We start from the raw sequence: 56,380 nt of genomic DNA, 5'->3' as shown, positions 1-56,380 counted from the left end.
GAAGCTGGATCTCCAGCGGGCGGCAAGCTTACGATGAACGCGAAGCGGACATCTGAACTTGGCTAAAAGCGGACTTTATAACTTAGCCGCTACAACAAAAAAATTCGCTAATTTGTGTTATGTAAAATAATAAAAACTACGCTGAACGCTGAGCCACAGCAAACGAATCCCTTCTCTTGCGGGCTGAGTGGCATTGCGGCCGCGGTCTCTGGAGAAAGCGTGAATCAGTGGTCAGAGGAAGTCCTCAGCCGTGCCGCGCGCGAAGTGCTGGAGCGGGCCGCGCACGCCTGAAATCCGCTCTCTCCAAAGCCAGCAAGCGCTCACCAGGCACACCTCCTGCGCCACCAGCCCGTGACGCGCCCAGGAGGCTCCATGACGTCTGCTCCTCCATCCCCGCAACCCGCCGGCGCGAGCCGGCGTCCGGTGCCCACGCGTGCGCAGCGCGCCGCCGTGTGGCTCGGCTTGTGCGCCGTGCCGCTCGTGTGGCTGCTGCATCTGGCGCTGGGCGTCACGTTGCTTTCATCGGCCTGCACCGACGCCGTTGCGCAAAATACCGCTCCGACGTGGCACGGCATGCTCTCGTTTCTTGCCATCGCCTCGGCGTGCGCGTTCCTGATCGCGCTAGCCATTGCCTACGCCGCCGGACGCGCCTGGCGAAAAATCGTCTATGCCTCGCATGAAAAGCACGACACGCAGCGCTTCGTTGCGTGGTGCGGCGCGACCACGTCGGTAGCGTTCACGTTCGGACTCGCGTTTTCCATCTGCATCCTCATCGCCGTGCCGATCGAGCGCCTCTGCGTCGCCTTTGGATAAACGAAGGGTCGAATCGACAAAAGCAACAGCGGCGATTTGACCGCACAAGTCCTCGCAACTCGCCCGATTGATTGGCGAGCGCCGATCGTAAAGTCATGAACATCGGCAAGCAGGAATTGAGGTCGCTTGCGGATTTCAGGAGATCAGCAGTGAATTCGATTAGCAGGACGATATATCGCGCGGCGGCAGGACTTACTGTCCTCGCTTGCGCAGCGGGCGCCGCACACGTGCGGGCGCAGGAACGCTATCTGACGGGCGGCACGCTCTTTAACAGCGGCACGCTCACGGCAACCGCCGCCCCCAATGCGGACGGCAACGTCAAGATCGGCAATCCTTACGTGCCCGCATTCGGTGGCGCGTCGCCCGCGAAGGCGTCGTTCCCCCACGTGATGCCCTATTTCGACGGCGGTTACGGACACAAAAAGCCGACGCTCGGCATCGGTTTCACGTTCGATCTTGGCGTCGTTTATGGGCACCCGCATGTGACGTACGGCGCCCTGGAGATTTATCAGCTTTTCGTCGGCCCGGATGACATTCAGGACGAGGAACAAACGCTCGCCGAAAAAACCGATAAATACCGTTGGTATCGGGTGGCGCAGGCCGCGATGACGTATCGCATCTGAATACGATCACATGTAATTATTTCGTGATCCGAATAACATCGGTGCATCCGACTCAGTAGACATCGCGCCGGTAACGCGCTTCGAGCGTGAGCGCGTCGAGTCGCGCCTGCCCCAGCACTCGCGCGAGCGTTTCGTGCACGGCGGGCGCCATGCCCTTCAAACTGCCGCAGACGTAGATCGACGCGCCTTCGTCGATCCATTGCAGGAGGCGCGTTCTCGCGGCAAGCAGGGCGTCCTGCACGTAACGCAGTTCGCCGCCGTCGCGTGACCACACTTGATCGAGACGCTCGATGAAGCCGCCCGCGCGCCAGTGCTCGATTTCGTCGCGATAGAACGCATCATGGGCCGCGTTGCGCTCGCCGAAGATCAGCCAGTTGCGCGCGTGCCCCTCGCGCACGCGCGATTTCAGGTGCGCGCGCAACCCGGCCAGCCCCGTGCCGTTGCCGATCAGGATCAGCGGGCGGTCGTCACCGGGCGCGTGGAAGGCCCGATTGGGCCGCACGCGCAGCGTGATGGCCTCGCCCTGCCCGGCATGTTCGGTCAGCCAGCCCGAGGCCAGGCCGAGCCTGTGGCCGCCGGGCGCGCCGCAATCGGCCCAACGCGCCTGGCGCACGAGCAGTTCGAGCCGGCCGTCCGCGGGTACCGAGGCGATCGAGTAGCTGCGGCGCGCCAGCGGTTGCAGCCTGTCGATCCACGCTTGAGCGCTTTGCCCGGTCGTTTCGACATCGGGCAGGCAGCGCGTGGCGAGCGCGTCGGCAAATTGCACCGGTGCGCCTTCGCAATGCACGTTCGCCGCGCCGTCCAGCCCGTGCGCATCGAGCCAGCGCTGCACCGTGGCGCGCGCATGCCGCGGCTGGATTTCGGCGATGTCGCCCGCGCGCCAGTCGAGTGCCGCCTCATTCGGCGCAAGCAGGCCGAGGTGATAAGCCCCCGCGCCGGCGCTGCCGGGGTTGAGCAGCGTACGCGTGTCCAGCGTCCATACGCTGTCGGGCTGCGCGCTCCACGCAGCTTGCGTCACGCCGTTGCATAGGCCCGCGAGTTGCGCTTGCCAGGCATGCAGCGCGGCGGCGGCGCCGTTATTCACTTCGATCGTCTCGAACATCGGCTGCGCCCGCCTGTCGATTAGCCATGCTGACAATCGGTGGCCGAATGCACAGTAATCCCGATAGCGACGGTCGCCGAGCGCCAGCACGCCGAAACGCAGTGTCGCGAGCGTGTCCCTCATGCCGTGCGCGCGCAGCGCATGGCGTACGAACGGCGCTGCCTGGTCGGGCGCTTCGCCCTCTCCCGTCGTGCTGACGACGAAAAGCGCACGCGAATGCGCGGCTAAGTCTGCGCCAGTGAGCGCGCCGAGCGATGCCACACGCGTGCGCGTTCCGCCCGCTTCGAGGTGAGCGGCGCTTTCCTTGGCGAGTTGCTCCGCGAAGCCCGTCTGGCTCGCGTACGCGATGAGGATCAGATCGTCGCGCGCCGTCTGCGATGCGACGCCGCGCGCGCGCCGCCGGTGTTGCGCAACGAGCGCCACGCAAGCCGCGCAGTACGCGAGCAGCACGAACGCAGCGCTAACGAGACGCAGCGGGCTCCACCACGCGAGCGCCGCGCTTGCGAGCGCGAGCGTCCATGCCACGCACGGCGCGCTAATCAAGGCTCGTGCTTTCATTCGAGCATGTCCGCATACGCCGGGCTGACGCTCTCGCGAAAACCCGTGGCCGTACGTGCGAGAAAGCGCGCGGCGATGCCCTTGCGCTGCGCGAGCGCCATGCCCGCTTGCGGGCCGAGCACGGTCAACGCGGTGGACCACGCGTCCGCAAGCATGCACTCGCGGTGCAGCACGGTTACGCTCGCCAGCGCGTGGCTGGCCGGGTAGCCGCTGCGCGGGTCGATCGTATGCGCGCGGCGCACGGCCCCTGCGTCGAGGTAGTAGCGCCGGTAGTCGCCCGAGGTCGCGACCGCGAGGCCATGCAAGGCGATGAGGTCGATCGTCGGGGCGCTTGAAGGCTTGCCGGGCGCGCGAGCGTCCGTATCGTCGAGCGGCGGCGTTTCCAGCTCCACCCACCACGGCATGCCGTCGGGCTTCACCCCTTCCCCGCGCAGCTCTCCGCCAATCTCCACGAGCCGGTGCGCCACGCCGTGGGAGGCCAGCACGGCGCTCACGGCATCGACCGCGTAGCCTTTGGCGATGGCGCACAGGTCGAGACTGTTTCCACCGGGTTGTTGCACGCGCAACGTATTGGGGTCGGCTTCGATGCGTCTCCAGCCGCAGCGTGCGCGGGCCGCTTCGACTTCCGCCTGGGAAGGCGGTCCCGCGCGGCGCGGCTGCGGGCCAAAGCCCCACAGGTCGACGAGCGGCCCGGCGCTCGGATCGTACGCGCCGCCGCTTTCGCGCGCGACAGCCAGCGCCGCCTGTACCACTTCGAAGCACGCGGACGGCAGCGCCACCCAGGCGCCCGCCGCCGCGCGATTGAAGCGGCTGATGTCCGAGTCCGCGCGCCAGTTGCTCATCTGCGCGACCACGGCGTCTAGCACGGCGCGAATTGCGGCATCGAGCGCGCGCTGTTTCTCAGTGGGCGCATCACCCACGTCGCCGGGCGGCAGCACGCACAGCACGGTCCAGGTGGTGCCCATGGTCTCGCCCGCGAACGAGGCGATGCGCCCTTCGCGCAGCGGCGCGAGCGCGTTCGCGTCGAGGCGGCCGGGAACGAGCACGCGCGGGCCGGCCGGGCGCGTGTCGGCGCGCGTTGCCGCTTCGGAAGCAGTGAACCCCATGCTGATCGTTCCGGCTCCGGCGCTTATTGCGGCAACACTTCAAGCGTGGCGGCATAGGCCGCGCGGCGGTTCTTCGCCTGCTTGATCGACGTGTGGTCGTCGCGCACCTCGGCTTCGAGGTAATACATGCCGGGGTTCGGCCATTTCACGTTGAACTTGCCGTCCGCGTCGGTGGTGAGCGTCGTGTCGCCCGGCTGGTCGCGGTAGCGGCTGCCGCCCGGCACCACGGACACCTTGACGTTCGAGGCCGGCTTGCCGTCGATCAGCAGGCGAAAGCCCGCATCCGTGCCCGCGACGAGATCGTTCGGGTGCGTGAGCGGCGCCAGTTCGAGGCCGTGGCCCGAGGGCTTGAGCGTGGCCGTGCTGGGCTTGCCGCGCGTGATGAACGACTCGACGCGCACGTCCGTTTCGGTCACGTCCACGTCCTGCGCGTTCGCGGGCAGCGCCTGGGCGAGCGCATCGACGTTGCCGCGCCAGCGCTTCTTTTCGCCGTTCAGCGTGTACGACGCGAACACCGCGCGATTGTCGATGGCGATGCGATACGTGCCGTCCTGGGTCAGATGCACGTCGAACACGCTGCGATAGCGGCCCGTGCTCTCGTTCTCGGGCTTCGCGGCCGTCCCGTCGGGCGCGGTCACGGCGAGGCCGTCGAGCTTCAGCGGAAAGTGGTCGAAGTAAAACAGGTCGTTGGACACGGCGGCGTCGACGGTTACCCACGGGTCGTTGCCGGAAAGCACGGTGGCCGAGGGCAGCAGCCACAGGCGGTGCGCGTGGGCGGCGAGCGGCAGCAGCGCGGCGAACGCCAGCGCGGAAGCCTTCAGGGAGAGCCTGGCAGCGGAAATCTTCATGGTCTTGATTCTCAGGATCGGCGTGAAATAAAAGATCGGGATAACTGATGAATTGGCGATCAGGGCTTGACGCTCACCGTGACCGTGCCCAGTTCGTGCTCGCCCTTTGCCTGCGCGGACTTCGCGCCCGCCGGCGGCCACACGAAGGGCACGCGCACCAGTTCGCGGCCGCCCACTTCGCGCGCGGCTTCCACCACCAGTTGATACTCGCCCGCCGGCAGCTTGCCGAGCGGCGCCTTGCCTTCGGTGAAGGTCACGACCTGCTCGCCCGGCGCGCGCGTCGCGCCCGAAACACCGTCGGCCGGAAACTGCATGTCGCGGCCCGCCTTGCGCCACCACTGGCGCATGTCCTTGAGCCACTTGGTGCCCTCGCCGTTCTTCTTGTTCTGGTCGTACCAGACGGCAAGCGTCGTCACGGGCGTTTGATCGGCGCGCTCGACCCACATCGAAAGATACGGACGGTGATATTCGGCGACGTCGAGACGCGGGATATCGATGTTGACGGTCAATTCGGCGGCAACAGCCTGGCCCGCGAGCGGGCCGGCGGCCATCCCGGTGAGCGTGACGGCAATCAGTCGGCGCATGGCAAACGGTTCCTGAAGTAGTGAAAAGTAACGAAGAAAATGGCGCTGAATAATCAGTGAATGAACAGGATGGCGAGCAGCAGCGGCGCGACGAAGCCCAAGCCCACGAGCGGCCAGGTTGCCACGCGCCCGCGTGCATGCAGTTTGAGCAGGAAAAGTCCCGTGACGCTGAAGATCACGCACGCGGCGGCGAACACGTCGAGGAACACGCTCCAGGCCGCTCCCGCGTTGCGCCCCTTGTGCAGGTCGTTGAGATAGGCGATCCAGCCGCGCGTGGTCAGTTCGTACTGCGCCTCGCCGCTGCCGAAATCGACGCTCACCCAGGCGTCGCCGCCGGGGCGCGGCAACGCGACGTAGATATCGTCGCGGGACCACTCGGCCACGCGGCCGGCGGTGTCGATGTCCCATGTGCTCGCGAGCCAGGCCGCCAATGCGGGCGGCACCGGCCCCTTGTCGCCATGCGCGGTGCGCCCGAGCGCCGCGACCAACCGCGCGGGCGCGGTGGCGCTGCGCCGTTCGACGTGCGGATGCGCCTCGATTTGCGCGGCATGGTTCAACGTGAAGCCGGTCAGCGCGAACAGCAGCATGCCGACGAGGCACAGCGCCGAGCTGATCCAGTGCCACTGCCGCAACTGGCGCAGCCAGTACGCGCGCCTGCGCTGCTGCGCGTCGAGTGCCGCCATCTCCCCTGTCGTTGCTCTCATCCTTGCTTCTGCCGAAATCCCGGTATCACAGCCCAAACCGCACCCAAATATTACGGACGTTAATGATACTCGTTTTCATTTGAAAGGTAGAGAGCCCGAAAATTACAAGGTGTTTCCGGCTCGTTGCCAATTCACCCGCGCGGAGCTACGCCCTCCTTGCCCTGCGCCCTTTCGCCCGCCTGCCAGTACAGCCCGTCGGCCGCGAGCAGCCGCGCGCCCAGAAACTCGATGAAAAGCCGCGCCCGCGCGGGCCGGTAACGTCCTGGCGCAAACAGCAGGAACAACTCGTGTGGGCGGGCCGACCACGCCGGCAAAACCGTTTCGAGCCGCCCGTGCGCGAGCAGGTCGCCCACCAGCCAGTCGGGCGCGAGCGTCAGCCCGGCGCCCGCGAGCAGGCTTTCGCGTATCGCCAGCGAATTGTTGATGCGGTAGCGCCCGCGAACCGCGACACTCGCCACGCGCCCGTCGCGATGACGCAATTCGAGCGGCTGCGCATTCGCGGGCGACGCGTAGTGGAGGTACGCATGCTTCGCAAGGTCGTCGGGTTGGCGGATCCTGGGGCCGTCGCGCAGTAACGCAGGGGCGGCCACGATCCTGCGCCGCGACTCGGCCACGCGCCGCGCGATCACATCGGGCGGCAGGTCGCGCCCAATGCGCAAGGTCACGTCCACGCCCTCCGCCACCGGATCGACGAAGCGATCGTTGAGCATCAGATCCACTTCGATGCCGGGGTACCGCGTCATGAATTCGTGCACGAGCCGGTTCAGATGCAGCACGCCAAAGCTGACCGGCGCGGCGACGCGCAGGCGGCCTTCGGGCCGCTCCTGCGAGCCCTTTACGTCGGCGGCGGCTTCGTCGAAGGCTTCGAGCAGTTCGCGCGCGCGCCGGTAAAAGCGCGCGCCCGCCTCGGTGGGCGCAAGCGTGGTGGTCGTGCGGGTGAGCAGCCGCGCGCCCAGTTCCGCCTCCAGACCCGCGACGATCTTGCTGACGGTGGGCTGCGTCGCGCCCATCTCGCGTGCTACGGCCGAAAGGCTGCCCAGTTCCACGGCGCGCGCGAAGATGCGCATCGAACGAATCGTATCCATGCCTATTCCATTTTTGCATGAGCGATCTGCCATTTTGCCATCTTCATCGCGGCTTTCGCATGAGTCAACATGGGCTTGTGAATGCGCTTTGCGCGGCACATCAACGCTCATGGAGAAGAAGATGGAATATCGCTCGCTTGGCCGTTCCGGCCTCAAAGTCCCCGTGCTGAGCTTCGGCGCGGCGACCTTCGGCGGCTCGGGGCCGCTCTTTGGCGCATGGGGCGCGACGAATGCCGACGACGCCCGGCGCATCGTCGATATCTGCCTCGACGCCGGCGTCACGCTGTTCGACACCGCCGATGTCTATTCGCAAGGCGCCTCCGAAAGCGTGCTCGGCGCCGCGCTGCAAGGCCGCCGCGATCGCGTGCTCATCTCCACCAAGACCGGCCTGCCAATGGGCGACGGTCCGCACGACGCCGGCGCTTCGCGCGCCCGCTTGATACGCGCCGTGGACGACGCGCTCACGCGCTTGCGCACGGACTATATCGACATCCTGCAACTTCACGCCTTCGACGCGCTCACGCCCATCGAAGAAACGCTCTCGACGCTCGACGATTTCGTGCGCGCGGGCAAGGTGCGCTATCTCGGCGTATCCAACTTCGCGGGCTGGCAGATCATGAAGTCGCTGGCGATCGCCGAGCGGCACGGCTGGTCGCGCTATGTCGCGAACCAGGTGTATTACTCGCTCGTCGGGCGCGATTACGAGTGGGACCTGATGCCGCTCGGCGCGGATCAAGGCCTGGGCGCGCTGGTGTGGAGCCCGCTGGGCTGGGGCCGCCTGACCGGCAAGATCCGGCGCGGGGCCGCGCTGCCCGCAAGCAGCCGGCTGCACGAAACGGCTTCGTTCGGACCGCCCGTGGAGGCGGAGCGCCTTTATCGCGTCGTGGACGCGCTCGACGCCATTGCAGCCGAAACGGGCAAGTCCGTCCCGCAGATCGCGCTCAACTGGCTCTTGCAGCGGCCCACGGTCGCTTCGGTGATCGTGGGCGCGCGCAACGAGCAGCAGTTGCGCGACAACCTGGGCGCGGTGGGCTGGTCGCTCGACGCGGAGCAGATCGCGCGACTGGATGACGCGAGCCGCGTCGATGCGCCCTATCCGCACTTTCCGTATCGCCGCCAGGCGGCCTTCGCGCGCCTCGATCCGCCGCTCGTGCCTTGATGCACACGCGGTGCGCCAACGCTTCGGTATGCTGATCGATCACGCAACGGGCTCGTAGCGCCAGCCTTCCCGACTCCATTGCATGGTGTGCGTCGGCGCGAGCGCCGCGATGAATGCCGTGTCGTGCGAGGCCACGATCAGCGCGCCGGGGAAATTGGCAAGCGCCGCTTCGACCGCGCGCACCGATTCCAGGTCGAGGTGATTGGTCGGCTCGTCGAGCAGCAGCAGTTGCGCGGGCATGCCGCGCCACAGCGCGCACGCGAGCGCGGCCTTCAGGCGCTCGCCGCCGCTCAGCAGGCGCACCGGTTGCGTCACGCGCACGGCGTCGAGTTGCAGTAGTGCGAGGCGGCTGCGCAATTCCCCTTCGGCGAGCGGCGTGTCGAGCAGCCCGAGTTGCTCGACGATCGAGCGCTCCGGGTCGAGGAGTTCGAGCTTCTGGTCTAGATACGCGCTGCGGACATGGGTGGCACTGATCCCCGCGCGCGGTTCCAGTTGCCCCGCGAGCAGGCGCAGCAGCGTCGATTTTCCGCAACCGTTCGGGCCGGTGAGCGCCACGCGCACGGGGCCGCCCGGCGACCAGTCGAGCGTGGCCGCCGGGCTCTCTTGCGCGAGCCACGGCAAGCGCACCGCTTCGAGCGCGAACAACTGGCGGCGCGCGCTGACCTCGGCGCCGGGCAGCGCGACGAGCACGGGCGCATCGGCGCTCACGCGCGCGGCAGCCTCGGTTACCTGCTGATCGAGCGTGGCCTTGCGCTCGCGCTGCTCGCAGCGCACCCGTCCCATGATATTGCGCGCGCCGCCCTTGAGGCTCTCCTTTGCCATCGACGACAGATTGGCGGTTTTCGCGTCACGCAGCGAGCCCGCGGCGTGGCGCTGGATCGTGTCGTGCTCGCGCGCAAGCCTGCGCGCCACGCGCTCGCGCTCGGTGCGCGCGTGGCCGAGCGCGCTTCTGGCGGCCTCCTCCTGCGCGTCGCGTTGCGCGCGGTAGCTCGCATAGTTGCCGCCGTACGCGCGCACGCCCTGCGGCGTGACTTCCACGATGCGCTGCATGTCGCCCAGCAACGCGCGGTCGTGGCTGACGATGACGAGGCCGCCGCGCCAGTTGGCGAGCGCGCCGCGCAGCCATGCGCGGCCCGGCGCGTCCAGGTGATTGGTCGGCTCGTCGAGCACGAGGAGGCCTGCGTCCGCGAGCAGCGCGCCAATCAGCACGACGCGCGCCAGTTCGCCACCGCTCAGCGATCGCGCCAATGTATCGGACTCCACATGATCGAGCCCCGCGCCGTCGAGCGCCGCGCGCAGGCGCTCGACGAGATCCCAGCGCTCGCCGATCAGGTCGAAGTCCTGGATTTGCGCCGCACCGTTCGCGAGCCGCGCGAGCGCGGCGAGCGGCGCATCGAGCCCGGCCGCCTGCGCGACGGTTCGCGTGTCGTCCAGTGCGTTGAAGTGCTGCTGCGCCGCATATGCGACACGCACGTGCCGTTCGATCGCGCCGGCGGTCGGCGCGATGCGCCCGGCGATCAGTTGCGCGAGCATGCTTTTGCCGACGCCGTTGCGCCCGACGATGCCGGTCGGCACGCCGTCGAACACGAGGCTCAGCGACTCGAATAGCGTGGTGCCGCCATCGAACCGGAATGAAATGTGATGAAGCGCGACGAGCGCCGCGTTGGGCGTGACTCGAGCCATAAGCTTCTCCCGAATGTGTGAAACCATTCGCGCGGCACGCATGGCTTGCCCATGTGCTGGCGCGAAAACATTTTGGGGTAGAGCTTAGTTATCCACTTTGGCGGGAGTCCGGCTGGAAGGAATGAAAGGCGCATGATAGCAACGTGCGTTGCCGGGCACAAGCGGTCCGTCTGCCGCGCCGTTGTCCGTGCGCCACGTGGGGCGGCCTGCGGCACGCGCCGCCCTATTGCGTCGCGCGGCGCCAGCGAATCACCAGCGCGGCGAACGCCACCGCGGCGCAGAAGATGGCGAGCCAGGAAAGCAGATTCGCGCTCGCCACGAGCGTGGCCTGGGTCTCGAGCATCGCGCCCATGCGCGAGAGTTCCTCCATCGACGGCATGCCGCCCAGGTCGAACAGCGTCATGCGCTCCACGAGTCGCGTGCGCGCGATGGCTTCGCCGTATTGCAGCCACAGGCTCGCCGCACCGGTTCCGCTTGCGGTCGCGATTTGCCGCACGATGTTCTTGAATGCATAGGCATGCTGAAAATCGTCTTCCGCGAACTCGGCGAACGTCATGCCCGCGACCTGCGCCATCACGAACGGCACTGTGAGCCCTTGCAGAAAGAGCGCGGGCAGGATCACCGTCATCGACACGCCGCTCATGGTGCGCAGCGAGAGCATCAGCAACGCGGCGGCGAACATCACGTAGCCAAGGGCGATATAGCGGCGGCGCCCGAACACCTTGGGCGCGATCGTCGAAAAGCACAGCATCGCCATCAGGCTCAGCGTCGAGGCCCACGTGAGCACTTCGCCCGTGACCTGAAAACCGAAACCGAAGCCGGTTTGCAGGAGTGTGGGGATCAGGTAGTTCCAGAGCCCGTTGAGAAAGTAGTAGATCGCGTAGAACAGGATGCCGACCAGGTAGCGCCGTCCGAGCAGCGCCTGGGGATTGAGCCAGAGATTCGGCTCGCGATGCAGCCGCGCGAATGCCGCGCCGATCAGCAAAAAGCCGGCGAGCGGCGTGAGCGCGACCGAGGGCGAGCTTGCGAACTCGTAGAAACGCAGGTCGCCCAGGCCGTGCATGAGCACCATCGCGCCGAGACCGAAGAGAATCACCACCGACCAGTCCATGGGGTCGATGTCGATCTGCCAGATGCCGCCGCTCGGCTCCACGCGGCGCGGGTAAGTGAGCAGCACCAGCACGAGCACGCCAAGCGCGAGCACCACCTGGATCACGAAGACCATTTGCCACGCCGCGCTTTCGACCAGTTCGGCCGCGAGCCACGGCGTGACGGCGGAGAGCCCGAGCGAGCCGATATTGAAGCCGATGAAGAGCGGCGGCCGCTCGTCGCGCGCAGCCACGAGCTGGATGAGGATGCGCGAGGCGGCGAACAGGCCGCCCGCGCCGAAGCCCTGCACGGCGCGGGCGATCGTGAGTTCCAGCGGCGTTTCGCTCAGCGCGCACAGCAGCGAGCCGAGGGCCGCGATCACGAGCCCGGTGACGGTGAAGGTGCGGTAGCTCGCGTGCCGCGCAATGCGCCCGAGCATCAGGTTCACGACGCTCGCCATCGCCGCGTACGAGGTCATGCTCCAGAGAAAGTCCTCGGGCGAGGCGTGCACGCCGCCGCGTATGTGGGTGCCCGCAATGCCCATCATCGACGAAGCGACGAAGTCCACGCCCGTAGCCGCGCCCAGTGCCAGCGTGAAGAAGAACACGCGCAGCGGCGAGAAATGCGGCAGCGCGCGCAGCCTCATGGCGCACCGTCCGCCTGCGCGGCCGCCTCATTCGTCGCGACAATCGGGGCAAGGCAATGCTTCACGCTCCCTCCGGCACGCGCTGCTGCGAATGAGTCTACAAGAACGGCGCCTAGAAGCGGTCGATCATGCCGAATTGCACGCCGCGCACGGGCGCGCCCGGCCAGGACGGCGGCAGGCCCGTGACGTTCACGCCGCGCAGCGTGAAGGTCGCCTCGCCATGATTGCGCAGCCAGCCCGCACTGGCATAGAGCAGCACGCGCTTTGAGAGATCGTACTCGCAGGCGGCGCTGAACTGGTCGGCGTCGTTGTCGCCGCCCGAGCGGTCGCGCAACCACGTGTAGCCAAGCGACGCGCGAAAGCGCGCGGTGACGTCGTAACGCGCCGACACCGAAACGCCGTCGTTGTGATAGCGCGGCGTGCCGCCGTCGCCGTTGAAATAGGCGAGAAAGCCGGTCACTTCGCCAAATACGTACGACACGCCGCCCAGGTTCGCGCGCAATGCGCCATCGCCGTTTTGCTGCTGGTGGGCGTATGAAATGCGGAACGGCCCGTGTCGCCATTCGAACGTGCCGATGGCGCCGGCAAGGCCGTTGCCGTCCGTGCCGGGGTCGCGCAATGCGGCCATCAACGTGGTGGAAAAGCCGTAGATCTCGGGCGACAGATACGTGATCGCATTCGATTCGTATGGCGTGATCTTCGAAAGATTGTCGAGGCCCGAGGCGATGGTACCCGCGCCGAACGCGTCGAGCTGTCCCTTGAAGGGGATGTAGATCGGCGAGTATTGCCGCCCCACGCGCACCGTGCCCCAGGGGGTGCCCACGCCGATCCATGCCTGGCGGTTGAAGATCGTGTTGGCCACGGCCAGGGTGCCGTCGGCCGAGCCGAAGCCATTTTCGAGCTCGAACAGGATCTTGATGCCGCCGCCCAGGTCTTCCGCGCCGCGCATGCCGAAGCGCGAACCGCGATAGGCGCCCGAGTCCATGCGCGCGACCCAGCCCGCGCCGGGATTGGTGACTTCGATGCTCGTGTCCAGCGCCCCGTATAGCGTGACCGAGCTTTGCGCATGCGCGCTCATCGTGTGCAACAGGGCGAGCGACAAGACCGCCCAGGCGCGCGCTGCGCGCAATGTTGGGATCATGTGGGAAGCACGAATGAAGCGCACGGGCGGTGCGGCGCATGCGTCAGGCGCGGCGACCGTCATGCGAAAGGGCGCCGCAGCCAGAAGAATACGGGAACCGCGGCCGCGAGGCAAAGCCAGGCGGCCGCGCGCCGCTTATTGCTGCGGCAGTGCGTAGGCAATCACGTAGTCGCCGAGCTTCGTGCCGAACGAACCGTGCCCGCCCGCCGCGATCACGACGAACTGGCGGCCGTTGATCGAGTACGTCATCGGCGTGGCCTGTCCGCCCGCGGGCAAGCGCGCCTGCCAGAGCAGATCGCCGTTGTTCACGTTGAACGCGCGCAGGTAGTTGTCGGCGGTCGCGCCGATGAAGATCACGCCGCCCGCCGTCACCATCGGGCCGCCCAGCATCGGCATGCCCATGCGGAACGGCAGCGGCAGCGGCGAGCTGTCACGCACCGTGCCGATGCGCTTTTTCCATATGATCTCGTTGGTCTTGAGGTCCACGGCCGAGATGTAGCCCCACGCGGGCTGCTTGCACGGCAGGCCGAACGGCGAGAGGAACGGGTTGAGCGTCACGCCAAAAGGCACGCCGTATTGCGGCTGGATGCCCGCCTCCGTGCCGCTGCCCTTCGCGCCCGGCTGCGGCTCCTGCGGGTTGCCCGGCCCGCGCGGAATCAGGCGCGAAACGAACGGCAGCGCGATAGGGTTCGCAACGGCGACCTGGCGGTCCGTGTCGATAGCCAGACCGCCCCACTCGAACATGCCGAGATTGCCGGGGAACACCAGTGTGCCTTGCAGCGAGGGCGGCGTGAACGTGCCTTCATAGCGCAGCTTGTGGAACATCACGCGGCAGACCAGTTGGTCGTACATCGTGGCGCCCCACATGTCGGCGTCGGTGAGGTCCTTCGACGGACGGAACGTGAGCTGCGAGAACGGCTGCGTGGGCGCGACATGATCGCCGGGCGCGGCGCCTTGGGGCACCGGCATTTCGGGCGCGGGCACGACCAGCGCGCCGGTGCGGCGGTCGAGCACGAAGAGATTGCCGGTCTTCGCGGGGGCGTACACCACCGGCACGGTCTTGCCGTCCTTGTCGGTGATGTCAGCGAGCGTGGGCTGCGAGGGCTGGTCCATGTCCCACAGGTCGTGGTGCACCGTCTGGTAGAACCATGCGAGCTTGCCCGTGGAGGCGTGCAGCGCGAGCAGGCCGGTCGCGTAGCGCTCCAGGTCGGGCGTGCGGTCGCCGCCCCAGATGTCCGGCGTCTTCACGCCCATCGGCAGATACACGATGTCGAGCTTCGGATCGTAGGCGGCCGGCGCCCACGAGTTCGGCGAATTCCACACGTAGTGCTCGCCGGGGCCCGGAATCTTGTTCGGGTCCGCCGCTCCCGGATCGAACGCCCAGAGCAGCTCGCCCGTGCGCACGTCGAAGCCGCGAATCACGCCGGACGGTTCGCGGTTCGAGAAGTTGTCCTCGACCGCGCCCGCCACCACGATCACCTTGCTCGTGACGATGGGCGGCGAAGTCGGCTCGTACATGCCGGGCGTGGTCACGGGCATGGCGTGTTGCAGGTCGAGGTCGCCGTTGTTGGCGAAGCCCGCGCAGCGCTCGCCCGTGAGCGCGTCGAGCGCGTAGAGATGGCCGTCGTTCACGGGCAGGAGGATGCGGCGCGTGCATGCGCCGTTGGCGGCTTGCGCGGTGGTTTGAGCGGCGGGCGCGGGGTCGCTGGCCGGGGCGGCGGCCTCGACGCCCGATGCGGCCGTTGCGCCCGCAACGTTTGCCGTGTTCTGCGCATCCGGCGCACTTGCCGACAGATCGACAAACGACACGCCCCGGCAAGTCACGTGCTGGAACGACGGATCGGCCTGGAGCTTCCGATCGAACTTCCACTTGAGCTCGCCCGTTTGCGCGCTGAGCGCGAAGAGGATCTGGTGCGGCGAGCACAGGTACAGGAGGTCGCCGATCTTGATCGGCGTGACTTCGCTGGTGATCTCGACCGGATCGTTAGGCCCCTTCATGTCGCCTGTGCGGAAGGTCCAGGCCACCTGGAGGTCGTGCACGTTCTCGGGCGTGATCTGCTGTAACGGCGAATAGCGCGTGCCTTGCTGGTCGCGGCCATAGGCGGGCCACTCGGAAGGCTGAATGCCCTCCGCGTTCGGCGCGGGCGTGCCGCGCGACTCGGCCAGCGTGCCGTTGATCTGCTGCGGGTCGTTGAAATGCGCAAAGGCGAGCACACCGCCCCACACCACGAGCCCGACGAAAAGCGACAGCACGCCGAACTTGCGCGGCGGCTCCAGATGCCAGCTCATGAGCAGCAGCAGCCACACGCCGAACACCACCAGCACGCCCGAGCGCGGCACGAGCGCCCAGAAGTCGCTGCCCGATTCCCAGAGCCCCCAGACCGCCGTGCCGATCAGCACCAGCGCATAGAGCACGAAAGCCTTGGGACTGGCCCGCCACAGCAGCCAGGCGAAGATCAGCAGCACGACGCCGGTCACGACGTAATACGGCGAACCGCCCAGCGAGACGAGCCACGCGCCGCCAACCAGCAGGTAGACCGCGGTGAGCAGCGTGAACAGCACGGAGATGACGCCGATGATGCCCAGCGGTTTCGATTGTCTGGCCATGATCTCAACCTTCCTCGAAGAATGCCTTCTGCGATGGCGGAAAAAGCGCAGCCTCAGAACACGTGCATCATGCCCACGTAGGCGCCCGTCTGCGATTCGCCGGGCAGCGGGCTGGTCGGATTGCTCGAATCGCGCGGCGTGGCGAACACCGAGAACGTGCCGTTCTTGCTGTTGTCCACGTACGCGACGGTTGCGTACAGGAACGTGCGCGCGCTCAGGTTATAGGTAGTGCCGAGCGCGTAGAGCATGGCGTGGCTCGCCGGGTCGTGCGAGACGTCGCCGCCGCCCTCGCCCACGTGGATATAGAAGCCCGCGGCCGTCACGGCCCATTTCGGCGTGGCCTGGTAGGTCGCGCCGAGCCAGTAGTGGTCGGCGGTATCGGACACGCCCGGCGGCGAGTCGGGCGCCGAATAATGCGTGTACGCGGCCTGGATCTTGAACTTCTGCACGCGCAGGTTGCCGCCCACGAAGTACTCGCGCGAGGCCGTGAAGATGTTGGAGAAACGTCCGCTCGAATCGCGCAACTCGTCGTAAATGCCGCGCATGTCGAACAGCGGCGAGTGATACGTGAGCATGATGCCGTCCGAGCGGCCGAACTCGCCTTCGGCCCCTGCGTTGAAGTTGCCCGGCTGGTTGCCGAACGAGTACTGGCCCTGCACATCGAGGCCTTTCCACACGGGGCTGTGGTACTCGATGTTGTTGCTCGTTTGCTGCCAGTTGCGCCCGCGCACGAGCGAGGCCGACGACACCGCCTGCTGCACGAAGGGATCGAATTCCCACACGCCGTCGCTGTCGATGAAAAGATTACGACCGGCTTGCAGTTGCCCCCACGTCTCGTTCTTGATGCCGACGTACGCGCGGCGCGACCAGAGCCGCCCGCCGCCTGTGGTGCCGTTCATGATCTGCACCGCGGTTTCGAGGTCGAAGATCGCGGCGCTGCCGCCGCCGAGGTCTTCGGTGCCCTTGAGGCCGAACATGCTGGTGCCCCAGTCGCCGCCTTCGGCGCTCCAGCGGCTCGAACTGCCGCCGTTGCCGTTCGCGATGTGATTGAGGTATTCGACGCCGCCGTCCAGGCGGCCGTACATCGTGACACTCGATTGCGCCCACACGGCCGAACTGGCGGCGAGCAGCGCCACAGCGCCCAGAGTCGTTTTCACGTCAGCTCCCTGGTGGAGTCTTCTTGCTCGATCCGGTCTGTGCCGGGGCGAAGAACGTGCGATAACGTGCAATAACGTGCGATAAGGTCAGACAAACGGGCGCGCCAGCCGGGTGCTCATCGGGCCCCGGAGGCATGGAGCCCTTGCCGGGCGCATCGCGCACTTAAAAAAGCATAGCGCTTCGCGGGAAATGCCGCTTTCTGGCTGGACGGCGCGGCACATTGCGTGCCGCGCTGCACCATGCATGACGCATCGCATGCGTGACGTGGGCAAGGCGGGGAAATGCGGTAATCGGCGCGCTGTTTCAGCCGCGCGCCTCGCGGATGGCGCGCAGTTCGATGCGGTCCTGCGGCATCTCCGAGTAGTTGCGAAACGAAGCGGGATCACCGGCAACGATACCGTTGAGGAAGTCGCGCTTGTGCTGAAGAATGCGGCCCGCAAAGCGCCCGATGAACTGCTCGTCCTTGAGGAACACGGCGACGAAGTCGTTCCACTGATCGTCATGCTGCAAGCTCGTATACGATTCGAGCAGAGCCGGACGCATGCCGTTGCGCCTGGCCCAGGTCACCAGCGCATTGCCGCTGTCCGGGTAGAAGCGCCAGCAGTCCACCGGCCAGCGATGAAAATCGCCATTCGACGGTACGTTCAGATAGAACAGACCGCCGGGCTTGATAATGCGCATGACTTCGAGAAACAGCAGCCAGAACATTTCCGAGTGCTCGAACACGGAGCTTGCGAGCACGATGTCGGCGCTTGCATCGGCGAACGGCAATGCATAGGGGTCCTGCAATACTACATCGACGCCGCGCCCCTCCACGAAATCGACGCCTGTGTAGGCAAAACCTTCGGGACAAACGCTGCGCAGCGAGCCATTGACGTCCTGGCTGCCGATTTCGATCACCTTGACGGGCTCATCGCCCCTCTCGATGTGCGGCGCGTAGCACCGGAAAAAATCGCGGCAATTCTGCATGGCGGTCGGATGCATGCTGTTCTCCAGATTGACTGAGCGCATGCTCGCATGAATCGCCACGCGCGCTGCGCGTGGCATGGTGCGAAAACACGGTATGGCTCAAACAATGGGTAGATCGCACGCCGGATGTGGCGCGCAGGCACGCGCAAACGGCCTGCCGCGCTAGAATTGCCGCTTTCGATGGACGATCGCCATGACAACCGCGTTGCTCGTAATCGACTTCCAGCAAGCCCTCGTGAACACCGAACCTCTGCCCGGCGACGCCGCTATGGTCAGCGCCAACATCAACGCGCTGATGCAGCGCGCAAGGCAAGCGGGAGCGCCGGTCGTGCTGATCCAGCACGAGGACGACAGCGAACTCGTGCACGGCACCGAAGCGTGGGCGTTATCGACGCAACTGAACATCGAGCCGCGCGATCATGTCGTCGCCAAGCGAACGCCCGACTCCTTTCTCAACACCGATCTGGGTGCCCTGCTCGCCGCTCATGCGGTTACGCACGTCGTGATCTGCGGGTATGCCAGCGAGTTCTGCGTCGACACGACGACGCGGCGCGCCGCCGCGAACGGTCTCACGGTCACGCTCGCCGCGGACGCCCACACCACGCATGACAAGCCGCACGCAAGCGCGGCGGCGATCCGGGCGCATCACAACGCCACGCTGTCCAACATCAGCAGCTTCGGCCCGAAGATCAGCGCGCGGCCGGCAAGCGAGATTGCATTCGACACGCCGGCTCGCGGCGGTTGAATTCCCGCGTTTGCCCCTGTTATCGCGACTAGCGCGCGTCGCGCCGGGAATCCGCCTTCTCAGCGAGCTTCGCAGCCTCGCCTGCGGACGCTTGCGGCACGGGCGCGGCCCGCACGGTATGGAACACCGGCAGGCGCCAGCCGTAATACAGCGAGGCAAGCCGCAACGCCACGCAGGAAATCACCGCGATCCAGGGCGTCCAGAACGGCGACCAGCCCACATAGGTCAGCCCCACCTGCACGGCCGCGCCAAGGAGCGCAGCCGATGCGTAAATCTCGCGATCGAGAATGGCCGGCACGCGCGAGAGCAGCACGTCGCGCATCACGCCGCCGCCCACCGCGCTCACGATGCCGAGGATGATCGCGGGCTCCGCGCTCTGGCTATAGGCAAGCGCCTTCTGCGCACCCGCGACCGCGAAAAGTCCGAGGCCGATCGCATCGAACAGCAGTACAGGGTGACGCAGCCGTCGCACCTGCGGATAGGCGGCGATGGTGAGCGCCGCGGCCAGCACCGACACCGCGAGATAGGCCCAGTTCGCCAGTCCCGCAGGCGGAACCGCGCCGATGCACAAGTCGCGGATAATGCCGCCGCCGCAAGCCACCATGAAGCTCACCACGATGATGCCGAAGAGGTCGAGCCGCCGCTGCCGCGCGGCCACGGCCCCGGAGATTGCAAACGCGAAGGTGCCAACCAGATCGAGGAACGTATAGGCCGCGTGGGCGTTGATATGCGCGCCGACGTGCGCGCCCAGCTCTGCACTCACGCCGCCTCGCTTTCATGGCCGAGCCATGCGGCAGCCGCGCACAACATCGCTTCGAGGCCGGTGCGCAACGTGGGTTCGAGCACCGGCGCGAACATCGGCGAATGATTGCTCGGGATTTCGTTGAGCTTTTTGGCCGCCTTCGCCGTGGCATAAACTTCGGGGTCCGTACCACCGACGAACCAGAACGCGTATGGCACGCCCCATACGCGGCCGAACACGCTGAAGTCCTCGCTCGCGGCGGCCGGTTGCGTCTCGTAGGCACGCTCGCCGAACCAGGCTTCGAAGGCCTTGCGCAGACGCGCCGTCGTGGCGTCGTCGTTGACCGTGAGCGGATAGCTCGAAAGCGTCGTGAATTCCGGCTCGCGCGGTGCGTTCGAGGCCGCACATTCCGCGCAGCAAATGCGCCGGATCGCACCGAGCATGTATTCGCGCACATCGTCGTCGAACGTGCGCATGTTCAGCTTGAGCGTGGCGTCGTCGGGGATGATGTTTTCCTTTGTGCCCGCCTGGAGCGCGCCCACCGTGAGCACCGCGCTCTCGCGCGGCGAGATTTCGCGCGAGACGATCGTCTGGAGCCGCAGCGTGGTGGAAGCCGCCATGATGACTGGGTCGATCGAGGTCTGCGGCTGCGAGCCGTGCGAGCCGCGCCCGAAGAGTTTCACCTTGAGACTGTCGCCGGCCGAAAGGATCGTACCGCTGCGATAGCCCACCGTGCCCGCCGGACCCACCATGACGTGCTGGCCGAGGATCACATCGGGCTTAGGAAAACGCGTGGTCATGCCGTCGTCGATCATGCTGCGCGCGCCGCGCCCCACTTCCTCGCCGGGCTGGAACACGGCGAGCAGCGTGCCGCTCCACGCGTCGCGATGCGCCGCCATGAGTTGCGCCGCGCCGAGCAGCCAGGTTACGTGCATGTCGTGGCCGCACGCGTGCGCCACGCCCACCTGCACGCCCTCTTCGTCTTTCGCCGTCACGGTGCTCGCATAAGGCAGGCCGGTGGCCTCGGTCACGGGCAGCGCGTCCATGTCGGCGCGCAGCATCACGACCGGCCCCTCGCCGTTGCGCAACACCGCCACGACGCCCGTCACGCCCACTTCGCGCGTGACCTCGTAGCCGAGCTTTTCCATTCGATCGGCCACGAGCGCGGCGGTGCGGAACTCCTGCATCGACAGTTCGGGATGCGCGTGCAGGTCCTGGTAGAGCGATTCGAGCTCGGGCAGCAGCGCGCCTATGGCGGGCGCCAGGGTTTCGACGAGGTTTGGCATGGACGACTCCTTCATGCGTATTTCAATGTGCAAAGCGCCGAATTCAATCGGCCTCACTCGGCTTCAGGCAATTTCAAACCGCTTCAAGCGCCTTCGATCAGGCTTTGCGCGAGCTTGGCGAGCAGCGCGTCGAGCGTCTCGCGCTCGCGGTCGGTGAGCACGGCCGCGAGTTCCGATTCGAGCTTCGAGCCCGCTTTTTCCGAGGCATTCGCCACTTTCACGCCCTCGGGCGTCGCGCGCAACGCCACGCTGCGCCGGTCCGACGCGTGCGTGCCGCGACCGATCAAGCCGCGCGATTCGAGTTCCGCGAGCGTTTTCGAGAGCAGTGTTTTTTCGATGAGCGCGCGCTGCGACACGGCCTTGGGCGTAATGCCCGGCTCGCCGCGAATGAGGCGCAGCACGCGCATGGCGCGCACGTCGAGATCCCAGCGCTCGCGATAAACGGCGTTGGCCCGCTCCATCAGCAGCGCGCTGGTCTGGTCGAGCCTGAATGTGAGGAAATCGGAGTACAAACGCGCGCTCCCAAGAGTCGTGAAGCCACACGACTGGCCGACAGGCCAGTCCGCAGCCTCCGCAATGGTCGCCAGTATAGTCAAATAGTTGAAAATTTCAACTATCTGGATGAGGGAAGGATGATGGAGATGCGCAGATGTGACTGCGCGGCGGGCCTCCACCGGTGTGGAGAGCCGCCGCGCATGAAGAGACGTCCGGCGGGGACAGATGCCCGCCGTCGTCAGCCAGTTGAAAAGACGCTTTCGAACCGGCTGGTTCGAACCCGCTTAGAACGCGTGACGCATGCCCACCGTGACGGCGACCTGCGTGTCGGTCGACGACGGCGAGAGCGTGTTGATCATCGCGTGCGAGAGCACCGAGCCTTCCGGCGCGCCGTGCACGTTCTGGTACACGCCTTCCAGATAGAAGTCGGTACGCTTGCTGATGGCGTAATCCGTTTGCAGCATCGCCGTGTTCCAGCCGGGGTTCGTGCCGTTGTACGCGCCGTGCGTGTACGTGTACGCGCCCGAAACGCTCCATGCCGGCGTGAGCGCGTATTTCACGTTGGCCTCGAAGTTGTCGAGGCGCAGCGAGCCCGCGAGCGAACCCGCCGAGTTGTCGCTCGAACCGAGATAGGTGCCCGTGCCGAACGAGTAGACGCCCGACACGTTGTCGATCTGCGAGTGGCTCCAGACGAGGCCGACCGTGGCCGGGCCGTACGTGTAGTTGCCGCCGAGCGACCAGACGCGCTGACGTTCCGCCACGAAGTTCGCGGTGGTATCGCTGGTGGTGGCCGCGCCGCTGCCGTTGCCGGCGTTGTTGAATTGCAGGTAGCCGGCCGCGAGGTTAAGCGGGCCCTGGTTATAGGACACCGCAAAGCCATACGAACGGTTGTTCGCGAAGTCGCCGGCCTTGTTGCTGAACGAGTACATCGTCTCGAACGTCACGCCGTACCAGGTCGGGCTTGCGTACTTGACCGAATTGTTGATGACCACCGAGTTCGCGGCGAGGTTGTCGTTCTCGAACGGGTGTGCGGCGAGGCTGCCGCCCCACGTGTTGAACTCGGCCGTGAGCGGGCCCACGAGGTCGTTCATCACGTCGAACTGGCGGCCGAACGTGACCGTGCCGTACGGGTCGCTTTGCAGGCCGACCCAGGCCTGGGAACCGAAGCCGAGACCGGAGAACGCCTGCGCGCCATTATTCAGCAGAAAACCTTGTTCCAGCTTGAAGACCGCATGGAGGCCGCCGCCCAGATCTTCCGAACCCTTGAGACCGAACACCGTGTTTTGCGTGGAGCTGGAGTTCATCTGCCAGTTGCTATGGCCGAACTGGTTGTTCGTGTAGACGAGGCCGGTATCGATCAGGCCGTAGAGGGTCACGCTGCTTTGCGCGTGCGCCGAGACGGCGAATGCGCTCAAGAGTGCCGCGGCGAGTAGCGATTTTTTCATGTTTGTAGGCTCCGGAATCAAGCGGTGGGTTAGTGCGTCAAAATCAATGCATCAAATTCAGGCGGCCGGCACCATCTGTGTGCATATGCAACGTACGGCATTCCATTCCGGTGCGGATTTCAAAGGCAAATAAATACCCGCCGACGATTATTGCGGGTTGCGCAATTCATCGGTGTTGAAATCGCAATGACGGAGGGAACGTCGTGTGACGAGTGCGGCGTGAATCGAACACCCGCATCATAGGGGGCTGAAAATAAAAATGGTGTTGAAATGCAGACGCCGTGGCGTGAATGGCACAACCGCCGTGAGCAAGGCTCGACGGGCGACACGGAATATGCAGGACTCAAATGGCGCGAATGAAATTACATAATGCTTTCAAATTCGCGCATTTAAGTCGATGAGAAAAACCGATTATTCACCGTGAGAATCGACGTGAAAGCCGGCTTGCTGCGAGGGTTGATTCTTTTACGGGCGCTTTATCGCGAACCGCATTGCGCGAGGTGCGGCGCTTATTCAATGGAATCCGAACGAAGTTTGCACTTCAAATCCAGCAAGTCGCGCTCGCTGGATTGCAGAGCGATTTCCAGTTGCGTGGCGGCTTGCACCAAACGCCTGATCGCGGCGGCGCACTGCTCCACCGAATCGCGCGAAAGACGCCGCAGATGCTTCTGGATCGCGTCGCCCAGCGCCGCGTGCAGGCGCGCATAATCGACACCCACAACCTCGCGTCGCGGCCCGTCCGCACCGGTGCAATCAACCACGATGTCTTCGAAATTCGCGTCGCTATCGAGTGAAAATGGCGCGAGCGAGGCATCGGGCGTGATGACGTAGTCAGCCAACCGCGCATTCGCTTCGCGCGAAAACGTTTCGGATATCGATTGCGTGAGCGCATTGCAGATCGCGTTCACGTCGCGCGTTGCCGAGTGCTTTTCAAGCAAGCCTGGCAGCGTGGGCATGACGCCGCGCCACACGGCGTTGGCAACCTCCTCTTCCTGCTGTTCCAGGCGATCGAGTGCGGCTTGCGATGCCGCGCCTAGCTCGGCCAGTCGCGGCAGCACCGCTTCGCACAGCACGCCCAGCACATTCTCTTCAAGATGGTGCAGCAGGATTTCGGCCATCTTGCGCCGCTTGTAGGCGAGCGTCGGTTCGATGATATCGAGCAGCGCACCGTAAAGCCGCTCGAATCCGGCCTCCGTCATGGCCACCGGCGTTTGACCCTGCTCGCGCGCCACGTGTGCGGAGATTGAAACGGGCGGCTTCAGCAACGCGGGATTCACCCCCATCGCCACGAGCTTTTCGTGAGCCCGCGCCTTGACGTCGGCTTCCTGTTGCGCGCGGTTATGCGCGCTCTTGTTGCACAGGACCTTGACGAGTTCGCCATTCACTTCGTCTTCTTCGTAGGCGTCGCTGCGCGTCAAGACCGGCAGTAGCGGCTTGTTGCGATGCAACTCACGGCCGAGGTCTTCGAGTTCCTGAACTTGCCCGGGAGAAGTCGAACTGGTCAGCCACAAAACGCCGTCCGCGCTGTCGATGAAGCGCTGGGTCAGCGCTGCGTTTTCCGGCGTCATCGAATGCAATCCGGGCGTGTCGAGCAACACGAGTTTGTCGCCGGGACGCACGCCTTGCAGGCGCGACGTGGTTTCGGTCGCGCCTTCCTTGAAACGTTCCGGCGACTCGACGATGCGCCCGGCTTCAAGGTGGAAATAGTGCACCGCTCTGCCATGCGCGGCGAAGCGGTCGGCGAGGAAATTGCAGAATGAACTCTTGCCCGCGTTGAATTTGCCGAATACCAGCAGCAATGCCTTGTCGGCGAACGCATCGGCCAGCGCCTGGGCCGGCGCAAGATCGGCCCACTGCCGGGGCCACGCCAGCGCGCTGGCCTGCATCAACGCGTTGATCGCGTTCGCGCGCGTGGCCGGCTCGGCCTGCGCCTTCAGGCCCGTACAGGTCAGCGCATTGTCGCGCAGGCGGCCGGCCAGATCGGCAAGCCAGGCGTCCAGCGCATGCAGGATGGGTTCGACATCGCGTGCGACGAACTCGAACGCGTCGACCTCCGCGATGAAGCGCTGTTCCTGGCTCGCGTCCGCCTTCATGCGCTGGCTTCCAGTGTGTGCATTGCCGTCAACGCCGAGTCCGATGCGACGATGGCGGCTTGCGTCTGCGCAATCTGCTCGGCCAACGCCTGCCTGTCGTCGCTCAATTCGTAATAGTGCGTGAATTCGCGCTGCATGCGCTCGCGCCCGGCCGCTTCGCAGAACATCTTGTGCAGGTCTTTGCGGAACTTCACCGACACGCCCATTACGGCGATCATCACCGAATTGAGGCTGCGCGCCACCGTTTGCTGCTCCGCGGGCAAGCCGATCACGCCGTGCCCGGCAAGAAAGCCGTCCATTTCGATGCAGGCGCGCGAGTAGGCAATCTGGATATGCGCGCGCTCCACCTTCCCTGCCGTAATTGCGTAGGCATCCTTAGCGGTGTCCGGCACGGCGGCGTAATCCTCGCCAAGCGCGCTCAACATCGCGGCAATGTCACCGCCCACCTTGGCGATAACGGCCTTCAGTCCCTGCGCGAAGTCGTGCAGCTGTTGCTGCTGCGTCCGCCGCAGGCCTTCGAGTGAATCGTGCTGCGCTGCGCTTAGCTGGCGCAGATCTGCGCGGATCTCGCGAAACAGCAGCGCCGTCTCGTGCACCCGCGCTTGCGGCACGCGCCCGAGCACCGAATGCAGCGCCGTGTGCAGCGCGGGAATGCCGCTCTTTTCCAGCAGCAGTTGCTTGCCGCCCTCCACGCCCTTTCGATGGCGCGTGGACGAAGCGGCATTGAGCACGATGCCCGGCATCTGCTCGCCAATCGCACTGCCGACTTTATGGATTTCGCTCTCGTCGCCCAACTGGTCCACTTGCGAGAGCACGAACAGGGTTTGCCGCTCCGTGCGCTTGCCGTCGGCGTGCAGGTCGGCCAGGAGCGCGAGTTCCGCCGAATCCAGTTCGCCTTCCTTGGCCGCATGCACGAACAAGCGGATATCCGATTTCAGCCAGGCGGCCTGCAAGGCCTGGCGGTCGTCCTCGTTGCCCACGTCCGCATCCAGGCCCGGCGCATCGAGCCAGCGCACCCCAAGATGAACGCTGTCCGACATCGTCACGGTTTCGCGCTTGTCCGATACCGCAAAGGCGTCGCGCCCGATCAGCGCGTTGAGCAGGCTGCTCTTGCCGTGGTTGTATTTCCCGATGACCGTGACGACGGGCTCGCCATCGCTCACGAGAATTTGCAGCCGCGCCAGATCGTTGGCGCGATCCGGCAGCACGCATGCGACCGCGCGTGCGGCCTGCTCACGGACTTCGCTAGTCACCCTCGCCTCCTTGATCGATTCGTTGACGGGCCTGCTTACTCCGGCAATACGGCTACCGCCTTGATCTCGACGATGTAGCCCGCCTGGCCGCCCAGCATGTGCGCGCCGACGGCCGTCCACGCCGGCAGAGGATGCGCATCCAGATAACGGTCCCGCACCTGCATGAACAGCGGCAGATCGCGCATATCCGTATGGAACGTTGTGAGATCCACCACATCGCTCAGCGACGCACCCGCGGCCGCAAGCACGGCTTTCAGGTTCTCGAACGCCTGTACGATTTGCGCTTCACGATCTTCCACGAGTTGCATGGCATTGTCACGGCCAATCTGCCCGGAAACGTAGATCGTCTTGCCGACCTTGAGCGCGGGCGCGTAGCGGATTTTCTCGTAAACCGCTTCCATGCCCTCGGGAACAATGGCTTCGCGATCCGTCATGATGGTGTCTCCAGTTTTTAATCGATTCTGTTTATCAAGGTTTCGTTTCCGGCGACGCACGCAATGCGCTGCTCGCCCGGCGGGAAAATTTCGACTGCAAGAGCGCATGCGCGGCGAGACCGAACAGCAGCCCCCAGAACGCGGCGCCCAATCCGAACAGCGACATGCCCGAGGCGGAAACGATAAAGGTGACCAGAGCGGCGTCGCGGTCCTTTACGTCGCTCATCGAACCGGCGAGCGCGTTGGCGATGGTCGGAAACAAGGCAAGGCCCGCGAGCGCGGCGATCAGTTCCTTTGGCAACATCGCGAACAGCGAGAGCACCGTGGCCGCCATGCAGCCGAGCACGAGATACACGATGCCGCCGGAAACGCCCGCGACGTAGCGCCTGGCGGGATCGGCGTGCGCCTCGTGGCCGGTGCAGATCGCGGCGGTGATGGCCGCGAGGTTCAGGCCATGGCATCCGAACGGCGCAAGCACGGCGGAAACCGCTGACGACCACGCGATGAGCGGCCCCGCCGAAGGCTCGCGGTAGCCGCTGTTGCGCAACACCGCCATGCCGGGCACCCACTGCCCGGTCAGCGCGACCACCATCAACGGCAGGCCGATATTGACGATGGCTTGCCAGTCAAAGCGCGGCGTGGTCCAGGCGGGCACGGTGAACTGCAACGCAGGAACGTGGCCGGTGAGCTTGCCGCCCAGCACGGCGACGAGCGCGCCGACCACGAGCACGCCCACCACCGCGTAACGCGGGAAGCAGCGACGGCCGATGAAGAACGCCACGAACATCGTGCCGACGAGGAGCGGTTGCGCGGGCAGCACGACGAACATCTTCGCCGCGAAGCCGAACAGGATGCCGGCGAGCATCGCCGCCGAAATGCCGGCGGGCAGCCGCGAAACGATCTTGTCGAAGGTTCCGCTCACGCCGATCACGAACGTCGCCACACCGGCGACCAGATAGGCGCCAACGGCCTCGGGAAAGCTCACCGTCGGCAGCAAGGTGATGAGCAGTGCGGAGCCCGGCGCCGACCATGCGATGACCACCGGCACCTTGTATCGCAGCGACAGCACGATACCGAGGAAACCGGAGCCGATCGAGATCGTCCACACCCACGATTCCAGCAGCGCATGCGGCATGCCCTGCGCGGCCTGAAACACGAGCACGAGCGGGCCCGCAAATGAAATCAGCGTGGCGATGGCACCCGCGACGATGGCCGGCAGCGAAGCGTCTTTCAACAACGGGTTCCAGGCTTTCATGAATCAGCCCGTGTCGCCGCCGGCGACCGGCAACACCGAACCGGTGATGTAACTCGCTTCATCCGAGGCGAGAAACAGGATCGGCGCGATCTGTTCGTCGAGGGTGCCGTAGCGCTTGAAATACGTCGATTCGGTAACCTGGTGAACCGCCTCGCTCATCCATGCCTTTTCCTGCTCGCTGTCGCCCGCCGCATTGCGCGGAACGCGGCGCGCGGGCGCGCTGGTTCCGCCCGGCGCCGTGGCCACTACGCGGATATTGTGCTCCGCGTATTCCATCGCCAGCGACTGCGTGATCGCGTTCACACCGCCCTTGGCCGCCGAATACGGTACGCGGCGAATGCCGCGCGTGGCGTTCGACGAAATATTGACGATGGTGCCGCCGCCACGCGCGAGCAGATGCGGCAACACCGCATGGCACGTGTAGAGCGTGGGCATGAGCGAGCGGCGGATTTCCGCGTCGATCTGCGCGGGCTCGAATTCGGCAAACGGACGCATGCGGATCGCGCCGCCCACGCCGTTGATCAGAATGTCGATGCCGCCGAACTTCTGCACCGCGAAATCCATCGTCGCTTTCGCGCCTTCATAGGTCTCGAGGTCGGCGATGAAACCCGCCGTTTCTGCGCCCTGCGCCTCGGCGGCCACTTCGGTCACGAAGTCGGCGCGATCGACGAACACCACCTTGCCGCCCTCGGCGGCCGCGCGCAGCGCCACGCCACGGCCGATGCCCTGCGCCGCGCCGGTGACGACCACGACTTTCCCTGCGAATCGTTGCATGGTCATGCCGCCTTGGGAACGACGTTGGGGGTGAACTTCTCGTAGTGGAAGCTGTTGGGCTTCACGCCTTCGTCGTCGAAGTACTTGCGCACGGCATCCACCATCGGGGGCGGTCCGCACAGGTACACATCGACGTCGCCGTCGTTGAGGGCGTCGGCCGGGATATGCTGCGTGACCCAGCCCTTGCGCGCGTGATTCGAATCCGCGTCGGCCACCACGGTGGCGAAGCTGAAATTCGGCAGTTTCGCGGCGTAGGCTTCGATGGCCTCCACGAGCACCAGGTCGAGATCGCGCGTTACGCCGTAAATCAGGTGCACCTTCTGCTCCGAATTCGTGCGCGCGAGCACTTCCAGCATCGAGAGGAACGGAGCGAGACCCGTGCCGCCCGCGAGGAACAGCAGCGGACGCTGCACGTCGCGCAGATAGAAACTGCCGAGCGGCCCCGTCAGTTCCAGCTTCGTGCCCGGTTGCGCGGATTCGAGCCAGGTGCTCATCACGCCGCCGGGAATCTTCTTGATGAGGAATCCGATCTTCCCTTCACCCGGCGCGGACGAGAACGAATACGAGCGATGCTGGCCGCTGCCCGGCACGTCGATGTTGACATACTGGCCCGGCAGGAACGCCGGCCCGGCTGTGTCCACGTCGAGTTCGAGCACGACGGCGGCGTCGTTGTGCTGCTCGACCTTCGCGACCGTGGCGGCGAACTTGCTTTGCGCTGTCTTGCACACCGTGGACGATGCGGGAATCGCGATCACGCAATCGCTTTCGGGCACCATCTGGCAAGTGAGCACGAGGCCGCTTTCCTTTTCGTCCTCGGTCAGCGCGTCTTCGATATAGTCTTCGCCCAGGTCGTAGCTGCCGCTTTCGGCGCGGCACTTGCAGGTGCCGCACACGCCGTCGGAGCAATCCATCGGCAGGTTGATCCTCGCGCGGAACGCCGCGTCGAGAACCTTCTCACCCGCCTTGCAGTCGATGAAACGGGTAACACCGTCCTCGAAATTCAGTGCAATCTTGTAGCTGGACATGGTGTCTCCTTCTTTCCCATGTTGAAACGTACGCTCGACTTCAAACGTGATAGACGTCGAGCACCTGCCGGATATAGTCGTTCTTCAGCGCGATCTTCTTGTATGCGATCAAATAGCCGTCGCCCGCCTGGCGCAGCGTGACGAACATCGTGCCGAAGAAGTGGTCCGTGACCTTGTAACGATGGCTGAGCGTGTGGAAGTTATAGCGCACATCCACTTCCTCGCCCCGCTCGGCCAGCACTTCCACGTTCGTGACGTTGTGGGCCGTGCGCGGCTCCGGCATCGACGCGCCGCTGCGCTCGGTCTTGATGCGGAACACGCGGTCTTCCAGGCCGCCGCGATCGGGGTAGTACATCAGCGAGATCTGGCTCTCGTGGTCGTCGGTGAGCTGGTCGTCGTCGTCCCATGCCGGCATCCAGTAGGTGACGTCCTCGGCATAGCACGCGAGCCATTCTTCCCACTGGCGGTCGTCGAGCAGGCGCGCTTCGCGGTACAGCGTGGCGCAGATTGTCTGGTAATCGTGGCTCATGCCTGTGCTCCCGCCTGTTCCTGCTTGAGCGCGTCGCGCATCACATTCACCCAGTACTCGTGCTGGACCACGAACAGGCCTTCGTCTTCACTGCGCTCGCCGGAAATGACCGGCTTGAGCCCCATCTTCGTCGCGTTCGCGTCCGCGCCGTCAACCCACAGCGGCGCGCCGCGCGAGAGATCGTTCCACATGGCCGTCGTGCCCGCATAACCGGCCTGGCAGGCGCGGAACTCTTCCAGGTCGTCGGCCGTGCCCATGCCCGAGACGTTGAAGAAGTCCTCGTACTGCCGAATGCGCGTGGCGCGATCTTCCGCGCTCTCGCCCTTCGGCGCGAAGCAGAAAATGTTCACTTCGGTCTTGTCCACGCTGATCGGGCGCACCACGCGAATCTGCGTGCTGAACTGGTCCATCAGGAACACGTTCGGGTACAGGCAGAGGTTGCGGGTCTGGTTGACGATGAACTCGGCCTGCACGTCGCCCACGCGCGCCTTGATTTCGTCGCGATGCTTGTAGACCGGGCGCACTTCCGGGTTCATCGTATTGGTCCACAGCAGGATATGGCCGTGGTCGAAACCGTACACGCCCGCGACCGACTTGCTCCAGCTATTGGCGTCCACGGCCTGGGTGCCGTCTTCCTTGCGGCGGCCCATCGTTGCCGCGTAATTCCAGTGCACGGTGCTGACGTGGTAGCCGTCGCAACCGTTCTCCATCTGCATCTTCCAGTTGCCGTCGTAGATGTACGAGGAGTTGCCGCGCAGCACTTCGAGGCCGTTGGGCGACTGATCGACGATCTGGTCGATGATGGTCTTCGTTTCGCCGAGGTAGTCGGCAAGCGGTTGCACGTCCGCATTGAGGCTGCCGAACAGGAAGCCGCGGTAGCTCTCGAAGCGAGCGACTTTCTTCAGGTCGTGCGAACCCTGCTTGTTGAACTGCACCGGATATTCGGTGGTCTTTTCGTCCTTCACCTTCAGCAGCTTGCCGGTGTTGGAGAACGTCCAGCCGTGGAACGGACAGGTGAAGCTACCCTTGTTGCCGTGCTTGCGACGGCACAGCATGGCGCCCTTGTGCGCGCAGGCATTGATCACGGCATGAAGTTCACCGGTCTTGTCGCGGGTAATGACGATGGGCTGGCGGCCAAGCCACGTGGTGTAGTAATCGTTGTTGTCGGGAATCTGGCTTTCATGTGCCAGGTAGACCCAGTTCTTCTCGAAGACATACTTCATCTCCAGTTCGAACAGATCGGCGTTCGTGAAGATGTCGCGGCGGCAACGGAATACACCGTTTTGCTTGTCGTCCTGCACGGCGGTGGACAGCAGGTGATCCAGGTCACTGGCTTTGTCGATGATGGCTGACATGTTAGCTCTCCTATGCATACCCCACACGCTGTACGGAGTCCTTGCATCGGTATCGAATGGTTAATCCGGCTGGGAAGGGTGAATCAGGTAGCGGCGATGTCGGTGCGCCGCCGCTACCTCGAACAGTTATGCCGTGGCCGAAGCGCGCAGGCGGGAGACGAGCTGGTTGTCCTTGCCCTGGACCAGCGGGGTGAGCGTGAAGTTGAACTCGATGTCCTTGTACGCGTCGGCCTTCAGGCCCAGCGCCGCGCCACCGGTCTTTTCAACCACGGGCGGAATCAGTTCTTCGCGGGTCGCGTAGGCGAAGTCGTCCCAGATCAGCGGGTCGCCTTCGATATTGAACTGGGTGGTCAGCTTGCGGGTGTCTTCGGCGGTGACGAAGAAGTGCACGTGCGCCGGACGGTTGCCGTGGCGGCCCAGGCCGTTGAGCAGTTGCTGCGTGGCGCCGTGCGGCGGGCAGCCGTAGCCCACGGGCATGAGCGTGCGGAATTCATACTTGCCGTCGGCGCCCGTTTTCACCGCGCCGCGCAGGTTGAAGTCGTCCTGTGCGCCGGTCGGGTCGAAGTGCGAGTAGAAGCCCTTCGAGTTCGCGTGCCAGCATTCCACCACGGCGCCGGCAATGGGCTTGCCGTCCAGGCCGGTCACGGTGCCGTGAATGACGAGGGGGCCCGCATCCGCGTCGGGATTGATGTCGATGCGCGAGAGGCTCTCGCGAACCGGTGCGCCCGCGACATACAGCGGGCCTTCGATCGTGCGCGGCGTACCGCCTTCGAGGCCGACTGCCTTGTCTTCGGCGTCCATACGGATGTCGAGGTACTTCTCCAGGCCGACGCCCGCGGCGAGCAGCGCCGCTTCGCCGTCCTGGCCGAGCTTGTTCAGATAGTTCACGCCGGCCCAGATTTCATCGGGCGTGATGTCGAGATCGTCGATGGCCTTGAACAGATCGCCCAGCAGGCGATACACGACCTGCTGGAAGCGGGCGTTGCCGGTGCTGCCGTCGAGGTTGGCGGCGGCCTTCAGCAGATCCTGCACTTCTTTGGTTTGGAATACTTTTGCGCTCATGATGACTGTCTCCTTGTATTGAGGGGAAGTGAGTTCAGGCGTCGCTGTCCCGAATCGACGACGGGTGACGACACAACGGCGTGACCGAAATTTTCATGTACGGAAAGAGCGGCAACGCGGTCAGAATGTCGTGCAGCTCCGCATTGCTCTCCACATCGAAAATGCTGTAGTTCGCATACTCGCCCGCAAGACGCCAGATATGACGCCACTTGCCGCTGCGTTGCAGATCCTGTGAATACGCCTTCTCGCGCGCCTTGATTTCATTGGCGACATCGGCGGGCATGTCGAGCGGGATATTCACATCCATTCGTACGTGGAAAAGCATCGTCAACGTCCTTTAGTGTCCTGGCGGTGTGCGGATTACTTCGTTGCCTTCATCAGACCATCGCGGGTGAAACGCTTCACCTTCGCTTCGTCCAGTTCGATTCCCAGGCCGGGGCCGTTCGGCACGGTCAGTTCGAAATCGCTGTAATCGAGCGGCGTGGTCAGAATTTCCTCGGTGATCAGGAGCGGCCCGAACAGTTCGGTGCCCCATTGCAGGTTGGCGAAACTCGCGAACAGATGCGCGGAGGCGATCGTGCTGAACGCGCCCTCCAGCATCGTGCCGCCGTAGAGTTCGATCCCTGCGGCGTCGGCAATCGCGGCCACGCGTTGCGCGGCGAACAGGCCACCGCTTTGCTCGATCTTGATGGCGAACACGTCGGCGCCCGCGTTCTTCGCGATTTCGAACGCGCTGTCCGGGCCCTGGAGGATTTCGTCGGCCATCAGCGCCACGGGGAAACGGCGCATGAGGCGCGCAAGCGCGGCGGCGGACGCCACCGGCTGCTCCACCAGTTCGCAGCCCGCGTCGGCCAGCGCCGGGATCGCCCAGGCGGCCTGCGTCTCGCTCCAGGCCATGTTGACGTCCACCCGCACCGCGGCGCGCTCACCCACGGCCTTCTTGATTTCGGCTACGTGGCGAATATCGGTCTTGAGTTCCTTCGCGCCGATCTTCAGCTTGAAGATCTTGTGGCGGCGCACCTCGAGCATCGATTCCGCTTCGGCAATGTCCTTCGCCGTGTCGCCCGAGGCGAGCGTCCACGCAACCGGCAGGCGCTCGCGGCGGCGGCCGCCCAGCAGCTCGCTCACCGGCACGCCAAGGCGCTTGCCCTGGGCGTCGAGCAGCGCGGTTTCCACCGCGCACTTGGCGAAATGATTGACCTTGACCAGCTTGCCCAGATGCGCCATGAGCGCCTGAATTTGCGTGGCGTCCTTGCCAATCATCGCCGGGGCGAAGTACGCGTCGATCGCGAGCTTCATGGCCTCGGGGCTTTCCGGGCCGTAGGCCATGCCGGCAATCGTCGTGCCTTCACCAATGCCGACGACGCCGTCGCTGCAATACACCTTCACCAGCATCAGGGTTTGCCCGTACATCGTCGCGACGGAGAGCTTGTGAGGGCGAATCGTCGGCAAATCTACAAGCCGGGTTTCGATGCGATCGATCGTTACGGTGGTCATGTCGAATGCTGCGTGAGTAAAGAAGATATGGTGGTTTTATACACGTCGGCCATTCGGGCAGTCCAATACTATTTGTGTCCACTTCCATACCTTTATAATATGGAAGCAGCGCAAGCGCCTATGAATTGACCGATATTGCGGCGCATCATATTCTCCAAGTATCAAGATTTTGTCGTTTCTATTGGGACCGGAACATGGACCTTCGCCAGCTTCGTTACTTCGTTGCCGTTGTCCGCGAGCGCAATTTCACTCGCGCCGCCGAGCAACTGCGCATCGCGCAACCGCCACTGAGCCGGCAGATTCAATTGCTCGAACAGGAAATTGGCGTGCCTCTGCTGATTCGCAACACGCGCCCCGTGCGCACGACCGACGCGGGCCGCCTGGTCTACGAGCAGGCCATGCAGATACTCGGGCGCGTGGAGCAGATGCAAACGGCCGCGAAGCATGTGGGACTGCACCAGCGCACGGTGCTTTCGATCGGGTTTGTCGCCTCGGTGCTGTATTCAGGACTGCCGACGTTGATGCGCAAGCTGCGCGAGCATGCCCCGGAACTCGACATCCAGATGGTCGAACTCATGTCGGTGCAGCAGATTCAGGCGCTCAAGGAGGGCCGTATCGACATCGGTTTCGGCCGCGTGCGCCACAGCGACCCGAACGTGGCGGGTATCGTGCTGCGCGAGGAGCCGCTCGCCGTGGTGGTGCCGGTCGGCTCCCCCATGGCGAAGGAGTCGACGCCGATTCCCATCGAGGAACTGGCGGGACAAAAGCTGATTGTTTATCCGAAGGAGCCGCGCCCCGGTTTCGCCGATCAGGTATTGAGCGTCTTGCACGGCGACGGCGTGCAGCCTGGGGAAGTGCTCGAAGTGCGCGAAATCCAGACCGCGCTGGGGCTGGTGGCGGCCGAGTTCGGCGTGTGCGTGATTCCGGCGTCGGCGCGGCAAATCCGCCAGGACGTGCACTACCGCCTGATCGACAGCGACCACGCGACTTCGCCGATCATCCTGAATCATCGCGTCAACGACAATTCGGCCTATATCGACCTGGTCAAGCAACTGGTCAAGGAGATGTATGCCGAGCCGCAGTTGTGGCTACCGGCGAAGAAAAAGAAGCCGTGAAACTGGTTCGCAACGTGACGATGTCTTGCGACATCGTCACGACAAACGACAGGTCATGCGCACTAAAGCGTTAAAGCTTAGTGGCCCGACGAAAGCGCGACGTCTCCCCTCACCGGGTCGAGACGCAGGCTGAACACGGCGAGCGCGGCCCCCGCGAGCGGCACAGCCAGCGCGAGGAAGAAGCCCGATGCGCCGCCCCACGCGAGGAACGTGCCGCCGATGGCCGACCCGGCAATCGCACCCGCACGGCCCATGCCGATCGCCCAGCCCGTGGCGGTGGCGCGCAGCGCGGTCGGATAGGCGCCCACGATCAGGTAGTTCAGCGCGATCTGCTGCCCGCCGATGCCAAAGCCCGCTGCGCCCGCGAGCGCAAAGACGAGCGCCCAGTTCGTGCCCGCGTAGCTCAGGCCGAGCGCGATCACGATGCCGCATGCGAACATCGCGCCAAGCAGATTGCGCGTGTTCATGTGCGGCAGAACGAACGAAAGCGGAATTGCGCACACGATGAACACGGCATTGACGATCACGGTGCCGAGCGGCGCCTGTGCGGCGGGCAGCCCCGCCGATTTGAGGACCGTGGGCAGCCACGAAAGCAGCATGAACCACGCCACCCAGTTGAGCAGATACACGACCCAGATGGCGATCGTCTTGCCTGCGTAGCCTTCGCGGAACAGCGCGCCCACGCTCGCCTTGGCCACCGCCTCCTCGGGCACGGTGAAGCGGGCGTCGGCCGGCAGCGGTTGCGTGACGATCTTCGAGAGCGTCTTGTGCACGTATTGCTGCCCGCGCGCGTCGCCGCGCGACGCCTGAAAATAGAGCGACTCGGGCAGCAGGAACGCGGCGAGCACGAGCACGGCCAGCGGCACGCCGCCGCCCACCACGAAAATGCCCTGCCAGCCGATCACGGGCAGCATGCGCGCGGCAAGCAGGCCGCCGAGCATCGCGCCCGCGGGCAAACCGAGCAGCACGCCCGTCATGATGGCGCCACGCTGACGCGCCGGACCGTATTCGGCGGCCAGCGCGAGCAGCACGGGCGTGCAACCGCCCATGCCGAGTCCGGCAATGAAGCGCAGCACCAGAATGAGCTGGGGATCCGTCGCCCAGGCCGTGGCCAGCGTCGCGCAGCCAAAGATCGCAAGGCCGATCATGATCGCAGGCCGACGGCCAATGCGGTCGCCAACCAGGCCCAGCGTCATCGCGCCCACCGTCATGCCGATGATCCCGGCGGTCAGGATCGGCGCGAGCGCACCGGCGGGCAGCTTGAACGCGGCGAGAATGGCGGGACCGGTAAAGGCAATCGCCTGCGTATCGAAGCCGTCGAGCAGCGCGATCAGGACGCAGAGCGCGAGCACGCGCCACTGGAACGCGCCAAGCCGTTCTCTGTCGATGAGCGCCGGAATCGACCGGACGGAGGGGTGAGTCATGACGAAAAGTCTCCAAACGCCACGCGCTCTGGCGAATGCGTGGTATCTATTGTTTTAGGAATCAGGCGAGCCTTACTGCACGCTGACACTGATCGAGGGTCGTCCAAGGATAGAACCAGGCATTTCACTCTGTCCAACACCGAATAGGTATCGATTCCATACTCTTAAGGCATAGTTGCGCAGGCATCGAACTTCCATTTGATTCGGCATCCTTATCGAATTGAACGCGACCTGACCTCCATGCGCGCTTACGCCAGTGCATCGAGAAAGCCGCGTACCGCCACGCCGATCTCATGCGGCGAATCTTCCTGAACATAGTGGATGCCCGCCACCGCCGTCTCACGCTGGTTCGGCCAGGTGCGGCAAAAATCGAGCGCGCGCCCCGTGAGCAACGCGCCGGGTTCCGCGCGAATCAGCAGCTTCGGCATGGCGCTCGACGCAAGCCAGGCGCCGTAAGCCTGAACGGCTTGTGCAACGTCGGCTGGCTCGCCTTCTATCGGCAGTTCGCGCGCCCAGACGAGCGTCGTCATGCGCGATTCGCGCGAGGTGAACGGCTTGCGCCATGTGTCCATTTCCTCGGCGCTCAACGCCCGCAGCACGCTATGCGGCAGCACCGTTTCCACGAAGAAGTTCTCTTCCCGCACGAGGCGCTCGCCCTCCTCCCCGCGCAGCGCACGAAAGAGCGCTGCGCGCTCGGGCGGGAAATCGCTCCAGCGGCGCGGTTGCACGATGGCCTCCATATAGGCGATCGCATTCACGCGTTGAGGATGGCGGCGTGCCCAGTCAAAGCCCAGCGCCGAGCCCCAGTCGTGCAATACCAGCGTGACGCGCCCGGCTGGCAGCACGGCGTCAAACCACGCGTCGAGATAGCGCGCATGATCGGTGAAGCGGCATGCGCCGCCCGGCGTGGCGCTCGAATCGCCCATGCCCATGAGGTCGGGGGCGAGGCAGCGATACGCGTCGCTCAAATGGGGAATGACATTGCGCCACAGACGCGACGAGGTGGGGTTGCCATGCAGCAGCACGACCGCCTCGCCCGTGCCGGTGTCGACGTAGGCCATCGTGCCGCCCGCAATGGTGGCGCGGGCGCGCGGATGCGGGTCGTTGGGGCTGACATGCGCCGTTTGCACGGCTGGCGTTGCGGTGGAAGTCATGGCGCGGCTCCTGTCGGGAGGGAGGGTGAGCCGATGCTAGAATCGGAAGCGGCCCAGGAACAGGACCAGATCTGGCAAAGATGATGGAACCAGTTTTGCAGCTCGAAATCGCCCTGCCGGAGCGCGGTTCGCGCGAGGTATTGCGCGCCCTGCATCGCCAGTTGCGCGCGGCCATCGTCGAAGGGCGCTTCGCGCCTGGGCTGCGCCTGCCGTCCAGCCGCAGGCTCGCTCTCGCCTGCGGCGTCGCGCGCAACACCGTCCTCGCGGCCTACGATCTGCTGCTCTCGGAAGGCTATGTCGTCACGCGGCCAGGCGGCGGCACCTATGTTGCCGATGTCGCGGCGCCTGGCGCGGCATCGGCCCGCGCAGTCGCCGTGCGAGCAGCCGCCACGAGCGGCGACGCCCGCCTGAACGCGCGCTGGCGTACGCCGCCCGCGCTGGTGCGGCTCGATCCCGGCGCGAACTTCGAATACGACTTCATCCTCGGTTTGCCCGACAAGCGCGCGTTTGCCTTCGACATCTGGCGGCGTCTTTCGGCGCGTGCACTGCGCGGGCTTTCGAAGGCTCCGGCGACGTACGCTCAAGCGCAAGGCCGCGCCGGGTTGCGCGAGGCGATCGCGCACCACGTTTCTTATGCGCGCGCGGTGGCCTGCGAGGCGCGCGATGTCGTCGTGACTTCCGGCGCGCAGCAGGCGTTCGATCTGCTCGCCCGCGTGCTCGTCACGCCGGGCAAGACCGTGGTGGCGGTGGAAGATCCCGGCTACCCGCCGCTGCGCCGCGCGTTTGCGCTGGCAGGCGCGCGCATGGCGGGCGTGCCCGTGGACGCCGAAGGCATCGTCGTCGACGCCTTGCCGCACGACGCACGCGTGATCTGCGTGACGCCCTCCCACCAGTTTCCGTTAGGTGTCCCGATGTCGTCGGCGCGGCGCAGCGCCCTGCTCGCATTCGCCCGCCAGCACGGCGCCGTCGTGATCGAAGACGACTATGACGGCGAGTTCCGTCACGACGACCGCCCGCTCGACGCGCTGCAAACACTCGACCGCGACGCGTGCGTTTGCTATGTCGGCACGTTTTCGAAGTGCCTGTTTCCGGGGCTGCGCATAGGTTATGTGGTCGCGCCGGACTGGGCGCGCGACGCGCTCGCCGCCGCGCGGCAGTGCGCCGACTGGCACGGCAATCTGCTCGCGCAGGACACGCTCGCGGCCTTCATGCGCGAAGGGCATCTGGTGCGGCACATCCGCAAGATGCGCGCGCAGTACCGCGCGCGCCGCGACGCGCTGCTCGACGCGCTCGCGCGCCATTGCGCCGCGTCGATCCGGCCCGTTGCGCCCGCCGCGGGCCTGCATCTCGCGGCCGGTCTTTGTGCGCCCGTGGATGGGGAAACGCTTTGTGCCGCTGCGTTGCAAGCGGGAATCCGTGTGCAGACGCTGGCCGGATTCGCCTGCGAACCGCACACTGCGCTGGAAGGCCTCGCTTTCGGCTTCGGCATGATCGAAGCCCATCGCATTGACGCCGCCATCGCGCGTCTTGCTGCCTGCGTGCGCTGAGCCGTGCCACCCGGACCATCAAGCCGCCGGGCCATAGGGCCATCGGGCCATCGGGCCGGGCTCGCACCGTCACTGCGCCGCGAGCCGCTCCGCCGAAAAACGCAATCCGTCGAAGAGCCGTTCGGCCACGCGCCCGGGAAAGCCTTCGGGCAACGCGGACGCCACCGCTTCGATTGCGTGCGGCGTGCGTTCGAGCACGCGCTCGACTAGCGGCGCAGCATCGGGTCCGTAATGGCACAGCCGCGCGGTGGCGTCGAAATGCGCGCGCTTCACGTCGCGCATGCGGTAGTGGCGCGCCTTGCCCCACACCGCCATCGCAAGCGACGCCTTGTGCCACGACCACTGGTTGCCGCCGTCGCCCTCCACGGGCCAGATCGACATCACGTCGTAGAGCGGCGTGAGCTGGAAGCGCCCGGCAGGCAGCAGGCGAATGCTGAAGTTTTTCGCGTGACCATCCGGCGCGGCGAGCATCCAGAAAACGATTTGCGCTGCGAGAAAGGTTTCGATGTCTTCGCGCGACTGCTGCGACTGGCGCAACAGCCCCGCGATCTCGCGCACGCCGGGGCCGCCGTGCGCCTCGTACTTGCGGTGCGGCGGCACGCCGAGCGCCTGGCAGAAGTCCTCCTGCGGCAGGCGCAAGAGTGCGCCGCCGCGCGAGAGCGTGCGATCGAAGCGCTCCACGCACAGCACTTTCTGCGCGCCGAACGTCATGATCTGCGCCTGCGACGCGGGCAGCCCGTAGGCTCTCAGCAGTGCCAGGCAAAGCCATTCGTTTTCTACCGACGTATTGAAGTCCACCTTGCGATGGCCGATCAACCCCAGCGGCAGCTTGAGAATGTGCGTGGTGGGCGTGGCGCCGCGTGGCAGCAGCCATTTGCCGCGGTGGCGCAGCAGCGCCGTTTTCTCCTGCGCGCCCGCAAGCGAAATACGCAGTTCGTCGCTCTCCTCCGCACCGCCCGGCAATGCCCCCGCCGTTTCGAGCAGCAGCCGCTCGACGGCGGCTTCGCTCAGCGGTGCGCCTTCGATGCGGTCGATACGCCCCGGCGTTTCGTCCTCGCCGAGCAGTTGCACCGCGCCCACGCAATCGCGCCCGATCGCCTTGAGCAGATCGAAGGCCTCCAGCGTATCCGTGCGAAAGCGCGTCGCGATGCGGCGGCGGATTTGCGGGCTGTCGGGCAGGAGGTTGTCGAAGTAATGGTGGACGCGCTCGCCACGCAGCGGCACGTCGCCGATGCCGAACGGCAGCGAGAGCGAAAGCGGCCGGCCCACGGCCGAGCGCTTCCAGGCGTCGTCGTAGCGCAGTTCCGTGTCGCCGGCGGCCGTCACGACCCATGTGCCCACACGCTCGCCGTTGGCCCAGATCGAAAGCGCGCTCGAATGCGATTTGCGGCCCATCGTCACCACTCCGGCGCAGCCGCGCCCGCGGCCTCGCGCGACTGCACGCAGAACTCCAGCCCGTAGAGCGCGAAGAGCGCAAGCATCTGTTCGAGCGACAGGCTGGCCGCGCCCGTGGTTTCGAGCGCGGACAAGCGCGGCTGGCCGATGCCGAGATGGGCCGCCGCCTGCGCCTGGGTCAGGCCGCGCGCCTTGCGCGCCGACATCAGAATCTCGCCAAGCCCGGCGGGCGTCTGGACGATGATCTTCATGGCATATTCCTGTGAGGCATAAACCGATTATATGCCTGTGGCGAATATTTCTTAAATATCACTCACACGCATAAAAATGGATTATCACTCACAGGAATAAATTGTGTGCGGGCGGACCTGTGGGTCGCTCAGTCGGTGCGCACGTCGGGGTAATGCTCGAACGTCTCCTTGATCAGCCGGCGCAGCCAGATGTTCGCGCGATCCTCGTGAAATCTCGGGTGCCAGAACTGCCGCAGGCCGAACGGCGGCAGCGGCACCGGCGGCGGCACGATCTTCACCGTGCCGAGCTTCGCGAACACGTTGCCCAGTTCCAGCGGCACCGTGGCGATCAGGTCGGGATGCTGGTCGATGAGCAACGGCACGGCGAGGAAATGCGGCGTGGAGAGATACACGTTGCGGCGAATGCCGTGCTCGTCGAACGCGGCGTCGTAAGCCGCGCCGCCGGGGCTCGCGAGCGTCACCACGATATGGCGTAGCGTTTCGAACTGCTCGCGCGTGATCGTGTCGCCCACCGCCGTGTTGCGCACGCTCACCATCGTCACGAACTCGTGCAGAAAAAGCAGTTGCTGGAACAGGTCGTCGGGCGCGGTGCGAAAGGAGCCCAGCGCGAGATCGGCCTCGCCCGAAGCCAGCATGTCCTTCACCTGCGGGAGCGGCACCTGCACGCTGCGTAGCGTGCAATGCGGCGCGAACTTGCGCAACTGGCGCATGAGCGGCGGCAGGAACACCAGCTCGCCCATATCGGTCATGCACAGCGTGAAGCTGCGCCGCGCCGTTTGCGGGTGGAACTGCGCCTGGGAAACCACGTCTTCGCGCAGTTTCGCCATGATTTCCATGATCGCGGGCGCGAGCATCGCGGCCTTGGCCGTGGGCGCCATGCCGGTGGGCGTCTTCACGAACAACTGGTCTTCGAAATACGCGCGCAGCCGGTTCAGCGCGTGGCTCATCGCGCCCTGCGTGAGGCCGACTTCGGCGGCGGCGCGCGTGACGCTGCGCTCGCGCAGCAACGCGTCGAACACGCTCAACAGATTCAGGTCCAGATCTCGCACATGCATGGCGTGCATTCAACGCATTAGCCTCATTGGATTGACGCATGTTGAGGCGAAATCTATCTTCGGGTCAAGCGTTTTCACCGGCGGCTAACCGGCCGGTCAGCGCCCAATACAACGAAACCGGAGACACGACATGTTCATTCGCAACACGTGGTACGTCGCGGCGTGGTCGCACGAAGTGACCGACGAAGCGCTCTTTTCCCGCACGATCATCGGCACGCCAGTGCTGCTGTATCGAGGCTCGGACGGCCATGTCGTCGCGTTGCAGGACCGCTGCTGCCATCGCGGCGCGCCGCTTTCGATCGGCCGCCGCGAGGGCGACTGCGTGCGCTGCCTCTATCACGGCCTGAAGTTCGACGCGAGCGGCGTGTGCGTGGAAGCGCCCGCGCAGGCCCGCATTCCGCCGCAGGCGAAGGTGGCGAGCTACCCCGTGGTCGAGCGCCACCGCTGGATCTGGATCTGGATGGGCGACCCGGCGCTCGCCGACCCCGCAACGATTCCCGACACGCACTGGGTGGACGACCCTGCCTGGCGCTGCCTGCCCGGCTACATCCACTACGACGTGAACTACCTGCTCATCTGCGACAACCTGCTCGACTTCTCGCATCTGCCCTTCGTGCATCCGGGCACGCTGGGCGGCCCCGAAAGCTACGCGAGCGTGCAGCCGAAGGTGGAGCGCATCGAAGGCGGCGTGCGCGTCACGCGCTGGACCATGGACATCAAGGCGCCCCCCTTCGCGGCCGCCGTGAAGCACTGGCCCGGCAATGTCGATCGCTGGAACATCTACGACTTCACGATTCCAGGCGTCCTGCTGATGGATTCGGGCATGGCGCCCACCGGCACCGGCGCACGCGAGGGCGCGCGCGTGGACGCTGCCGAGTTCCGCAGTTGCCAGGCGCTCACGCCGGAGACGGAAACCTCCACGCACTACTTTTTCGCGCAGCCGCACAACTTCGCGATCGACCGGCCCGAGGTCACGCGCTCCGTACATGACGCCATCGTCGAAGCCTTCGACGAGGACCGCGCGATCATCACGGCGCAGCAGCGCAATCTCTCGCTCGATCCCGATTTCAAAATGATGGCGTTCGGCATCGACAGCGCGCTCTCGCAGTTCCGCTGGACCGTGAACCAGCGGCTCGAAGCCGAGCGCGCGCAGCAGGCGGAAATCAAGGCGGCCGAACCCGCGAGCGGAGCGGCGCAATGATCGAAGTCGTCGTCAAGCGCCTTTCGCGCGAGGCCGAAGGCGTGCTCGGCGTGGAGCTCGTGCGCGCGGACGGCGGCGCGCTGCCGTCTTTCGAAGCGGGCGCGCATGTGGACGTCGCGCTCGCGCACGGTCTCATGCGCCAGTACTCGTTGTGCAACGATCCTGTGGAGACGCATCGCTACTGCCTTGGCGTCGGGCTCGCCACGCCCTCGCGCGGCGGCTCGCACCATGTGCACGAGACCCTGCGCGAAGGCGACCGGCTCGCGGTCTCGCCGCCGCGCACGCTGTTTGCGCTCGCGCGCGAGGGCGCGGCGCACCGCTTCATTGCGGGCGGAATCGGCATCACGCCGATCCTGAGCATGATTCGCGCCTGCGAGCGTGCTGGCGCGCGCTGGTCGCTCGACTACGCGGTACGTTCGCGGGAGCGCGCGGCTTACCTGGGATTCCTGAGCACGTTCGGCGCGCGTGTGCGTCTGCATGTGGACGACGAAGGTACTCGTCCTCAACCCCAGGCGTGGCTCGACGGTATCGACGCGCATGAGCACGTCTACTGCTGCGGCCCCGCGGCGATGATGGACGCCGTCGCGCAAGCCGCCGAGGCACGCGGCGTCGCGCGCGAGCGCGTGCATTTCGAGCGCTTCGCCGCGCCGCCCGCGGCGGCCTCCGAGGCCCCGCACGGCGACGCGCCGCCAGCCTCGTTCACCGTGGTGCTCGCGCGCAGCGGCCAGCGCTGCACGGTCGAAGCCGACGAGTCGATCCTCACGTGCCTGGAGCGCCACGGCCACGCGTTGCCGCATGCGTGCCGCGAGGGCTTGTGCGGCAGCTGCGAAACGCCGCTGATCGAGGGCGCGGCCGAGCATCGCGACTTCGTGCTGGACGAAGCCGAACGCGCGGCGAACCGGCGGCTGATGATCTGCGTTTCGCGTTCGCGCACGCCCGAACTCGTGCTCGATCTTTGAGCCACGGGCGGCGGCGCTCGCACGCTCAGACGCTCAGGCGCGCACGGCCTCCTGGCCGCGCTCGTGCGCGCGCACGTCGAACGCCCCGCCCGTCAAGGTCTGGTCGCGCAGCGTCACCGGCTTTTTGCCCGGCAGCAGCGGGAACACGAGCTCGGCGAAGCGGATCGCCTCTTCCAGGTGCGGATAGCCGGAAAGCACGAAGCTGTCCGCGCCCGCGTCGACGTATTCCTTGAGCCGCAGCGCCACCGTCTGCGGGTCGCCCACGAGCGCCGTGCCCGCGCCGCCGCGCACCAGACCCACGCCGGCCCACAGGTTCGGGCTGATTTCGAGCTTGTCGCGGCGGCCGCCGTGCAGTTCGGCCATGCGGCGCTGGCCCACCGAATCCATGCGCGCGTAGTTCTCCTGGGCGCGGCGGATGTCGTCGTCGTCGAGCTTGCTGATCAGGCGGTCGGCGGCGGCCCAGGCTTCTTCGTTGGTCTCGCGCACGATCACATGCAGGCGCACGCCGAGCTTGAGCGTGCGGCCGTGGCGCGCCGCCCGCGCGCGAATGTCGGCGAACTTCTGCGCCACGGCTTCGGGCGGCTCGCCCCAGGTGAGATACGCATCCACGTGCCTGGCCGCCAGCTCGTGCGCGGCCGGCGACGAGCCGCCGAAGTACAGCGGCGGATACGGCGTCTGCACCGGCGCGTGGAAGTTCTGCGCGCCTTCCACGCGCAGATGCTTGCCCTCGAAGTTCACCGTCTCGCCGCGCAGCAGATCGCGCCAGATTGTGAGGAACTCGTCGGCGGCTTCGTAGCGCTCGTCGTGGCCGAGGAACACGCCGTCGGCCGCCAGCTCGGTGGCGTCGCCGCCCGGCACGACATTGAGCAGCAGGCGGCCGTTCAACGCCTGATCGAGCGTGGCCGCCTGGCGCGCCGAAGCGGTCGGGCCGCCCAGCGACGTGCGCAGCGCCACGAGCAGCTTGATTCGGTGCGTGACCGGCGCGAGGCTCGCCGCCGTCACCCACGGGTCGAGGCAACTGCTGCCGGTGGGAATGAGCAGGCCGTCATAGCCGAGTTCTTCGGCCGTCACGGCGATCTGGCGCATATACGCGTTGGTCGGCGCGCGGCCGAAATCGGATTTGCCGAGGTAGCGGGTGTCGCCCGAGGTCGGCAAGAACCAGAAAATGTCGAGACTCATCAATGATCCTGCTGCGGGTGAATAAGGACACGCAGCGCGGGCGCATATGGCGCTATCGCGCGGCTTCCGCCGCCCGTGCGTCGGGCGGGTGCTCGCACATTGGAACAGCCAGGGGCGCATTCCCCTACCAGTTAATCGGCAATTGCATATGACGTTTTCGGCTATGCGCGCGCCGCCGCGACGCGCCGCACGCGAAAACGAACCGTGGCCTAAACTGGATCGCACACCCGGCGGCGCCGCGCCGCTCGCGCATGGCGCGCCGGTTCAGCCCACGCGGTACCCAGCGAAAAGGAGTCCACGCATGGACACCCGAACCGTCAAGATTCCCGGCCCCGATCATCCGATCACGATAGAACCCGCGCCCGCCCGCGTGGTGGTGAAGGCAGGCGGGCGTGTCGTGGCCGACACGCGCCGCGCGCTTACGCTGCGCGAGGCGAACTATCCCGCCGTGTTCTATGTGCCGCGCGAGGACGCGGACATGACGCTGTTCGCCCGCACCCCGCACACGAGCTGGTGCCCGTACAAGGGCGAGGCGTCCTATTACTCGATCACGCCGGGCGGCGAGCGCGCGGTGAACGCGATCTGGAGCTACGAAATGCCGCACCCCGCGGTGGCCGCGATCAAGGCGCATCTCGCGTTCTATCCGGAGCGCGTCGATTCGATCGAAACGTTCGACTGAAGGCGAAGCGTCGTTCCGGACTGTCGCGCGATCGCTTCGCGCGTGCCAGCGTGCGAATGCGGCCGCACGTAAAGCCGTTCCTCGCTGACGCGCTCGATGATGAACGCATTCATGCCTAAGCGCAGGCGGCGCGGGCCGCCATCCTACAGTTGCGCCCGCAATCTGCCGTTATCCAGAATGGATCGCTGGACGCTTCATCGGCTGCGCGCGCCGCTGCAACATCGCTCCATCTGCCGCCTCGACGCTCACACAGGCCCCAAGGTGTGCCAGGATTCGGTTATCCGCACGGCCTGACGCCGCAGCGCCCCGCTCCCTTACATCCAACCGACATGCAACAAGGCACCCCGGCCAACGCAGCCAGTTTCGCCAACATGGGCGTCGATCTGCTCGACTTCTTCGACGTGACGCCCACTTCGTTGTGGCTCGAAGACTATAGCCAGCTACGCGCGCTCTTCGAGCGCTGGCGCGCGGCGGGCGTCACCAACCTGCGCCAGTTCCTCGAAGCAGACCCGCGCCGCGTGGCCGAGTGCTCCGCCTGCATCCGCGTGCTCAAGGTCAACCGGCATACGCTCGACCTGTACGGCGCGCGCGACTACGAAGAACTCGCGGCACATCTTTCCCAGGTGCTGCGCGACGACATGTTCCAGGCCCACGTGGGCGAGCTCGAACAGATGTGGACCGGCAACGCCACCTTCGAGAGCAAGAGCGTGAACTACACACTCGCCGGGCGGCGCATGGACATCCTGCTGCGCGGTGTGATCCTGCCCGGACACGAAGCCGACTGGAGCCGCGTGCTCGTGGCGATCGAGGACGTTTCGGCGCTGGAGGAGGCGCGGCATCGCGCGCACGCGAGCGAACAATATGCGCTCGGTGTTTTCGAGCACGCGCCGGTTTCGCTGTGGGTCGAAAACTTCTCGGCGATTCGCGAGTTGCTCAACGAGGTGCGCGAGCAAGGCATCATCGACTTTCGCACCTTCACCGACGTACACCCCGAATTCGTCGAGCGCTGCATGAGCGAGATCGAGGTGCTCGACGTGAATCACTACACGCTCGGCATGTTCCGCGCACCGGATAAAGCCACGCTGCTCTCGCGCCTGCCCGACGTGTTCCGCGACGAAATGCGCCCGCATTTCCGCGAGCAGTTGCTCGATCTGTGGGAGGGCCGCCTCTTTCAGCAGCGCGAGGTCGTGAACTACGCGCTCGACGGCAGCGAGCTCAATGTGCACCTGCAATTCTCGGTGTTTCCCGGTCACGAGGCGCAGTGGGATCTCGTGCTGCTCGCGCTCACCGACATCACGGCGCGCAAGAAGGCCGAGGCGTACCTCGAATTCCTCGGCAAGCACGACGTGCTCACCAAGCTCAAGAACCGCTCGTTCTATGTGGACGAACTCAACCGGTTGCAGCGCAAGGGGCCGTTCCCGGTGAGCGCGATCGTCGTCGACATGGACAACCTGAAGACGGTGAACGACCAGCTCGGCCACGCAGCCGGCGACGCGTTGCTGCGCCGCGCGGGTGAAGTGCTCGCGAAGGCGATCCAGAAGCCGTATCAGGCGGCGCGCATCGGCGGCGACGAGTTCGCGGTGCTGATGCCCGGCGCCGACGAGCACAATGTCGAGATGGTCGCGGACAGCATCACGAAACTCGTTGATCTCAACAACCAGTTCTATGGTGGACCGAAACTGAGCTTTTCAATCGGTATTGCGACCTGCGAAGAAGGCGAGAGCGTGGAGGCCATGATGCGCGAAGCCGACGCCGCGATGTACGAGGCCAAGCGCCGCCGCAACGAAAGCAGCCGCACGTCGATGCAAGCCGACACGGCGCGTGACGTGTGAAGGCGCATGGATGCGCTTTGGACAACTGCTTTGGAGAACGTAATTTGCAGAACGCAAGACAGGCGGGAAAGAAAATAGCGGCCGACATGTGACCATGCCGACTTGCCGGGAGCCTCGCGCTCCCGTCTCTCGCACTCAGACGAGCGGCTCGACGCCGCTCGCCCGAATGCGGGCCACCGCCCTGGCGTGATGCGGTGCTGCACGGCCAATGGCCGCGCCGCCCGACGCGCGCACCGGCAAGCCGACCACCGCGTGACTCACGGTGTGTGACCCACAGCGTGGCCCGCCGGCTCGCGCGTCCGCCATGACGGCGGACTTTGCATCACGACGCGTTGACGGCGTCCTTGAATGCCTTGCCGGCGGTGAACTTCACCGTCTTCGCGGCGGCAATCTGGATCTCCGCGCCCGTAGCCGGGTTGCGGCCCACGCGGGCGGCACGCTGGCCAGTCGAGAACGAGCCGAAGCCGACGAGCTGCACGGAATCACCCGAGGTGACCGCACGCGTGACGACGTCGAGGATCGCGTCGATGGCTGCGCCGGTGGCTGCCTTGGTCTCGCCCGTGCTTGCGGCGACTGCGTCAATGAGTTCCTGTTTGTTCATCTGCTACCTGTGTTGAGTTGAGAAAACCTGCATACCCTACCTCACGCGCGCGAAACAGGCAAATCGCGTTGCATATGGAAACGCGTTGGCGGCCCGTCCGGCGCGTGTTTGGCCTTTCGCCCGAGTGATGGCGAAAGGCGAATGAATAGCACAACACGAAGACAGTGTGTAGACAAAACCGCGTAAAAAATTGGCAAAAATGCACAAAAACGACAAATCTTCGGCTTTACGGTAGATTGGGCGCGGGAATGATTCGTGCAGATGAAGCCGCTCAATTGCGGAAATCGGCAGTAATCTTTGATCTCGATTCCTTTAACCGCCTTTAACGGAAAAAACGCCGGGCCGGTTGGGAAGGCAATTTTTTGCGCTTTGCGTGGCTGGCTTATGGCCGGGGGCCAGCCAGCGGCACGGCGACTGACGAAAGCGTGATCGCGCCTTTCGATTGAGCAACGCGGGACGGCGCGCGCGCGTCTCACCTTGAACCCATGCGCGCAGAACGGCGTTTCATCGCTTACCGCGCGATTGATCAGTCATGCTGATCATTGATCCAGGGCCGTGCATTCCGGCTTACGTGAACACCCACAGCACGCGTGCCGGTTCCTCGGTGAGGTTGGCATAGCGAAAACGTCGGCGCGCAGGCAACTGGAAACTGTCGTTGGGGCGCAGCGTCACCGGATCGTCATCGTCCAGCCAGATCGTGAGCTCGCCTTCGAGCACGAAGCCGCCCTGCTCGTCGCTGTCGTCCACGGGGCGCTCTCCGCTCGTCGCGCCAGGGTCGAGCCGGCTCTCCAGCATCGAAAAACCCGAGGACATGCTCGGCGAAACCAGCACGTCCGTGATGCCGCCGCCATAGTAGAGCGTGCGCCGCTCGCCCGGCCGCGTGACCCAGGGCAGCGCGCGCGGCATGCTCACGCTGTAGAAGTACGTGGTGGGCGTTTGCAGCGCCTCGCCGATCGCCGTGAGGTCGGCCACCGTGGGTTGCGAAAGACCGCGCTCGACCTGCGAAAGAAAGCCGACCGAGCGCCCGATCTTTTTCGCGAGGTCCGCGAGCGTCACCTTCTTGTGCTTGCGCAGGTCGCGAATCAGGATCGCGAGGCCTTCTATTTCGTCCTGCCTGTCCATGCGGGAATCTCCGTCACACGACGTCGCGCAGCCGATACCACAGCTTGCCGAGCGCCTCCAGCGGCGCGGCGAGCCGCTCGCCGCCCGGAAAGCGCGGATTATGAAGGCGCTCGTAGAGCGAGAGCAAGCGCGTCTCGCCGAGGATGGCATCGGCCACGGCGCGCGCCGCCGCGAGCGTGGGCAGAATGCCGTGACCGGAAAACCCCTGTAACCAGTATCGATCGCGCTCGTGGCCCACATCGGGCGTGCGGCGGATGCTGATGTCGATATGACCGCCCCATGCGTACTCGAAACCGACGCCGCGCAACTGCGGAAATGCGCGTTCGAGACTGGGCCGGATCGCCGCGCCGATGTCCTTGGGAATGCCGCCCAGATAGGTGCATGCGCCGCCAAACAGCAGTCGATGATCGGGGCTCAGGCGAAAGTAGTCGGGCACGAACTGATTGTCGATCACGCAACTGTTGCGTGGCAGGAGCGAGTGGGCGAGATCGGGATCGAGGCGGTGCGTCGCGATCTGCCAGGTGCCCACCGGCAGCACCCGGCTCGCTAGTTCGCTGTCGAGCCGGTCGATATAGGCGTTGCAGGCGAGCACCAGCGTGGCGGCGCGCACCGCGCCCTCGCGCGTGCTCACCGTATAGCCGCTTTGCGTTTCGCGCCAGGCGAGCACGCGGCTCTGTTCGAAAATCGCGCCGCCCGCGCGTTCGATGGCGGCGGCAAGACCGAACGCGAGCTTGAGCGGATCGAGATGCCCGGCCTCGGGATCGTAGAGCGCCGCGCGATAACGGCGGCTGCCGATCCATTCGGGCATCTCGGCCTCGGGAATGAAGCGCAGCCTGTCGTAGCCCCACTTGTGCGCCGCCTCGTCGCGCGCGGCTTCGAGCATGCCGACCCGCGCGGCCTTCACCGCCGCCCACAAGCTGCCCGGCCGATAGTCGATATCGAAACCGTGCCGCCCCGGCAACTCGCGCACTTCGGCAGCCGCCCAGCGCATGCTGTCCCACAGCGCCCGTGCGCCCGCCACGCCCAGCGCCCGCTCGAACGGCGGCATGTCGCACGACCAGCCGGGCAGCGCCTGGCCGCCGTTGCGCCCCGACGCGGCCCACGCCACGCGGCTCGCCTCCAGGACCGCCACGCGGCGGCCCGCCAGCGCGAGCCGCAAGGCCGTGTGCAAACCACTGAAACCCGCGCCGACGACCACCACATCGACATCGAGGTCGCCGGCCAGCGCGGAGCGTTCGGGCAGCGCGCCCGGCCAGTTGCGTGCGTAATAGCTGTCGATATGGCGAGTCGATTCGGCGTACATGCGCGCGTCCGTGAATAAATGCCGGCTAAATTTCATGAAAAATTAGCACGACAATTTCACGCGCGCAAATTGGCGCAATCCCGATAGCGCGAGAGGCGCCGTTTAGCCTGCGGTTTCGTCGCCCTGCGCACGGTTCGCCCATGCCGCCACGTAGGCGGGAGCGTCCCGCTGCGGAGTGGCGGAATCGGCCACCGGCGGCAACGGCGCAAGCGTCAAGGGCAAGACGCCCGCCCAGACTGCACGGTCCATATCCTCTTCGTCGTCCTTCGGGCCGCCCGTGCGGATCTTCGTGACCGATTCCGCGAGCGCGATGCGCATGACCGTGGTCGCGGCCAGTTCCTTGCGATTGCCCGCGCGCACTTCGTGCCTGCGGCCCGGCGCGATGTGCTCCATGAAGGTGTCGAGCACAGCCGCCTTGTGCGCCTCTTCCACGGTCTCGAACACGCCGTAGATCACGGCAGAGCGATAGTTCATCGAGTGATTGAAGGCCGAGCGCGCGAGCACGAGGCCATCCAGGTGCGTTACGATCACGCACACCTGAGCGCCTTCGGCCGCGAGCCGCAGCATGCGGCTGCCATTCGAGCCGTGAATATAGAGATGATCGTCCTCGCGCCAGCATGCGGTGGGGATGCAATGCACGCCGTGCTCGTCGGAGAACGCGACATGGCAGACATAGGCTTCGTCGAGAATCGCATGCAGCGTGGCCGCGTCGTAGTGCGCGCGTTGCGCCACGCGGCGCACACGGGTGCGTTGCGACGGCGCGGCGGCGGGTTCGTTCACGGCATCGGCGAAGGACATGACCTTTTCTTCCTCAAGGTTCGGGGTTGGGATGCCGGTTACGATAGAGAAAGTGTGGCTCCATAGGTAGATCCAACGCGAGCGCAGTCGGTGGGGCCACGCGATCATTTCGCCATTTGCAAGGGAGCGCGTGTGAATACATTCAGTGTTGACGATCGAGGCAACGTATTGCGCTATTTCGATCTCCATGCCGCGACGGAGACGTTCGATCCGCTTCTTTATATTCACGGACTGGGATGCGCTTCGAGCAGCGACTATCCACCGGTCATCGCTTCCGCTGCCTATTCAAAACCCAGATCGCTACTCGTCGATCTCATGGGATCGGGCTTCAGCGACAAGCCGGAAGACGGCCAATACACGTCCGATGCGCAAGCCGACGTGCTCTCTGGATTCGTGACCGGGCAAGGACTCGCGAAGGTGAGCCTGTTTGGTCATAGCGCCGGCGCGTTCATCGCCTTGAAACTGGCGCAGCGCTTGCCTGCACAGGTCGACACGCTCATTTTGTGTCAACCCGGTCTGACGGATTACGGCGTCAGCATGCTCTCGTCCTTCACGGCCATGAGCGAGGACCAATTCGTTGACGGCGGCTTTTCGCAACTGGTGGCGCAATTGAAGGCGCAAGGTGGCAATGACGCCTGGCTGGGGCCATTTTCCGTCGCGTCGCAGTACGCCGTTTATCACTGGGCACGCTCCGCACTCGATGACAATGCGAGCGAGTGGCTCAACGCGTTTGCGAATCTGAGCGCAACAAAAGGCGTGATCCTTTCCGATACGGCTACGAGCGATGAAATCGCGAAATTCGAGCAGGCGGGCTGCACGGTCGAACTCGTCGCCAACGCCGAACACATGATCGCGTACGACAATCCTGACGGATTGGCCGCCGCCATCAGCAGACTCCTCCCGTTGAGTGCGTAGCGATACTTCGCGTTGAAGCGAGCCGGGAGCCGCTTCGTTGTCATCTTGCATGCCCCAAATCAAAGGTAATACAACGTAAACCGTCAAATATCTAACTCATGGCCTATTAATTTTGACATTAACACTATAATGTTGGAATTCCGCATGACCTTCGGATGCCCAGCCGCATCTCCCTCCTCATCCCCGCTTTCCACTCGACAACAAGCGTTCCAGGCCATCGCCACGCCCACCCGGGCACAGCCAAAACGCTCGCAAAACGCCCGCAAAGCGATTTGTCACGAAAAAGCTGTACATCCCGAAATTCTCCTGTACAATCCGGCCTCCTTGATTCCCCGATAGCTCAGTCGGTAGAGCGCCGGACTGTTAATCCGTAGGTCCCTGGTTCGAGCCCAGGTCGGGGAGCCAGGCATGCGGGAGTAGCTCAGTTGGTAGAGCGCAACCTTGCCAAGGTTGAGGTCGCGAGTTCGAGACTCGTCTCCCGCTCCAGTCAGTTTTCGCCCATGTGGCTCAGTGGTAGAGCACTCCCTTGGTAAGGGAGAGGTCGGCAGTTCGATCCTGCCCATGGGCACCATCAGCACCACTGGCAGCATCGCTTCAAGCCAATGCATGCCGCCGCGTAGCCGTTCTGGTCAACGCGTCATCCCTTCCCTGCTTTCCCTGCTCAGCGCATCACGTCTTTGCGTCGCCTCGCGGCACTCACGGCTCGACGACACACGCCGGATCGAACGCAGCGTTCTCCCATTGCAATTGCTCCGCGCCTTGCGCCGACGCGAGGTTCAACGCATAGCCACGCGGATTGGCGACCACGCGCGCGTTGCCATGGCGATAATCGAATGAGTCGTGCACGTGGCCATGGATCCAGAGATCCGCACGCGGCAGCAGGCGGCGCAGGTCGCTGAGAAAGCCCGAATTGACCGGATGGCCATCAAAGCGTGGATGAATCGAATCCGGCGACACGCCGTGGTGCGTCACCACCACGGTCTTGCCATCGAAGGGCTTCGCCAGTTCCGCCTCCAGCCAGGCCACCGCGCGCCGATGCTCGGCCAACGCCTCTTCAGGGCCGAATGCATCGCCGCCCCGCGCGCGAATCGCAGCGTGATCCGAATTCACCTTGCGCGCATAGTCCATGCTGCGAACGCGATCGCCATAAAGCTCGTAGTCGGTCCACAAGCAGCAGCCAAGAAAACGCGTGTCGCCGAAAGCGATCGCGCGACGTTCAAGGTAGTGAACCTGGGTGCCCGCCGAGCGTTGCTCGATAGCGGCCACGACCTGCGCGTACTCGCCTCCGTACGCTTCATGATTGCCGCTCACATAAACGACCGGCACAGGCCAGTCGGCAAAGGCATCCACAGCGCCCGCGCCGATGTGAATATCCCCGGCGAGCACGAGCAGGTCAGCGCCTGCGGCCGCCTCCAGCAGCGGGCGCTGCGGGAAACGGGATTGAAGTGCATCGAGGTGCAGATCGGACGCAATCTGTACGCGCATGATTCCTGGGACTGCCTTTGTTTAAGCGCTTTTATTGAAATCAGGCGATGAAGTCATGGGTGCGTGCGCTTCGGATGCAAAGCACACGCACCGCCTTCACTGAACGCCGCCTGCGCGTCCCTTCGAGGGCCAACCATATTCGGCCGCCTGCCAGGCGAGGAGGCCGGGCAAATAGAACAGCAGGTCGCGCACGCGGCGCGCACCGGCCAGTGCGAGGCAGGTGGGTGCATCGAAGCCCAGCAGACCGCCGAGCAGCACGAAGCCGCCCTCCTGCACGCCGAGATTGGCGGGAATCAGAAACGCGATGCTGCTCAGCATCTGGATGAGCGCTTCGATCACGAACGCGTCCATGAACGTCGCGTCCGTGCCGAGCACGCGCAGCGCGATCCAGATTTCCAGCGCATAGCCGAGGCATTGCAGCGTCTGCCAGATGAGCAGATAGCGCACGACCACGCCGGTCTGCCGCCAGATGAGCTTGACCGATTGATCGACGCGCGCGGACTTGCCCACCAGATCGACCACCTTGCCGCTCGTGAGATGGTTGAGCGTGCGCGCCGCGCGCTCGAATGGCCGCGCATGCTGCACGAGCGCAAAGAGCACCAGCACCGGCGCGAGCGCCGCAATGGCCCACGCGAGCCGGCCCACGAAGCGCGCCGTATCGGACGACGAATGCTCCAGCAGATAACCGGCCGCGACCAGTGCGAATACGAGCTGGCTGATGAGCGTGAGCTGCGTGTCCACGACGAGGCTCGCCACCGCCGTGGCCGGCCGCACGCCCGCGCGCCCCATCAGCCGGAACGACACGATCTCGCCGCCAATACGCGCGACGGGCAGCAACCCGTTGATCGACTCGCGTATCCATACGAGCTTGAGCATGGTCGCGAAGGTCGGGCGCTGCGCGGGGCGAATGAGGCTGCGCCAGTCCCACGCGTTCGCGCACATCGGCAGGATATGCGCGCTGGCCGCCAGCACGAGGCCCATGCCCGCGCCTCGCAGCAGTTGCAGCACGGCGGCAGGATGATCGCGCCATACGAGCCACACGGCGATCGCAAAACCGCACAGTGCAGCGATACGTCCCATGTGCTTCATCTGCGGGTGCTCTCTGATGGATGCTCCCGTCTCATTGTCTTCCTCATCTGCCGTAAAACTCAGGTCTCGTGTACCGGCGAAAGCATGCCGTTCCTGTCAACGCGAAAACGCGTGCCGCGCCAGACGACGCCTGACGAGCAAAAGCTCGCGACATAGATCGCGAACTGCACCATTTCGCAAAGGGGCAAGGATAGCAGGCTGCGCGTCTTGTCGCCGGTCGCCCGGTCGGTCTGCCAGATGAGCCACGCGCGAGCGGACAGCGCGACGGCGGCGAGAATCCACGCGGGCGTCGCGCCGCCCGAGAACGCCACGGCAAGCATGGCGAGCGCAAACGGATGCATGAGCACCGCGCCGAGATGCCCCGAGCGATCCGCCGCGCGAACGGTGCGGCTCCAGCGCAGTTCGTGCGCGAACAGCTTGGTGAAGGTGTTTTCCACGCAGGCGTGGCGCACGAGGATGGGCGGAATCGAAACCTCGGCGCCGGCGCGGCGCACCGCTTCGCCCACCGCATGGTCTTCGGCGAGATGATGCGAGAACTGCGCAAGCCCGCCGATGCGCTCCAGCATCTCCCGCGTCATGGCGATGGACTGGCCGAAGCACGGCCGCGCGCGACCGATGGCGAGGCCCGTGACGACGCCGGGCAGGAAATGATAGTTGGTGAGCGACGCCGCCACGCGCGGCCAGAAGCCGGGCGCGCACAGGCCGCGATAAACGGTCGTGACGAGACCGACGCCGGGCTGCTGCAACGCCCCGACGACATGGCGAAGATAGTCTCGATCGACGTGCACATCGCTATCGGCGAAGCACAGCACGTCGTGCTCGGCCTGTTCGAGCATGTTCACGAGATTCGCGATCTTGCGGTTGGGCCCGTAGAGGCGCGCATCGGCCACGACCGTGATGTTCGCATCGGGATAACGCACGCGCAAGCGATCGACGGCGCGTAGCGCTTCGTCGCAGGAGTCGTGAACACCGAAGAGATACTGGACTTGTCCAGGATAGTCCTGCTCGAAGAAACTCGCGAGATGCTGCTCCAGTTGCCATTCGTCGCCGTGCAGCGGCTTGGCGAGCGTGACCGCCGGAAACTCGCGCGGCACCGCCACTTCGCGCGCGAAGAAGCGGCCGACCAGCGCGCTGGCCGTACAGGTATAAACAATGCCGACCACGGCGCATAGCGCGCACACGAAGGCAAGCACAGCGGGAATCACGTGCGCGAATCCCGGCAACTCCAGATGAACCATTTCGATCGCCGCCAGAACGACGGCGATCGCGATCACGGCCATCGCAACGATGCCGCCCGTTCGCCCCTTCGCGCGCGCGCGGTCCATCATGCCTCGTGCGCGCGCAGGAAGCGGAAGAACTCCACGCCTTCGCGCAGACGCCGCTTCATCATGTCCCAGCTCATGAGCATCTC

General features: G+C 65.3%; 52 protein-coding genes and 3 tRNA genes. 14 read left to right on the top strand and 41 right to left on the bottom strand.

The genetic code is table 11. From position 1 onward, the window contains the following. The first annotated feature begins 372 nt into the window (after positions 1 to 372). Together C7402_RS44290 and C7402_RS44285 are read left to right on the top strand one after the other, a co-directional pair. Positions 373 to 813: a hypothetical protein gene (locus C7402_RS44290; protein WP_133254669.1), complete on the top strand. Its 441-nt coding sequence runs from the start codon at positions 373 to 375 to the stop codon at positions 811 to 813. A 71-nt stretch (positions 814 to 884) separates the two neighbouring features. Further along, a complete protein-coding gene (locus C7402_RS44285; RefSeq protein WP_133254668.1) occupies positions 885 to 1,436 on the top strand; it encodes a hypothetical protein in 552 nt (183 codons plus the stop codon). A gap of 52 nt (positions 1,437 to 1,488) precedes the next feature. Here C7402_RS44285 and C7402_RS44280 read toward each other — a convergent pair whose 3' ends face one another. The 6 genes from C7402_RS44280 to C7402_RS44255 form a co-directional block, all read right to left on the bottom strand. Next, entirely contained in the window at positions 1,489 to 3,096 is a 1,608-nt protein-coding gene (locus C7402_RS44280; RefSeq protein WP_116615050.1) for a sulfite reductase subunit alpha, read from the bottom strand. Further along, positions 3,093 to 4,202 carry an FAD:protein FMN transferase gene (locus tag C7402_RS44275; protein ID WP_116615049.1) on the bottom strand — a complete coding sequence of 370 codons (1,110 nt, stop codon included), beginning with the start codon at positions 4,200 to 4,202 and terminating at the stop codon, positions 3,093 to 3,095. The genes C7402_RS44280 and C7402_RS44275 overlap by 4 nt, the downstream gene beginning before the upstream one ends. A gap of 23 nt (positions 4,203 to 4,225) precedes the next feature. Next, positions 4,226 to 5,050 carry a DUF4198 domain-containing protein gene (locus tag C7402_RS44270; protein ID WP_116615048.1) on the bottom strand — a complete coding sequence of 275 codons (825 nt, stop codon included), beginning with the start codon at positions 5,048 to 5,050 and terminating at the stop codon, positions 4,226 to 4,228. Positions 5,051 to 5,109: 59 nt separating this feature from the next. Continuing rightward, complete coding sequence (locus tag C7402_RS44265; protein WP_116615047.1) at positions 5,110 to 5,634, bottom strand: DUF2271 domain-containing protein; 525 nt, start codon at positions 5,632 to 5,634, stop codon at positions 5,110 to 5,112. Between the two features lie 53 nt (positions 5,635 to 5,687). Next, positions 5,688 to 6,338, bottom strand: coding sequence for a PepSY-associated TM helix domain-containing protein (locus tag C7402_RS44260; protein WP_244315096.1), 651 nt, complete (start codon positions 6,336 to 6,338; stop codon positions 5,688 to 5,690). Positions 6,339 to 6,469: 131 nt separating this feature from the next. After that, positions 6,470 to 7,423, bottom strand: a complete 954-nt coding sequence (locus tag C7402_RS44255; protein WP_116615045.1) for a LysR family transcriptional regulator — start codon at positions 7,421 to 7,423, stop codon at positions 6,470 to 6,472. 121 nt (positions 7,424 to 7,544) lie between these two features. Between C7402_RS44255 and C7402_RS44250 the strand changes: the two genes are divergently transcribed. Further along, positions 7,545 to 8,582 (top strand): aldo/keto reductase, encoded by a 1,038-nt coding sequence (locus C7402_RS44250; RefSeq protein WP_116615044.1) that lies wholly within the window; start codon positions 7,545 to 7,547, stop codon positions 8,580 to 8,582. A 39-nt stretch (positions 8,583 to 8,621) separates the two neighbouring features. Here C7402_RS44250 and C7402_RS44245 read toward each other — a convergent pair whose 3' ends face one another. The 6 genes from C7402_RS44245 to C7402_RS44220 form a co-directional block, all read right to left on the bottom strand. Continuing rightward, complete coding sequence (locus C7402_RS44245) at positions 8,622 to 10,265, bottom strand: ABC-F family ATP-binding cassette domain-containing protein (protein WP_116615043.1); 1,644 nt, start codon at positions 10,263 to 10,265, stop codon at positions 8,622 to 8,624. A gap of 223 nt (positions 10,266 to 10,488) precedes the next feature. Next, on the bottom strand, positions 10,489 to 12,000 hold the full coding sequence (locus tag C7402_RS44240; RefSeq protein ID WP_112178040.1) for an MFS transporter: 1,512 nt from the start codon (positions 11,998 to 12,000) through the stop codon (positions 10,489 to 10,491). Positions 12,001 to 12,112: 112 nt separating this feature from the next. Then, positions 12,113 to 13,141 carry a porin gene (locus C7402_RS44235; protein ID WP_116615055.1) on the bottom strand — a complete coding sequence of 343 codons (1,029 nt, stop codon included), beginning with the start codon at positions 13,139 to 13,141 and terminating at the stop codon, positions 12,113 to 12,115. Positions 13,142 to 13,276: 135 nt separating this feature from the next. Beyond that, on the bottom strand, positions 13,277 to 15,748 hold the full coding sequence (locus tag C7402_RS44230; protein WP_116615042.1) for a glucose/quinate/shikimate family membrane-bound PQQ-dependent dehydrogenase: 2,472 nt from the start codon (positions 15,746 to 15,748) through the stop codon (positions 13,277 to 13,279). A 53-nt stretch (positions 15,749 to 15,801) separates the two neighbouring features. Further along, the gene (locus C7402_RS44225; protein ID WP_116615041.1) at positions 15,802 to 16,905 is read right to left on the bottom strand and encodes a porin; all 1,104 of its coding nucleotides are present in this window, start codon (positions 16,903 to 16,905) and stop codon (positions 15,802 to 15,804) included. Positions 16,906 to 17,209: 304 nt separating this feature from the next. Further along, positions 17,210 to 17,890, bottom strand: coding sequence for a methyltransferase domain-containing protein (locus C7402_RS44220; protein ID WP_112178055.1), 681 nt, complete (start codon positions 17,888 to 17,890; stop codon positions 17,210 to 17,212). Between the two features lie 178 nt (positions 17,891 to 18,068). Between C7402_RS44220 and C7402_RS44215 the strand changes: the two genes are divergently transcribed. After that, positions 18,069 to 18,620, top strand: a complete 552-nt coding sequence (locus C7402_RS44215; protein WP_116615040.1) for a cysteine hydrolase family protein — start codon at positions 18,069 to 18,071, stop codon at positions 18,618 to 18,620. Positions 18,621 to 18,648: 28 nt separating this feature from the next. Here C7402_RS44215 and C7402_RS44210 read toward each other — a convergent pair whose 3' ends face one another. From C7402_RS44210 to C7402_RS44140, 15 genes are all read right to left on the bottom strand, one after another. Next, the gene (locus C7402_RS44210; RefSeq protein ID WP_116615054.1) at positions 18,649 to 19,347 is read right to left on the bottom strand and encodes a trimeric intracellular cation channel family protein; all 699 of its coding nucleotides are present in this window, start codon (positions 19,345 to 19,347) and stop codon (positions 18,649 to 18,651) included. Between the two features lie 32 nt (positions 19,348 to 19,379). Then, the gene (locus tag C7402_RS44205) at positions 19,380 to 20,648 is read right to left on the bottom strand and encodes a M20 family metallopeptidase (RefSeq protein WP_116615053.1); all 1,269 of its coding nucleotides are present in this window, start codon (positions 20,646 to 20,648) and stop codon (positions 19,380 to 19,382) included. Between the two features lie 83 nt (positions 20,649 to 20,731). Beyond that, positions 20,732 to 21,160: a MarR family winged helix-turn-helix transcriptional regulator gene (locus tag C7402_RS44200; protein ID WP_112178036.1), complete on the bottom strand. Its 429-nt coding sequence runs from the start codon at positions 21,158 to 21,160 to the stop codon at positions 20,732 to 20,734. Between the two features lie 267 nt (positions 21,161 to 21,427). Then, positions 21,428 to 22,588 (bottom strand): porin, encoded by a 1,161-nt coding sequence (locus tag C7402_RS44195; RefSeq protein WP_112178035.1) that lies wholly within the window; start codon positions 22,586 to 22,588, stop codon positions 21,428 to 21,430. Positions 22,589 to 23,097: 509 nt separating this feature from the next. Further along, positions 23,098 to 24,681: a dynamin family protein gene (locus C7402_RS44190; RefSeq protein WP_116615039.1), complete on the bottom strand. Its 1,584-nt coding sequence runs from the start codon at positions 24,679 to 24,681 to the stop codon at positions 23,098 to 23,100. Next, a complete protein-coding gene (locus C7402_RS44185; protein ID WP_116615038.1) occupies positions 24,678 to 25,934 on the bottom strand; it encodes a GTPase in 1,257 nt (418 codons plus the stop codon). Before C7402_RS44185 ends, C7402_RS44190 begins: the two co-directional genes overlap by 4 nt. A 35-nt stretch (positions 25,935 to 25,969) precedes the next feature. Next, positions 25,970 to 26,368 (bottom strand): RidA family protein, encoded by a 399-nt coding sequence (locus tag C7402_RS44180; RefSeq protein WP_116615037.1) that lies wholly within the window; start codon positions 26,366 to 26,368, stop codon positions 25,970 to 25,972. Between the two features lie 34 nt (positions 26,369 to 26,402). Continuing rightward, positions 26,403 to 27,623, bottom strand: coding sequence for a benzoate/H(+) symporter BenE family transporter (locus C7402_RS44175; protein ID WP_116615036.1), 1,221 nt, complete (start codon positions 27,621 to 27,623; stop codon positions 26,403 to 26,405). A 3-nt stretch (positions 27,624 to 27,626) separates the two neighbouring features. Beyond that, entirely contained in the window at positions 27,627 to 28,403 is a 777-nt protein-coding gene (benD, locus tag C7402_RS44170) for a benzoate diol dehydrogenase BenD (protein ID WP_116615035.1), read from the bottom strand. Continuing rightward, positions 28,400 to 29,422, bottom strand: coding sequence for a benzoate 1,2-dioxygenase electron transfer component BenC (benC, locus tag C7402_RS44165; RefSeq protein ID WP_112178029.1), 1,023 nt, complete (start codon positions 29,420 to 29,422; stop codon positions 28,400 to 28,402). The genes benD and benC overlap by 4 nt, the downstream gene beginning before the upstream one ends. A gap of 40 nt (positions 29,423 to 29,462) precedes the next feature. Continuing rightward, positions 29,463 to 29,951 carry a benzoate 1,2-dioxygenase small subunit gene (gene benB / locus C7402_RS44160; RefSeq protein WP_112178028.1) on the bottom strand — a complete coding sequence of 163 codons (489 nt, stop codon included), beginning with the start codon at positions 29,949 to 29,951 and terminating at the stop codon, positions 29,463 to 29,465. Further along, complete coding sequence (locus tag C7402_RS44155; RefSeq protein WP_116615034.1) at positions 29,948 to 31,306, bottom strand: Rieske 2Fe-2S domain-containing protein; 1,359 nt, start codon at positions 31,304 to 31,306, stop codon at positions 29,948 to 29,950. Before C7402_RS44155 ends, benB begins: the two co-directional genes overlap by 4 nt. A gap of 126 nt (positions 31,307 to 31,432) precedes the next feature. Continuing rightward, complete coding sequence (gene catA / locus C7402_RS44150; RefSeq protein WP_112178026.1) at positions 31,433 to 32,368, bottom strand: catechol 1,2-dioxygenase; 936 nt, start codon at positions 32,366 to 32,368, stop codon at positions 31,433 to 31,435. Between the two features lie 34 nt (positions 32,369 to 32,402). Continuing rightward, positions 32,403 to 32,693: a muconolactone Delta-isomerase gene (gene catC, locus C7402_RS44145; RefSeq protein WP_112178052.1), complete on the bottom strand. Its 291-nt coding sequence runs from the start codon at positions 32,691 to 32,693 to the stop codon at positions 32,403 to 32,405. A gap of 35 nt (positions 32,694 to 32,728) precedes the next feature. Next, the gene (locus C7402_RS44140; RefSeq protein WP_116615033.1) at positions 32,729 to 33,865 is read right to left on the bottom strand and encodes a muconate/chloromuconate family cycloisomerase; all 1,137 of its coding nucleotides are present in this window, start codon (positions 33,863 to 33,865) and stop codon (positions 32,729 to 32,731) included. Between the two features lie 194 nt (positions 33,866 to 34,059). Between C7402_RS44140 and C7402_RS44135 the strand changes: the two genes are divergently transcribed. Continuing rightward, positions 34,060 to 34,980 carry a LysR family transcriptional regulator gene (locus tag C7402_RS44135; protein WP_112178024.1) on the top strand — a complete coding sequence of 307 codons (921 nt, stop codon included), beginning with the start codon at positions 34,060 to 34,062 and terminating at the stop codon, positions 34,978 to 34,980. Positions 34,981 to 35,057: 77 nt separating this feature from the next. Here C7402_RS44135 and C7402_RS44130 read toward each other — a convergent pair whose 3' ends face one another. Further along, entirely contained in the window at positions 35,058 to 36,404 is a 1,347-nt protein-coding gene (locus C7402_RS44130) for an MFS transporter (protein ID WP_116615032.1), read from the bottom strand. A gap of 248 nt (positions 36,405 to 36,652) precedes the next feature. After that, positions 36,653 to 37,558: a haloalkane dehalogenase gene (locus C7402_RS44125; RefSeq protein ID WP_116615031.1), complete on the bottom strand. Its 906-nt coding sequence runs from the start codon at positions 37,556 to 37,558 to the stop codon at positions 36,653 to 36,655. Positions 37,559 to 37,641: 83 nt separating this feature from the next. On the opposite strand from C7402_RS44125, the gene pdxR reads away from it, so the two are divergent. Beyond that, positions 37,642 to 39,105, top strand: a complete 1,464-nt coding sequence (pdxR, locus tag C7402_RS44120; RefSeq protein WP_116615030.1) for a MocR-like pyridoxine biosynthesis transcription factor PdxR — start codon at positions 37,642 to 37,644, stop codon at positions 39,103 to 39,105. 69 nt (positions 39,106 to 39,174) lie between these two features. Here the strand turns inward: pdxR and C7402_RS44115 are convergent, their stop codons facing one another. The 3 genes from C7402_RS44115 to C7402_RS44105 all read right to left on the bottom strand — a co-directional run bounded on the left by C7402_RS44115 (position 39,175) and on the right by C7402_RS44105 (position 41,806). Continuing rightward, a complete protein-coding gene (locus C7402_RS44115) occupies positions 39,175 to 40,500 on the bottom strand; it encodes a type II toxin-antitoxin system HipA family toxin (RefSeq protein ID WP_116615029.1) in 1,326 nt (441 codons plus the stop codon). 2 nt (positions 40,501 to 40,502) lie between these two features. Continuing rightward, positions 40,503 to 40,751 (bottom strand): helix-turn-helix domain-containing protein, encoded by a 249-nt coding sequence (locus C7402_RS44110; protein ID WP_112178020.1) that lies wholly within the window; start codon positions 40,749 to 40,751, stop codon positions 40,503 to 40,505. Positions 40,752 to 40,879: 128 nt separating this feature from the next. Further along, positions 40,880 to 41,806 (bottom strand): LysR family transcriptional regulator, encoded by a 927-nt coding sequence (locus C7402_RS44105; protein ID WP_341869292.1) that lies wholly within the window; start codon positions 41,804 to 41,806, stop codon positions 40,880 to 40,882. A 130-nt stretch (positions 41,807 to 41,936) separates the two neighbouring features. On the opposite strand from C7402_RS44105, the gene C7402_RS44100 reads away from it, so the two are divergent. Both C7402_RS44100 and C7402_RS44095 read left to right on the top strand, forming a co-directional pair. After that, positions 41,937 to 43,007 carry an aromatic ring-hydroxylating dioxygenase subunit alpha gene (locus tag C7402_RS44100; protein WP_116615027.1) on the top strand — a complete coding sequence of 357 codons (1,071 nt, stop codon included), beginning with the start codon at positions 41,937 to 41,939 and terminating at the stop codon, positions 43,005 to 43,007. Beyond that, positions 43,004 to 43,966 (top strand): PDR/VanB family oxidoreductase, encoded by a 963-nt coding sequence (locus tag C7402_RS44095; protein ID WP_116615026.1) that lies wholly within the window; start codon positions 43,004 to 43,006, stop codon positions 43,964 to 43,966. Before C7402_RS44100 ends, C7402_RS44095 begins: the two co-directional genes overlap by 4 nt. A 33-nt stretch (positions 43,967 to 43,999) precedes the next feature. Here C7402_RS44095 and ssuD read toward each other — a convergent pair whose 3' ends face one another. After that, positions 44,000 to 45,145, bottom strand: coding sequence for an FMNH2-dependent alkanesulfonate monooxygenase (gene ssuD, locus C7402_RS44090; protein WP_116615025.1), 1,146 nt, complete (start codon positions 45,143 to 45,145; stop codon positions 44,000 to 44,002). Between the two features lie 301 nt (positions 45,146 to 45,446). Here ssuD and C7402_RS44085 point away from each other — a divergent pair, with 301 nt between their 5' ends. Next, on the top strand, positions 45,447 to 45,824 hold the full coding sequence (locus C7402_RS44085) for a DUF427 domain-containing protein (RefSeq protein WP_116615024.1): 378 nt from the start codon (positions 45,447 to 45,449) through the stop codon (positions 45,822 to 45,824). Positions 45,825 to 46,153: 329 nt separating this feature from the next. Further along, positions 46,154 to 47,656, top strand: a complete 1,503-nt coding sequence (locus C7402_RS44080) for a sensor domain-containing diguanylate cyclase (RefSeq protein ID WP_244315095.1) — start codon at positions 46,154 to 46,156, stop codon at positions 47,654 to 47,656. Positions 47,657 to 47,791: 135 nt separating this feature from the next. On the opposite strand, the gene C7402_RS48130 is transcribed toward C7402_RS44080, so the two are convergent. The 5 genes from C7402_RS48130 to C7402_RS44060 all read right to left on the bottom strand — a co-directional run bounded on the left by C7402_RS48130 (position 47,792) and on the right by C7402_RS44060 (position 51,480). Further along, on the bottom strand, positions 47,792 to 47,917 hold the full coding sequence (locus tag C7402_RS48130) for a hypothetical protein (protein ID WP_279635613.1): 126 nt from the start codon (positions 47,915 to 47,917) through the stop codon (positions 47,792 to 47,794). Positions 47,918 to 47,978: 61 nt separating this feature from the next. Next, the gene (locus C7402_RS44075; RefSeq protein WP_028207645.1) at positions 47,979 to 48,257 is read right to left on the bottom strand and encodes an HU family DNA-binding protein; all 279 of its coding nucleotides are present in this window, start codon (positions 48,255 to 48,257) and stop codon (positions 47,979 to 47,981) included. Between the two features lie 567 nt (positions 48,258 to 48,824). Then, positions 48,825 to 49,379, bottom strand: a complete 555-nt coding sequence (locus tag C7402_RS44070) for a helix-turn-helix domain-containing protein (protein WP_116615022.1) — start codon at positions 49,377 to 49,379, stop codon at positions 48,825 to 48,827. A 13-nt stretch (positions 49,380 to 49,392) separates the two neighbouring features. Then, on the bottom strand, positions 49,393 to 50,682 hold the full coding sequence (locus C7402_RS44065) for an NAD(P)/FAD-dependent oxidoreductase (RefSeq protein WP_116615021.1): 1,290 nt from the start codon (positions 50,680 to 50,682) through the stop codon (positions 49,393 to 49,395). Positions 50,683 to 50,784: 102 nt separating this feature from the next. Continuing rightward, positions 50,785 to 51,480: a pyridoxamine 5'-phosphate oxidase family protein gene (locus tag C7402_RS44060; protein WP_116615020.1), complete on the bottom strand. Its 696-nt coding sequence runs from the start codon at positions 51,478 to 51,480 to the stop codon at positions 50,785 to 50,787. Between the two features lie 168 nt (positions 51,481 to 51,648). Here C7402_RS44060 and C7402_RS44055 point away from each other — a divergent pair, with 168 nt between their 5' ends. The 4 genes from C7402_RS44055 to C7402_RS44040 all read left to right on the top strand — a co-directional run bounded on the left by C7402_RS44055 (position 51,649) and on the right by C7402_RS44040 (position 52,966). Then, positions 51,649 to 52,395: an alpha/beta fold hydrolase gene (locus C7402_RS44055; protein WP_244315094.1), complete on the top strand. Its 747-nt coding sequence runs from the start codon at positions 51,649 to 51,651 to the stop codon at positions 52,393 to 52,395. 329 nt (positions 52,396 to 52,724) lie between these two features. Further along, positions 52,725 to 52,800: transfer RNA gene (locus C7402_RS44050), tRNA-Asn, on the top strand. A 5-nt stretch (positions 52,801 to 52,805) separates the two neighbouring features. Then, positions 52,806 to 52,881, top strand: a tRNA-Gly gene (locus C7402_RS44045). A 10-nt stretch (positions 52,882 to 52,891) separates the two neighbouring features. Continuing rightward, positions 52,892 to 52,966, top strand: a tRNA-Thr gene (locus C7402_RS44040). 125 nt (positions 52,967 to 53,091) lie between these two features. On the opposite strand, the gene C7402_RS44035 is transcribed toward C7402_RS44040, so the two are convergent. From C7402_RS44035 to hpnI, 3 genes are all read right to left on the bottom strand, one after another. Continuing rightward, entirely contained in the window at positions 53,092 to 53,880 is a 789-nt protein-coding gene (locus C7402_RS44035; protein ID WP_116615018.1) for a metallophosphoesterase, read from the bottom strand. Between the two features lie 96 nt (positions 53,881 to 53,976). Then, positions 53,977 to 54,969, bottom strand: coding sequence for a lysylphosphatidylglycerol synthase domain-containing protein (locus C7402_RS44030; protein WP_112178008.1), 993 nt, complete (start codon positions 54,967 to 54,969; stop codon positions 53,977 to 53,979). 59 nt (positions 54,970 to 55,028) lie between these two features. Next, positions 55,029 to 56,294: a bacteriohopanetetrol glucosamine biosynthesis glycosyltransferase HpnI gene (hpnI, locus tag C7402_RS44025; RefSeq protein ID WP_116615017.1), complete on the bottom strand. Its 1,266-nt coding sequence runs from the start codon at positions 56,292 to 56,294 to the stop codon at positions 55,029 to 55,031. Positions 56,295 to 56,380 lie beyond the last annotated feature (86 nt).

Source organism: Paraburkholderia unamae (genome assembly GCF_003096875.1).
In the GTDB taxonomy this organism is placed as follows: domain Bacteria; phylum Pseudomonadota; class Gammaproteobacteria; order Burkholderiales; family Burkholderiaceae; genus Paraburkholderia; species Paraburkholderia unamae.
This window is presented reverse-complemented; position numbering and strand designations above follow the sequence as displayed.

Coding starts and splice junctions, on each gene's coding strand:
- hpnI (WP_116615017.1), bottom strand. CDS start 56,294: ATGGACCGCGCGCGCGCGAAGGGGCGAACGGGCGGCATCGTTGCGATG.
- C7402_RS44080 (WP_244315095.1), top strand. CDS start 46,154: ATGCAACAAGGCACCCCGGCCAACGCAGCCAGTTTCGCCAACATGGGC.
- C7402_RS44155 (WP_116615034.1), bottom strand. CDS start 31,306: ATGTCAGCCATCATCGACAAAGCCAGTGACCTGGATCACCTGCTGTCC.
- C7402_RS44070 (WP_116615022.1), bottom strand. CDS start 49,379: ATGGACAGGCAGGACGAAATAGAAGGCCTCGCGATCCTGATTCGCGAC.
- C7402_RS44110 (WP_112178020.1), bottom strand. CDS start 40,751: ATGAAGATCATCGTCCAGACGCCCGCCGGGCTTGGCGAGATTCTGATG.
- C7402_RS44255 (WP_116615045.1), bottom strand. CDS start 7,423: ATGGATACGATTCGTTCGATGCGCATCTTCGCGCGCGCCGTGGAACTG.
- C7402_RS44180 (WP_116615037.1), bottom strand. CDS start 26,368: ATGACGGATCGCGAAGCCATTGTTCCCGAGGGCATGGAAGCGGTTTAC.
- C7402_RS44190 (WP_116615039.1), bottom strand. CDS start 24,681: ATGAAGGCGGACGCGAGCCAGGAACAGCGCTTCATCGCGGAGGTCGAC.
- C7402_RS44060 (WP_116615020.1), bottom strand. CDS start 51,480: ATGTCCTTCGCCGATGCCGTGAACGAACCCGCCGCCGCGCCGTCGCAA.
- C7402_RS44275 (WP_116615049.1), bottom strand. CDS start 4,202: ATGGGGTTCACTGCTTCCGAAGCGGCAACGCGCGCCGACACGCGCCCG.
- C7402_RS44065 (WP_116615021.1), bottom strand. CDS start 50,682: ATGTACGCCGAATCGACTCGCCATATCGACAGCTATTACGCACGCAAC.
- benC (WP_112178029.1), bottom strand. CDS start 29,422: ATGTCCAGCTACAAGATTGCACTGAATTTCGAGGACGGTGTTACCCGT.
- C7402_RS44290 (WP_133254669.1), top strand. CDS start 373: ATGACGTCTGCTCCTCCATCCCCGCAACCCGCCGGCGCGAGCCGGCGT.
- C7402_RS44205 (WP_116615053.1), bottom strand. CDS start 20,648: ATGCCAAACCTCGTCGAAACCCTGGCGCCCGCCATAGGCGCGCTGCTG.
- C7402_RS44260 (WP_244315096.1), bottom strand. CDS start 6,338: ATGAGAGCAACGACAGGGGAGATGGCGGCACTCGACGCGCAGCAGCGC.
- C7402_RS44220 (WP_112178055.1), bottom strand. CDS start 17,890: ATGCATCCGACCGCCATGCAGAATTGCCGCGATTTTTTCCGGTGCTAC.
- ssuD (WP_116615025.1), bottom strand. CDS start 45,145: ATGAGTCTCGACATTTTCTGGTTCTTGCCGACCTCGGGCGACACCCGC.
- C7402_RS44130 (WP_116615032.1), bottom strand. CDS start 36,404: ATGACTCACCCCTCCGTCCGGTCGATTCCGGCGCTCATCGACAGAGAA.
- C7402_RS44035 (WP_116615018.1), bottom strand. CDS start 53,880: ATGCGCGTACAGATTGCGTCCGATCTGCACCTCGATGCACTTCAATCC.
- C7402_RS44250 (WP_116615044.1), top strand. CDS start 7,545: ATGGAATATCGCTCGCTTGGCCGTTCCGGCCTCAAAGTCCCCGTGCTG.
- C7402_RS44235 (WP_116615055.1), bottom strand. CDS start 13,141: ATGATCCCAACATTGCGCGCAGCGCGCGCCTGGGCGGTCTTGTCGCTC.
- C7402_RS44030 (WP_112178008.1), bottom strand. CDS start 54,969: ATGAAGCACATGGGACGTATCGCTGCACTGTGCGGTTTTGCGATCGCC.
- C7402_RS44140 (WP_116615033.1), bottom strand. CDS start 33,865: ATGACCACCGTAACGATCGATCGCATCGAAACCCGGCTTGTAGATTTG.
- C7402_RS44230 (WP_116615042.1), bottom strand. CDS start 15,748: ATGGCCAGACAATCGAAACCGCTGGGCATCATCGGCGTCATCTCCGTG.
- C7402_RS44075 (WP_028207645.1), bottom strand. CDS start 48,257: ATGAACAAACAGGAACTCATTGACGCAGTCGCCGCAAGCACGGGCGAG.
- benB (WP_112178028.1), bottom strand. CDS start 29,951: ATGAGCCACGATTACCAGACAATCTGCGCCACGCTGTACCGCGAAGCG.
- C7402_RS44175 (WP_116615036.1), bottom strand. CDS start 27,623: ATGAAAGCCTGGAACCCGTTGTTGAAAGACGCTTCGCTGCCGGCCATC.
- C7402_RS44100 (WP_116615027.1), top strand. CDS start 41,937: ATGTTCATTCGCAACACGTGGTACGTCGCGGCGTGGTCGCACGAAGTG.
- C7402_RS44095 (WP_116615026.1), top strand. CDS start 43,004: ATGATCGAAGTCGTCGTCAAGCGCCTTTCGCGCGAGGCCGAAGGCGTG.
- C7402_RS44125 (WP_116615031.1), bottom strand. CDS start 37,558: ATGACTTCCACCGCAACGCCAGCCGTGCAAACGGCGCATGTCAGCCCC.
- benD (WP_116615035.1), bottom strand. CDS start 28,403: ATGACCATGCAACGATTCGCAGGGAAAGTCGTGGTCGTCACCGGCGCG.
- C7402_RS44270 (WP_116615048.1), bottom strand. CDS start 5,050: ATGAAGATTTCCGCTGCCAGGCTCTCCCTGAAGGCTTCCGCGCTGGCG.
- C7402_RS44135 (WP_112178024.1), top strand. CDS start 34,060: ATGGACCTTCGCCAGCTTCGTTACTTCGTTGCCGTTGTCCGCGAGCGC.
- pdxR (WP_116615030.1), top strand. CDS start 37,642: ATGGAACCAGTTTTGCAGCTCGAAATCGCCCTGCCGGAGCGCGGTTCG.
- catA (WP_112178026.1), bottom strand. CDS start 32,368: ATGAGCGCAAAAGTATTCCAAACCAAAGAAGTGCAGGATCTGCTGAAG.
- C7402_RS44245 (WP_116615043.1), bottom strand. CDS start 10,265: ATGGCTCGAGTCACGCCCAACGCGGCGCTCGTCGCGCTTCATCACATT.
- C7402_RS44105 (WP_341869292.1), bottom strand. CDS start 41,806: ATGCATGTGCGAGATCTGGACCTGAATCTGTTGAGCGTGTTCGACGCG.
- C7402_RS44115 (WP_116615029.1), bottom strand. CDS start 40,500: ATGGGCCGCAAATCGCATTCGAGCGCGCTTTCGATCTGGGCCAACGGC.
- catC (WP_112178052.1), bottom strand. CDS start 32,693: ATGCTTTTCCACGTACGAATGGATGTGAATATCCCGCTCGACATGCCC.
- C7402_RS44240 (WP_112178040.1), bottom strand. CDS start 12,000: ATGAGGCTGCGCGCGCTGCCGCATTTCTCGCCGCTGCGCGTGTTCTTC.
- C7402_RS44085 (WP_116615024.1), top strand. CDS start 45,447: ATGGACACCCGAACCGTCAAGATTCCCGGCCCCGATCATCCGATCACG.
- C7402_RS44195 (WP_112178035.1), bottom strand. CDS start 22,588: ATGAAAAAATCGCTACTCGCCGCGGCACTCTTGAGCGCATTCGCCGTC.
- C7402_RS44265 (WP_116615047.1), bottom strand. CDS start 5,634: ATGCGCCGACTGATTGCCGTCACGCTCACCGGGATGGCCGCCGGCCCG.
- C7402_RS44280 (WP_116615050.1), bottom strand. CDS start 3,096: ATGAAAGCACGAGCCTTGATTAGCGCGCCGTGCGTGGCATGGACGCTC.
- C7402_RS44215 (WP_116615040.1), top strand. CDS start 18,069: ATGACAACCGCGTTGCTCGTAATCGACTTCCAGCAAGCCCTCGTGAAC.